Raw genomic sequence first — 57,227 nt, 5'->3', positions numbered from 1 at the left:
ACGGCATCGCGACGCCCTCGGCCTCGGCCCCCGCTCCGGCCGGGCGGTCGGCCGGGGAGTGGTGTGTCGGCACCGGGTCGCGGTCGACGCGGTCGGTGAGGGGGTCGGGGACGGTGTCGGGGAGGTGAGGGGCCTTCGGTGACCGGGCGTCCGCCGGGGGCAGGGACGGCTGGTTCGGCGAGGGCGCCGGAGTCTGCGGGTTCGGCGAGGGCGCCAGGGGCTGCGCGGCCGTCAGGTGCTGGGCGCTCGTCGGGTCCTGGGCGGGGGCCGAGGGCTGCGGGGCCACCGGCTCCTGGGCGGGCGCCACGTCCTGGGGGGCCGCCGGGAGCTGGGCGCGGGCCGGGGTGCGGGGCAGGGGAGTCGTGGGGAGCGGGGTCGGGTCCGAGGGGCGGGAGAGCAGTTCCTGCGGGATCAGGAGGAGTACGCCCGTGCCGCCGCGCGCCGAGGGGCGGAACGACACCGTCAGGCCGTACTTGCGGGCCAGGCGGCCGACCACGGCGAGGCCGAGCCGGGTGCCGCTCAGGCCGCCGAGGCCCGTCGCCTCCCCGGACACGGCACGCTCGGCGCGGCGCTGCTGCACCGGTCCCATCACCAGGCCGCTGTCCTCGACGGAGACGATGACCCCGGCCGCGACCTCCTCGATGTAGACGTGCACCTCGGAGGTGGGTGGCGAGAAGTTCGCGGCGTTGTCGAGGAGTTCGGCCAGGGCGTGCATGACGCCCTCGGCGGCGTGGCCCGCGACCGCGACCTCGCTGGCCGAGTGCAGGCGCACGCGCTGGTAGCCGCCGATGCGGCCCATCGCGCCGCGCAGGATCGACTCCATGACGATGGGCCGGGCCCACCGGCGCCCGGAGCGGGCGCCGGTGAGGACCGCCACGGAGTCGGCGATGCGGCCGGCCTGCGCGGTCCTGTGGTCCAGGTGGAGGAGGTCGGTGAGGACGTCCTCGTCGGCGTGCCTGCCCTCCATCTCGCGCAGGTCGGCGAGCATGCCGGTGGCCAGCGCCTGCATCCGCCCCGCCGCGTTGGCACACGCGGCGAGCGCGGCGGCGCGCTCGGACTCGGCGGTGCGTACGCGCTTCGTCAGCTCGGTCCGCACGCGCCCGTTCTCGGCGGTGAGTTCCGCGCGTACCTGCTCCAGCTCGGCGGCGAGTGACGTGCGTACGCGGTCGTGCTCGGCGGTGAGCCGCTCCCGCAGCCGGGTCTGTTCGGCGGTCAGCTCGGCCAGTTCACGCGCGTGCGCGGCGGTGAGGCGGGCGTGCTCCTGCCCGAACTCGGCCGCGCGCCGCGCCTGTTCCAGCTGGAGACGGCCGGTCTCCTCGCGTGCCGCGGCCAGCTGACGCCGCGACAGGGAGAGCGACCGCAGGGCGTGGAAGGCGACGGTCACCGCCGCGCTGAGCGCGACGGCGGCGGCGCTCGCACCCCAGGTCAGAGGGGTCCGCGCGGACGCGGGCGCGAGGGCGGTGGCTGTCCCGGCGAGCGCCGCGGTGACGAGGGCGCAGGCCAGCAGGACGAGCACGGAAGGACGCAGCGGCGGGCGCTCCGTCCCGGGGCGCGCTAGGGGGGTTGGCGCGGTCATCAATCGGGGTCCTCGATCGGAAGCGACACACTCTGCTCAAGTTCTGGTCACTATAGGAGAGTTGATGAGCGTGTTGGGAATGTTCCCTTCCGGATCGTGACATATGGGGTGAGCCGGGGTGGCGCCGGGGTCCCGGGGCGAGGGCATCCTGGACCGTATGAGCGACCTCGACGGCGACTTCGGCGGCCTGGAGCGGGACCTGCGCGCGGCCGTGCGCGGCGCGGTGGACCTCTCCGTCACCGCACGGGCCCTGCACACCATGGACGCCTCCAACTACCGCCGCGTACCGGCCGCCGTCGTGGCCCCGCGCGACGCCGACGACGTGCGGGCGGCACTCGAAGTCTGCCGGGAGCGTTCCGTTCCGGTCGTGGCGCGCGGCGCGGGCACCTCGATCGCCGGGCAGGCGACGGGCACCGGCGTCGTCCTCGACTTCACCCGGCACATGAACCGCGTCGTCTCCCTCGACCCCGAGGCGCGTACCGCCGTGGTCCAGCCGGGGGTCGTCCTGGACGACCTGCGGGCCGCGGCGGCCCCGCACGGCCTGACCTTCGGCCCCGACCCCTCCACGCACAGCCGCTGCACGCTCGGCGGCATGATCGGCAACAACTCGTGCGGCGCGCACTCGGTGGCCTGGGGGACGACGGCCGACAACGTCCGGAGCCTGACGGTCGTCAGGTCCCAGGGCGACACCCTCCGCATCGGCCGGGGCTGGGACGGCGCCCCCGCCGGCCTCCGCGCCCTGGTGGAGGGCGACCTGGCCCTCCTGCGCACCGGCTTCCCCGACCTGCCGCGCCGCATCTCGGGATACGCCCTGGACGCGCTGCTCCCGGAGCGCGGCGCGGACCTGGCCCGCGCGTTCTGCGGCTCGGAGGGCACGCTCGGCGTCGTCACCGAGGCGGCCGTACGGCTCGTGGAGGCGCCCCGCGCGCGGGCGCTCGCCGTCCTCGGGTACGCCGACGAGAGCGCGGCGGCCGAGGCGGCGGCGGGCCTGCTGCCGCACGGCCCGCTGACCGTGGAGGGCATGGCCGCCGACCTCGTACGCGACGCCCCGCAGAAGAGCGCCCTGCCCAAGGGCGGCGCCTGGCTGTTCGTGGAGACCGGCGGCGCGAGCCCGGCCGAGGCACGCGCGCGTGCCGAGACGATCGTGCGCGCCGCCGACGTACTGGACGCCGTGGTCGTCGACGACCCGGCACGGCAGCGGGCGCTGTGGCGCGTGCGGGAGGACGCCAGCGGCACGGCTACCCGAATGCCCGATGGCAGCGAGGCCTGGCCGGGCTGGGAGGACTGCGCGGTGCCGCCCGCCCGTCTCGGCGCCTATCTGCGGGACTTCAGGGCACTGCTCGCCGAGCACGGCCTGCGCGGCACGCCGTACGGGCACTTCGGGGACGGCTGCATCCACGTACGCATCGACTTCGATCTGCTCAGCACCGAGGGCGTGGCCCGCTTCCGCCGCTTCTCCGAGGAGCTGGCCGACGTGGTCGTCGCGCACGGCGGGTCGCTCTCGGGTGAGCACGGGGACGGGCAGGCCCGCGCGGAGCTGCTGCCGAAGATGTACGGGCCCGGACTCGTCCGGCTCTTCGAGCGCGTGAAGGACGTCTGGGACCCGGCGGGCCTGCTCAACCCGGGCATGCTGGTGCGCCCCGCGCCCCTCGACGAGGGCCTGCGGTTCGCGCCCCTGCCGCGCGAGCCCGTCGACGTCGCCTTCGGCTACCCGCACGACGGCGGGGACTTCTCGGCCGCCGTCAGGCGGTGCGTGGGCGTCGCCAAATGCCGTACGGCGACGGCGGCCTCGCCCACTGACGTCATGTGCCCCTCCTTCCGGGCGACCGGCGAGGAGGAGCACTCCACGCGCGGCCGGGCGCGGCTGCTGCACGAGATGCTCGCGGGCGAGGTGGTCACGGACGGCTGGCGCTCCACGGAGGTCAGGGACGCGCTCGATCTCTGCCTGTCCTGCAAGGGATGCCGGTCGGACTGCCCGGTGGGCGTCGACATGGCCACGTACAAGGCGGAGTTCCTCCACCACCACTACGAAGGCCGCCGCAGACCCGCGGCCCACTACGCGATGGGATGGCTGCCGCGCTGGCTGCGCGCCGTGGCCCTCACGCGCACGGCTCCCCTCGTCAACGCCCTCGCCCGGATCGGGCCGCTGGCGGCGCTCGGCAAGCGGCTCGGCGGGATCGCACCGGAGCGCTCGATCCCGGCGGTCGCGCCTAGGCCCCTGCGGCAGTGGTGGCACGGGCGGCCGAAGCGGCATGGGCCGCCCCAGGTAGTGCTGTGGCCCGACACCTTCACCGACCACCTCTCGCCCTCCGTGGGCCGGGCGGCGGTACGGGTCCTTGAGGCGGCCGGGCTCACGGTCGCGCTGCCGCCGAAGGGGGTGTGCTGCGGACTGACGTACGTCTCCACGGGCCAGCTCGACCGCGCCCGCGCGGTGCTGCGCGCCACGCTGGACCGCCTCGGCCCGCTCCTCGCGGCGGGGGCGCCGGTCGTCGTCCTGGAGCCGAGCTGCGCGGCCGCCCTCAAGACCGACCTCGCCGAACTCCTGGGCGACGACCCGCGCGCCCACCGCCTCGCCGCGTCGGTCCGCACCTTCGCGCAGGCACTCGAAGAGCTGACCCCCGACTGGCGTCCCCCGCACATCGGCCGCCCGGTCGCCGGCCAGACGCACTGCCACCAGCACGCGGTCCTGGGCGACGAGGCGGAGCGGCGGCTGCGTACGAAGGCGGGTCTTGAGGGCGAGCTGAGCGGCGGCTGCTGCGGACTCGCGGGCAACTTCGGTTTCGAACGGGGCCATTACGAGGTGTCGGTGGCCTGCGCCGAGGAACAGTTGCTGCCCTCGGTGCGGCAGGCGCCGGGCGAGGCGGTGGTCCTCGCGGACGGCTACTCCTGCCGGACGCAGCTGGGGCAGCTCGCGGGGGTGCGGGGGCGGCATCTGGCGGAGGTCCTCGCGGAGGCGCTGGACGCGGTTTAGGCGGACCTGGGTTGCGTACAGGAGCGAAAGCGCTCCACAATCCTGTCCTGGTCCATTACCTTGGACGGTGAAGTCTAGAACACTGGACTTTCATGAGTGGCGGCAACAGCAGGAAGGCTCAGGCGTGAACGTCTCGCGCAGCGATCAGGCGGCACCGGCCGCGGCCGTGGTGGCCCAGCAGCCGGAAGTCGCCGGTGCGGCGACGACCGCCGAGGCCACGCGGGACGCCGGGACCGCCGAGACCGGGCAGGACGGTCAGGCCGCTCGCGGCCTCCGCGCCCGGCTCGGGCCCGTCGGGCTCGTCCTCGCGGGCGGCATATCCGTGCAGTTCGGCGGCGCGGTCGCGGTGAGCGTGATGCCGCGGGCCGGGGCGCTCGGCATCGTGACGCTGCGGCTCGCCTTCGCCGCGCTCGTGCTGCTCGCCGTGTGCCGGCCGAAACTGCGCGGGCACTCGCGCGCCGACTGGGGCACGGTCGTCGCCTTCGGCGTGGCCATGGCCGGGATGAACGGCCTCTTCTACCAGTCCGTCGCCCGCATCCCCATGGGCCCCGCCGTCACCCTCGAAGTCCTCGGGCCGCTCGCGCTCTCCGTCATCGCCTCGCGCCGCGCGGTCAACCTGATCTGGGCCGGGCTCGCGCTCGGCGGCGTGTTCCTGCTCGGCGGAGGGGGCGGGCTCAGCGGCCTCGACCCGGTCGGCGTCGCCTACGCGCTGGGCGCGGGCGCGATGTGGGCGACGTACATCGTCTTCAGCGCGCGCACCGGGCGGCGCTTCCCGCAGGCGGACGGCCTCGCCCTCGCGATGGTGGTCGCGGCGGTGCTGTTCCTGCCGCTCGGGATCGTCGAGTCGGGCTCGAAGCTGGTCGAGCCCGGCACGCTGGCGCTGGGCGCGGTCGTCGCGGTCATGTCGTCCGTGCTGCCGTACACCCTCGAACTCCTCGCGCTGCGCCGCCTTCCCGCGCACACCTTCGCCATCCTGATGAGCCTGGAACCGGCCATCGCCTCCATCGCCGGATTCCTCGTCCTGAGCCAGGCCCTGACCGTGGCCGAGGCGCTGGCGATCTCCCTGGTCATCGCGGCGAGCATGGGCGCGGTGCGGACGCAGGTGGGGCGGGGGAAGGCGCGCCCGGCACGCGACAGCGTCTGAACGGGGCGGTGCGCGTCCCGCTGCCGCGTTCCAGGCGGCTTGCGTTTCCCCTGGTCAGGACGTGTTGCCGCGTTCCAGCGTCCCGTATTGCCGGACTTTCGTGGCTTCTGGGACGGATTACCCCGCAGGGTCGAGCTGTGTCCGCACCACGGCACAACAGCAGCGACCTGAGGAGTCCCTCCATGCTTCGCAAGCGTTCACGTCTGATCGCCGCGCCGATCGCGGCCGCCGCCCTGACGCTGACCGTCGCCGGGTACCAGGCCAGCGCGTCCGGCGCGTCCGGCGCGTCCGGCACGGCGGCCGCGGCGCCGGCCCCGTGCCTGGCCGGTGCCACGACGCTGGTCGGCGACCTCGACGGTGACGGCCGCCCGGACAAGATCTCGAACCCCGGGCACACCGGGACCAGGATGACCGTCCAGTGGGGCGCCGCGGACGGCTCGTTCGGCACCAAGCACTCCGTCGGCAAGCTGCTCGGCGCCAAGCCGGGCGAGGTCGCGACCGCCGCGGTCGCCGACTTCCAGAAGGACGGCACCCTGGACATGGTCGTCAACATCGTCGAGCCGTCCGGCGTCGACGACCCGGCGACGGCCCGCGTCGCCGACTACCGTCCGGGCCCGCTCAAGCGCGCGAACCTCGGCTCCGCCCGCACCCGCCACCTCGACATCGGCGACAGCCGCGAGGTCAAGCAGCTCCGGATCGCCCACTACGGCGACGACGCGTACCCGGACCTCGCGATCCTCAACAACGCCGGTGACGGGGTGTGGGACCGGGAGGTCCGCCTGACGAAGCCCGGCAGCGGGCCGGGGCGCTACGACTCCGGCCAGCAGTACACGTACGGCGAGCACGGCACCCCGGCGGAGCCGCCGGCGATGCCCAGCGACGGCTGGAAGCGGTTCTACCAGGCCTGCACCGCCTGAGCCGGTGCCCGAGCGACCGACGGCGGCCTGCGGGCCGCCGTCCCGCCGCACGCACGCCCCGCCCCATGCGCGCCGCACCCCCGCCCCATGCGCGCCGCACCCCCGCCACATGCACGCCGCACCCCCAGCCGGATGCCCGCCAAAATTAATGCAAGCACGCTTGCTTGTTTCTGTGCGTGCTGCCATGCTCCCTGGCTAACCGCCCGCCCCGAGGGGAGCGTTCCGTGTCCGATGCCCTGTCCGTGCTGGACGATCTGCGCAGCGAGAGCGAGGAACTCGACCGGCTCGTAGCGGAGTTGGCGCCGGAGCGCTGGGCGCTCGCGACCCCCGCGCCCGGCTGGACCGTCGCCCACCAGATCGCGCATCTCGCCTGGACCGACCGGGCCGCGCTGCTCGCCGCCACCGACCCGGGGGCGTTCGCCGCCGAGGTGGAGAGGGCGGCCGCGGCGCCGGGCTCGTTCGTGGACGAGGGCGCCGAGGAGGGGGCCGCGCTGGCGCCCGCCGAGCTGCTCGCGGGCTGGCGGTCGGGCCGCGACCGGCTGTGGCGGGCGCTGAGCCAGGCCCCGGCCAAAACCCGCCTGCCCTGGTACGGGCCGCCCATGGCCGTGCCCTCCATGGCCACCGCGCGGCTCATGGAGACGTGGGCGCACGGCCAGGACGTGGCGGACGCGCTCGGCGTGCCGCGGACACCGACCGACCGGCTGCGGCACGTGGCGCGGATCGGCGTACGGACGCGGGACTTCGCCTTCGCCGTTCGGGGGCTCGCCGCGCCGGGCGAGGAATTCCGGGTCGAGCTGACGTCGCCCGTGACGGGGGAGGTGTGGACGTACGGCCCCCAGGAAGCCCGCCAGCGGGTCACGGGCCCCGCGCTCGACTTCTGCCTCCTGGTCACCCGGCGCGCCCACCGCACCGACCTCGCCCTGCGGGCGAAGGGCCCCGACGCGGACCGCTGGCTGTCCATCGCCCAGGCCTTCGCGGGGCCCCCGGGCGCGGGGCGCGAGCCGCGTGCGGGAGCGGGGCGGTGAGGCCGCCGAGTGGGAGCGGGGCGGTGAGGCCGCCGAGTGGGAGCGGGGCGGTGAGGCCGCCGAGTGGGAGCGGGGCGGGTGGGGCGGCGGTCCCGCCTCTGCGCATAGGCAACGCCTCCGGCTTCTACGGCGACCGGTTCAGCGCCATGCGGGAGATGCTGACCGGCGGGGAACTCGACGTGCTCACCGGGGACTACCTCGCCGAGCTGACCCTGCTCATCCTCGGCCGCGACCGGCTGAAGGACCCCTCCCGCGGGTATGCCAAGACCTTCCTGCGGCAGTTGGAGGACTGTCTCGGGATCGCCCACGAGCGGGGCGTGAAGGTCGTCGCCAACGCCGGGGGGCTCAACCCGGCCGGCCTCGCCGCCGCCGTACGGGAGCTGGCCGCGCGGCTCGGCGTCCCCGTGCGGGTCGCGCACGTCGAGGGCGACGACCTCGGGGAGCGCTTCCCCGGGGCGCTCACCGCCCACGCCTACCTCGGCGGCGGCGGGATCGCCGCCTGCCTGAGCGCGGGGGCCGACGTGGTCGTCACCGGGCGGGTGACCGACGCCGCCCTCGTCAGCGGGAGCGCCGCCGCCCACTTCGGGTGGGGCCCCACGGAGTACGACCGGCTCGCCGGCGCCGTCACCGCCGGGCACGTCCTGGAGTGCGGCACGCAGGCCACCGGCGGCAACTACGCCTTCTTCGCCGAGCACGGCCCCACGTCCGTACGCCACCCCGGCTTCCCGCTCGCCGAGATCCACCAGGACGGCTCCGCCGTCATCACCAAGCACGACGGCACCGGCGGCTTCGTCGACGTCGGCACGGTCACCGCGCAACTCCTGTACGAGACCCAGGGCGCCCGGTACGCGGGCCCGGACGTCACCGTCCGGCTCGACACGGCCACCCTCACCCAGGAGGGGCCCGACCGCGTACGCGTCGACTCGGTGCGCGGCGAGGCGCCTCCGCCCGCCCTGAAGGTCGGCCTGACCCGGCTCGGCGGCTTCCGCAACGAGGTCGTTTTCGTGCTCACGGGACTGGACGTCGAGGCCAAGGCCGCGCTCGTCCGCACGCAGATCGAGGACGCCCTCGGCCGCGCCGAGTCCCGCCCCGCCGAGCTGCGCTGGGAGCTGGCCCGCACCGACCGCGCCGACGCCGCCACCGAGGAGACCGCCTCCGCCCTGCTGCGGCTCGTCGCGCGCGACCCCGACGCCGACGCGGTGGGCCGCGCCCTCAGCGGCGCCGCCGTCGAACTCGCCCTCGGCAGCTACCCCGGCTTCCACGTGACCGCGCCCCCCGGCAAGGGCGCCCCCTACGGCGTCTTCGAGGCGGCGTACGTGGACCGCTCCGGCGTCGCGCACGTGGCCGTCCTCCCGGACGGGGAGCGGCGCCCCGTCCCGTCCGGCGCCGGCACCCTCGTACTGGAGGACGTGCCGCCGCCACCGCTGCCCGAGCCCCTCCCGCCCGGACCCACCCGGCGCGCTCCCCTCGGCCTCGTCGCCGGGGCCCGCAGCGGGGACAAGGGCGGGGACGCCAACGTCGGCGTGTGGGCGCGCACCGACGACGCCTGGCGGTGGCTCGCCCACGCGCTGACCGTGGAGCGGTTCCGGGAACTGCTCCCGGAGTGCGCCGACTTGACCGTCGTACGCCATGACCTGCCGAATCTGCGCGCCCTCAACTTCGTCGTCGAGGGGCTGCTCGGCGAGGGCGTCGCCGCGCGGGCCCGCTTCGACCCGCAGGCCAAGGGCCTCGGCGAGTGGCTGCGCGCCCGCCACCTGGACATACCGGAGGTACTGCTGTGACCGTCCTCGCCTCCGCGCTCGACCCCGCGAGCGCCGAGTACGCCGAGCACCGCGCGGCCATGCTGGAGAAGCTGACCGCGCTCGGCACCGAGCAGGCCAAGGCGCTGGAGGGCGGCGGCGAGAAATACGTACGGCGCCACCGTGAGCGCGGCAAGCTGCTCGTCCGCGAGCGCATCGAGCTGCTCCTCGACCCGGACACGCCGTTCCTCGAGCTGTCCCCGCTGGCCGCCTGGGGCAGCGACTACCCCGTCGGCGCCTCCATGGTCACCGGCATCGGCGTCGTCGAGGGCGTCGAGTGCCTGATCACCGCCAACGACCCGACGGTCAGGGGCGGCGCCTCCAACCCCTGGACGTTGAAGAAGGCGTTCCGGGCGCATGAGATCGGGCACGCCAACCGGCTGCCGTCCATCCACCTCGTGGAGTCGGGCGGCGCCGATCTGCCGTCCCAGAAGGAGATCTTCATCCCGGGCGGCGCCCTCTTCAAGCACCTCACCCAGTCCTCGGCGGCCGGCGTCCCGACCATCGCGGTGGTCTTCGGGAACTCCACGGCCGGCGGCGCGTACGTGCCCGGCATGAGCGACCACGTGATCATGGTCAAGGAGCGGGCGAAGGTCTTCCTCGGCGGGCCGCCCCTGGTGAGGATGGCGACCGGCGAGGAGAGCGACGACGAGTCGCTCGGCGGCGCCGAGATGCACGCCCGCACCTCCGGTCTCGCCGACTACCTCGCCGAGGACGAGCGGGACGCGCTGCGCCGGGCCCGCAGGGTCGTCGCCCGCCTCAACTGGCGCAAGGCGTACGCCGATCCGGGACCAGCCGAACCCCCCAAGTACGACCAGGAGGAACTCCTCGGCGTCGTGCCCGGCGACCTGAAGCAGCCCTTCGACCCGCGCGAGGTCATCGCCCGCATCGTCGACGGCTCCGACTTCGACGAGTTCAAGCCGCTGTACGGGGCCTCGCTGGTCACCGGATGGGCCGGTCTGCACGGCTACCCGGTCGGCATCCTCGCCAACGCGCGGGGCGTGCTGTTCAGCGAGGAGTCCCAGAAGGCCGCCCAGTTCATCCAGCTCGCGAACCAGCGCGACATCCCGCTGCTCTTCCTGCACAACACCACCGGCTACATGGTCGGCAAGGAGTACGAGCAGGGCGGCATCATCAAGCACGGCGCCATGATGATCAACGCGGTCAGCAACTCGCGGGTGCCGCACCTGTCCGTCCTGATGGGCGCCTCGTACGGCGCCGGGCACTACGGCATGTGCGGGCGCGCCTACGACCCCCGCTTCCTCTTCGCCTGGCCGAGCGCCAAGTCGGCCGTCATGGGCCCGCAACAGCTCGCCGGGGTCCTGTCGATCGTCGCCCGCGCGTCGGCCGCCGCGAAGGGCCAGCCTTACGACGATGAGGCCGACGCGGGCCTGCGCGCCATGGTCGAGCAGCAGATCGAGGCGGAGTCGCTGCCGATGTTCCTCTCCGGGCGGCTCTACGACGACGGCGTCATCGACCCGCGCGACACCCGCACCGTCCTCGGCCTGTGCCTGTCCGTGATCCACACCGCCCCGTTCGAAGGCGCGCGCGGCGGCTTCGGCGTCTTCCGGATGTGAGGCAGTGACGATGATCGAGTCAGTACTCGTGGCCAACCGCGGTGAGATCGCCTGCCGCGTCTTCCGCACCTGCCGGGACCTCGGCATCGCCACGGTCACCGTGTACTCCGACGCCGACGCGGACGCCCTGCACGTGCGGGAGGCCGACGCGGCGGTGCGGCTGCCCGGCGCCGCGCCCTTCGAGACGTATCTGCGCGGCGACCTCGTCGTGAAGGCCGCGCAGGCCGCGGGCGCCGACGCGGTCCACCCCGGCTACGGCTTCCTCTCCGAGAACGCGGACTTCGCGCGTGCCGTCCTGGAGGCGGGCCTCATCTGGATCGGCCCGCCGCCCGCGGCGATCGAGGCGATGGCGTCCAAGACGCGCGCCAAGGAACTGATGGGCGTCGAACCGCTCGGCGAGGTCACGGAGGCCGACCTCCCCGTCCTGGTGAAGGCGGCCGCGGGCGGTGGCGGGCGCGGCATGCGCGTCGTACGCGACCTGGCCGAGCTGGCGGGGGAGCTGGCGGCGGCGCGGGCCGAGGCCGCGAGCGCCTTCGGGGACGGCGAGGTGTTCGTCGAGCCGTTCATCGAGGGCGGGCGCCACGTCGAGGTGCAGATCATGGCCGACGCGCACGGCACGGTGTGGACGCTCGGCACCCGCGACTGCACCCTCCAGCGCAGACACCAGAAGGTCATCGAGGAGTCCCCGGCGCCCGGACTCGCCCCGGACCTGGTCGCCGAGCTGCACGCGCGGGCGGTGCGGGCGGCGCGCGTGACCGAGTACCGGGGCGCGGGCACGGTCGAGTTCCTGGTCGCGGACGGCCGGGCGCACTTCCTGGAGATGAACACCCGCCTCCAGGTCGAACACCCCGTCACCGAGGCCGTGTTCGGCCTCGACCTGGTGGCGCTCCAGATCCGGATCGCCGAGGGCCACGCCCTGGAGAAGGAACCGCCGCCCGCGCGCGGGCACGCCGTCGAGGCCCGCCTGTACGCCGAGGACCCGGCGGCCGGCTGGGCCCCGCAGACCGGCACCCTGCACCGCCTGGAGGTGCCGGGCGTCCGCCTCGACACCGGCTGCGCGGACGGCGCCACGATCGGCGTCCACTACGACCCGATGCTCGCCAAGGCCATCGCGTACGCCCCCACCCGCGAACAGGCCGTCCGCAAGCTGGCGGGCGCCCTGGAGCGGGCCGTCATCCACGGCCCCGTCACCAACCGCGACCTGCTCGTACGCTCCCTGCGGCACCCCGAGTTCACCGGGGCCCGCATGGACACCGGCTTCTACGACCGGTACGCGGCCGACCTCGCGGCCGCCGCACCCGACCCGCACGCCCCGCTGGCCGCCGCCCTCGCCGACGCCCACGGCCGCTCCCGGTTCGGCGGCTGGCGCAACCTCCGCTCGCAGCCCCACCGCAAGCGCTACCGCACCGAGCCCGACGGCACCGAGCACGAGGTCCGCTACGACCACACCCGGGACGGCCTGAGCGCCGAGGGAGTCCGGGTCATCGGCGTGACCCCGACGCTCGTCGAACTGGAGGCCGACGGCGTACGCAGGAAGTACACCGTCACGCGGTACGGCGAGCGCGTGCACGTCACCACGCCCCGCGGCGACACCGCCCTCACCGCGCTGCCCCTGCTCCCCGAGCCCGCCGCCCGCCGCGCACCGGGCTCCCTGCTCGCCCCGATGCCCGGCACCGTCGTACGCGTCGCCGAAGGGCTCGCCGAGGGCGTGCCGGTCGCGGCCGGGCAGCCCCTCGTCTGGCTGGAGGCCATGAAGATGGAGCACCGCGTCTGCGCTCCCGGCCCCGGCACGCTCACCGCGCTGCACGCCGTACCCGGCCGCCAGGTCGAGGTCGGCGCGCTGCTCGCCGTCGTCCAGGCCGCCGTCGAACCGGAGGAATCCGCATGAGCACCGCTCGCAGCACGGCCCGCGCTACCGCTCGCAGTGCCCCCCGCGGCACCGCTCTCGCACCACTCGAAACTGACGAGCACCAGGATCTGCGGGCCGCCGTCGCCGCCCTCGGCAAGCGCTACGGCCGCGACTACATGACCCGCGTCGTCGCGGAGGGCGGCCATCCCGACGAGCTGTGGGCGGACGCGGCACGGCTCGGCTACCTCGGCGTCAACCTCCCCGAGGAGTACGGCGGCGGAGGCGGGGGAATCACCGAACTCGCCATTGTTCTGGAGGAGTTGGGTGCGGCGGGCTCTCCGCTCCTGATGATGGTCGTCTCGCCCGCGATCTGCGGCACCGTCATCGCCCGCTTCGGCACCGAGGAGCAGAAGCGGGCCTGGCTGCCCGGCCTCGCCGACGGCTCCCGCACCATGGCCTTCGGCATCACCGAGCCGGACGCGGGCTCCAACTCCCACCGCATCACCACTACGGCCCGCCGCGACCCCGACTCCGGCGACTGGCTGCTGACCGGCCGCAAGGTGTTCATCTCCGGCGTCGACATCGCCGACGCCACCCTCATCGTCGGCCGCACGTCGGACGCTCGTACCGGCAGCCTCAAACCGTGCCTGTTCATCGTCCCGCGCGACACCCCGGGCTTCGAACGGCGGCAGATCGCCATGGAACTCCAGGCGGCCGAGAAGCAGTTCGAGCTGACGCTCGATGACGTACGGCTGCCGGCCGGCGCGCTCGTAGGTGGGGGCCCCTCCCACGCTTTCGGCAGTGGGGGAGAGGACGCGGGACTGCTCCAGCTCTTCGCGGGGCTGAACCCCGAGCGGATCATGACGGCCGCCTTCTCGCTCGGCATGGCCCGCTACGCCCTGCACCGCGCCACCGAGTACGCCGGGGAGCGCACCGTCTGGAAGACACCCATCGGCGCCCACCAGGCCATCGCCCACCCCCTCGCCCAGTGCCACATCGAGATCGAACTGGCCCGCCTGATGACACAGAAGGCCGCCAGGCTCTACGACGAGGGCGACGACATGGCCGCGGGCGAGGCCGCCAACATGGCGAAACTGGCCGCCGCCGACGCCTGCGTGAAGACCGTCGACCAGGCCGTCCACACCCTCGGCGGCAACGGCCTCACCAAGGAGTTCGGCCTCGCCTCGCTCATCGTCGCCTCACGCGTGGCGCGGATCGCCCCCGTCAGCAGGGAGATGATCCTCAACTACGTCTCCCACCGGACCCTCGGCCTGCCCAAGTCGTACTGAGGAGACCTCCCGCATGAGCCTGTCCGTCTCCTCACCCGAGCGCGGCATCACCACCGTCACCCTGGACGCCCCCGAGCGCCGCAACGCACTCTCGGCGGCCCTGGTGGGCGCCCTCGCCGAGGCGCTCCACGACCTCGGCGAGGACCCCGGCACCCGCGCGGTCCTCCTCGCGCACACGGGAACGGCGTTCTGCTCGGGCGCCGACCTGAGGGAGCCGCCCGACCCCGCCGCGTTCGTGGCGCTGCTGCGCCGGATCGTGGAGCTGCCGAAGCCGGTCCTCGCTCGGGTGGACGGGCATGTGCGGGCGGGCGGTCTCGGGCTGCTCGGCGCGTGCGATCTGGCGGTCGCGGGACCCGGCTCGTCGTTCGCGCTCACGGAGGTACGCGTCGGGGTCGCGCCCGCGGTGATCTCGCTGCCGCTCCTGCCCCGCCTCGATCCGGGCGCCGCCGCCCGCTACTGCCTCACCGGGGAGCGTTTCGACGGGGCGGAGGCGGCGCGGATCGGCCTGGTCACGGCGTACGCACCCGACGTGGACGCGGGTCTCGCGCCGATGCTCGACGGGCTGCGGCGGGCGGCGCCCGGCGCCCTGGCCGAGACGAAGAAGCTGCTCACGGCTAGGGTGCTCGACGCATTCGACGACCATTCGGACGCCTGTACCGCTCTGTCCGCGCGGCTCTTCGGTTCCACCGAGGCACGGGACGGGACGGAGGCGTTCCTCGCACGACGGGAGCCCCCATGGGTGCTGTGACCACCGCCGACCGGGCGCCCAAGCAGGACCGCAGCCGCGCGACCCGGCTGCGGCTCCTGGAGGCCGCGGTGTCCTGCCTCGCCGAGCGCGGCTGGGCGGGCTCGACGGTCTCGGTGGTCGCCGAGCGGGCGGGCGTCTCGCGGGGCGCGGCGCAGCACCACTTCCCGACCCGGGAGGACCTGTTCACCGCCGCCGTCGAGTACGTCGCCGAACAGCGCTCCACGGCCCTGCGCGCCCTGCCCGCACAGGACCGTGCCTCGGTGGTCGCCGCCCTGGTCGACCTCTACACCGGCCCGCTCTTCCGCGCGGCGCTCCATCTGTGGGTGGCCGCGTCCAACGAGCCGCAGCTGGGCTCGCGCGTCACGGAACTGGAATCCCGCGTCGGCCGCGAGACGCACCGCATCGCGGTGGAACTCCTCGACGCCGACGAGTCCCGCCCCGGCGTCCGCGAGACCATCCAGGGCCTGCTGGACATGGCCAGGGGCCTCGGCCTCGCGAACCTCCTCACGGACGACGGAGCACGGCGGGAGCGGGTGGTGGCGCAGTGGACGGTGCTGGTGGAGGGCGCGCTGAAATCCAGCCCCTCCGGCGCTTGAGGAGCGGGGTCCGGGGCGGAGCCCCGAGGCATCAGCACCAGCGGGCGTCAGCCCGAGATGTCCCCGAACCCCTCGATCTCCCGCGGGCTACGGGAGCCGGGCCCCACATACCGGGCCGAGGGCCGGACCAGCCGCCCCGTCCGCTTCTGCTCAAGAATGTGCGCCGACCACCCGGCGGTCCTCGCACAGGTGAACATCGACGTGAACATGTGCGCCGGCACCTCGGCGAAGTCGAGGACGATCGCCGCCCAGAACTCCACGTTGGTGGCGAGGACCCGGTCGGGCCGACGGGCGTGCAGCTCGTCGAGGGCCGCCTTCTCCAGCGCCTCCGCGACCTCGAAGCGGGGCGCGCCCAGCTCACGGGCGGTGCGGCGCAGCACCCGCGCCCGGGGGTCCTCCGCCCGGTACACCCGGTGGCCGAAGCCCATCAGCCGCTCGCCCTTGTCCAGCGCCTGCTTCACGTACGCCACCGCGTCACCCGTGCGCTCGATCTCCTCGATCATGCCGAGGACGCGGGAGGGCGCACCGCCGTGCAGCGGGCCGGACATCGCGCCGACGGCCCCGCTCAGCGCCGCCGCGACGTCCGCGCCGGTGGAGGCGATGACGCGGGCGGTGAACGTGGAGGCGTTCATGCCGTGCTCGGCGGCCGAGGTCCAGTACGCGTCGACGGCCTGGACGTGCTTGGGGTCCGGCTCGCCGCGCCAGCGCTTCATGAAGCGCTCCACGACCGTGTCGGCCTTGTCGATCTCCCGCTGCGGGACCATCGGCAGGCCCTGGCCGCGGGCCGACTGGGCGACGTAGGACAGGGCCATGACGGCGGCGCGAGCCAGGTCCTCGCGGGCCCGCTCCTCGCTGATGTCGAGCAGCGGACGCAGGCCCCACACGGGGGCGAGCATCGCGAGCGCGGACTGGACGTCCACGCGGATGTCCCCGGAGTGCACCGGGATCGGGAAGGGCTCGGCGGGCGGCAGACCGGGGTTGAACGCGCCGTCGACGAGCAGGCCCCACACATTTCCGAAGGAGACGTGGCCGACCAGGTCCTCGATATCGACGCCGCGGTAGCGAAGCGCGCCGCCTTCCTTGTCCGGTTCGGCGATCTCCGTCTCGAACGCGACGACTCCTTCAAGACCGGGTACGAAGTCGGACATCAGGCGGCTCCTCGTGATGGGTTCGACATGAGGGTTATCGAGAGGGCGGGGCTGCGATGCGGCAGCAGGGACGATATCCCCTGGTGCCACCTTTGGCGATGGGATACGGCACTCAGTGCCACACGTCACCTCTCCGTGGCGGAGTACGCCCACCGGCTCCGTTACGTATACGGCAAGATGATCGGGTGACCGACTCCAGTGCCTCTCTTTCCGAACCGTTCCCCGAACCGGCCGTGATGCGCGAGCAGTACGTCACCGAGGGGCTCGAAGAGGCGGGGCTGCCCACCGACCCCATGGAACAGTTCGCGCTCTGGTTCAAGGAGGCGGCGACCGCCACGGGCGCAGTGCACGAGCCGAACGCCATGGTCGTCTCCACCGTCGACGCCGAGGGCAGGCCCAGCTCCCGCACCGTACTCCTGAAGGGCTTCGACGAGCGGGGCTTCGTCTTCTTCACCAACTACGACTCCCGCAAGGCCCACGAGCTGGCCGCCAACGCGCACGTCTCCCTGCTCTTCCCCTGGCACCCCATGGCCCGCCAGGTCATCGTCTCCGGCACCGCGGAGCGCGTCGCGCGCGAGGAGACGGTCGCCTACTTCCGCACCCGCCCGCACGGCTCCCAGCTCGGCGCCTGGGCCAGCGCCCAGTCGTCCGTCCTCACCTCGCGGGCCGAACTGGACCGCGCGTACGCCGACTTGGCGGCCCGCTACCCCGAGGGCGAACAGGTCCCCGTCCCCCCGAACTGGGGCGGCTTCCGCGTGACCCCGCGCGAGGTGGAGTTCTGGCAGGGCCGCAGAAACCGCCTCCACGACCGCCTGCGCTACGTCCGCACCCCGGCCGAGCGCGGCTGGCGGCTGGACCGCCTGAGCCCGTGACGCCCAGGCCCCTGGTGTCCAGCCCGTCCGGCGTTTGAGGTCGAGTAGGCCGAAGGCCACGACAGACGGCACGGCAACCCGGGGCGCCGCGCCTATCCCGCGAGGACCCTGTCCAGAAACGGCTCGACCGCCGTACGCCACTCGCTGGGCTGGTCGTAGTGGACGAGGTGCCCCGCGTCGGCCACCTCCGCGTACTCCCCCCGGGGCAGTACGCGGACCATCTCCTGGGACTCGGCCCGGCCCAGCTCGCCGTCCAGGCCGCGCACGACGAGCGCGGGGCAGCGGACCTGGATCAACTCCTCCCAGTGCGCGTCGTGCACCCACGTCTCGCGGGACTTGAGCATCTGGGCGCGGTCGAACACGGGCCGCCAGCCGTCCGGGCCCTCGGCCATCACCTCGGCGAAGAACTCGCCCCGCGCGGGGTTGGGCCGCTCCACCCAGGGATCGTCCTCGCCGAACCACTTGCGTACGTCGGCGAGGGTCGCGAACGGCACCGGCCACGACTTGAACCAGTGCTCCCACTCGCGCTGCGAGGCCGCGCCGAGCGCGGAGGCCCGCATGTCGCAGATGACCAGGCCCCGGACGAGGTCGGGCCGGCGCGCGGCCAGCTGCCAGGCGGTGAGCGCTCCCATGGAGTGCCCGATGAGGACGGCGGGCGCGAGGCCGAGCTGCACCAGGGCGGCCTCGGCGTCCTCCACGTAGGCCTCGCGGGTGTAGGGGCCCTCCGGGGGCTTCTCGCTCTGCCCGTGGCCGCGCTGGTCGAGGGCGACCGCGCGGTGCCGCTCGGAGAGCCAGCGGGCGGTGCCCGCCCAGTGCGAGGCGCGGCCCATCAGGCCGTGCAGCAGGAGCACCCCGCCCTGCGACCCCTCGGCCTCCCTCAGCTTGGGAGGATCGGCGAACTCCCAGGCGGCGAGGCGTACGCCACCCGCGCCCGTCACGTCGATGCGCCGCACCATGTTTCCTGGCACCCCCCTTGATTCCGCTCGGGATCCACGCCTGGTCCTGCCCCACACCCCCGCACGCTATCGAACTCCCTTTCGAAAGCGGCGGAATTGCCGGTAACACCCCTCGTTCGGGTGACCACGCTCAAGGATTGACCGGCGTGGCCGAGGGGAGATCTTCATCGGGAGGCGGGCCGCTCGGGGACATCGGCCCGTGGGGGACGACCCTGGGAGCTCGGGGCTCCGGGTCAGCACAGGGGAGGACAGGTCCCGGCGCCTTCGGGCGCCGGGACCCTCACGTGCAAGCTCACCAGACGGGCACATCCTCCCGCCCCCTCTCCGGCCGCGCGGCCAGACCCGGCGCCGACACGGTCAAGAGCCCTCAAGTCATATGCCTCTCGCGACAGCCTCGCACGCGAAACGCTCGCGCGCTGCGGTTCCGCACACTGAATCTTGGATTCCGCAAGATCTGCCGGAGATCTTGAAACCTTGTCAACTATCCCGCTAGTAGCGGAAGTTGACGCCGTGTCCGCATGCGGTGATGGCACGCTCGAAAGCCGGTGCCCTCAGCGCTTGGCGACGAAGACGTGTGAGGCGATCTCCGAGGACAGCTCGGCGGCCTCGCCGCTGCTGCCCACGAGCACGCCGCCCGGCGACTCCGTCACGCTCACCACCGAGCCCGGCTGCACACCGGCCCGCCGCAGCGTGTACATCAGCTGGGCGTCCGTCTGGATCGGCTCGCCGATGCGGCGCACGACGACCGTCTTGCCCTCGGTGCCCGGGTCCAGCTCCGTCAGGGAGACCATGCCCTCGTCCAGGAACGGGTCCGCGCCGTCCTTCTCGCCCAGCTCCTCGAGCCCCGGAATGGGGTTGCCGTACGGAGACTCGGTGGGGTGACGCAGCAGTTCGAGGACGCGGCGCTCCACGGCCTCGCTCATCACGTGCTCCCAGCGGCACGCCTCGGCGTGCACCTGCTCCCATTCGAGCCCGATCACGTCGACGAGCAGGCACTCCGCCAGGCGGTGCTTGCGCATCACACGGGTGGCCAGGCGGCGGCCCTCCTCGGTGAGCTCCAGGTGGCGGTCGCTGGCGACCGCCACCAGGCCGTCGCGCTCCATCCGCGCCACGGTCTGGCTCACCGTCGGTCCGCTCTGGTCGAGCCGCTCGGCGATCCGGGCGCGCATGGGGACCACACCTTCCTCCTCCAATTCGAGGATGGTGCGCAAATACATCTCAGTGGTGTCAATCAGCCCCGACATGGGTGCCCCTCAGAATTCGCTCGTGCGCTGGCCCTGCCCTCAATTCTGACGCATACCACTGACAACCGTGCCGCGCCGTGGGAAAACCCGCCGCGGGACGTCCGGAGACCGTGTTGACAGGGCGCTGGTCCAGACCGCAACGTGATGCGAATGAGCTCCAAGAGCGAGAGCAAGCTGGCCGGTCAGTATTTCGACGCCGCCATCGACCTGCTCCAGCGGGTCCGCGACGAGGAGTCCGGAACCATCGCGGAGGCCGGCACGCTGCTCGCCGACGCGGTCGCGTCCGGCGGGCGCCTGTTCGCCTTCGGCGCCGGGCACTCCTCGCTCGCCGCGCAGGACGTCGTCTACCGCGCGGGCGGCCTCGCCCTGATGAACCTCCTCGCCGTGCCGGGCGTGGTCGGCGTCGACGTGATGCCCGCGACGCTGGGCTCCGCCCTGGAGCGCGTCGACGGCCTCGCGGGCGCCGTGCTCGACTCCTCCCCGGCCCGCCCCGGCGACGTACTCGTGATCATCTCGCTGTCGGGGCGCAACTCCCTGCCGGTGGAGATGGCGATGAACGCCCGCGCGCTCGGCCTGAAGGTCATCGGCGTGACCTCGGTGGCGTACGCGACGGAGACCCGCTCGCGGCACGTCTCCGGGACCTTCCTCAAGGACCACTGCGACGTCGTGGTCGACTCCAAGATCGCGGTGGGGGACGCGGAGCTTTCCCTCGACGGGGTCGACGCGCCGTTCGGTCCCGCGTCCAGCGTGGTCACCAACGCGCTCATGCAGGCGATGGTCGCCACCGCCGTGGAGAAGCTGGCCTCGCGGGGTGTCCAGCCGCCGCTGCTCCGTTCGGGGAACGTGGACGGCGGCCACGACTGGAACGGCCGCGTCTTCCAGGAGTACGGGGACCGCATCTTCTACCGGCATTGAGCCCGCTCCGTCGGGTGCGGGTCCTGGGTGGCTGGGCGCGCAGTTCCCCGCGCCCCTTCGGGGCGCCTCCTTCAGCCCCCCAGGCCCCCGGCCAGATCAAGCGAGGCCGCGACCCTCGCCGCGACGCTCTCCGCGTACACCGCGTCCGCCCGCTCGAACTGGCCCCGCCCCGCCCCTCGTAGAAACGTCACCACGCCCAGCGTCCGCCCCCGGCTGCGCAGCACCGCGCACAAGGCGTGCACGGAGTCCTCCGGCCACTGCCGGGCGCTCGCCCACGCGCGGGACCGCTCCGCCGAGGCCGCTCCCGCGGTGGCCCGGACCGACCCCGCCCGCTCCACGCACTGCGGCGCCGGATGCCCCTCGGGGTAGCGCACCGGGATGCCCGCCATGGTCACCGGAAGGCACGGCCCCGGCGGTCCCGCGGGCGTCGCCGCGATCCGCACCAGCCGCACCGGCTCCTCACCCGCCAGCAGATCCACCAGCGCGTGATCGGCGAACCCGGCGAGCGCGAAGTCGAGCTGGACGGTGGCCGCCTCCATGGGGTCCTCGCACTCGGCGGCGGCCCGCGCCGCACGGTGCAGCTGCTGGGAGCGGAAGCGCAGCTGCGAGGCCTCCTGCTCCGTGAGCTTCGCCTCCGTCACGTCCTGGAAGAGCCAGCCGACGCCCAGCGGCACCGGCTCCTCCGCCAGCGGCGAGGCCAGCCGCAGAAAGCCGCTGCGCCAGCACCGCCGCTCGAAACCGTCTTCCTCGCCGCCCCCGGCCCGCACCGACACCCACAGCTCGGCGGGCGCGGGCGGCGCCCCCTCGGCGAGCACATGGGCCAGCGCGCTCTCCAGCTCCTCGACGCCCTGCCCGAGCAGATCGGCGAGGGGCCGCCCGAGGACCGCCGTACGCCCCACGCCCAGGGCGCGGGCCGCGTGTTCGTTCACCACGGCGGGCCGCAGATCCGCGTCGACGAGCACCACGCCCCAGGTGGCGTTCTCGAAGAGCGCCTCGCTCAGGGCGATGGACCGCTCCAGGTCTATCTGCGCGTGGACCTCGCTGAAGGCGCAGTACACCCCCGCGGGCTTGCCGTCCCCGCCGCGTACGGACGCGGACTGCATCCGTACGAGGACCCGCCCGCCGTCCTTGGTCACCAGCGCGAACTCGTGCACCTGCCGCCCCGGCGCGTCCATCGCGGACAGCAGCCGCCCCTCGACCTCCCCGGCGTCGGCGGGCCGCACGGCCCACCCGGTCAGGCCCCGCCGCCCGACGGCCTCCGCCGCAGACCAGCCGAGAACCCGCTCCGCCTCGCGGTTCCAGTGCGTCACCACACCGTCGGCGTCGAACGCGCACAGCGCCGCGTCCATCCCGTCCAGCAACGCCGCGAGCAGCTCCGCCCCGCCGGGCTCGGGCTCTTCAGGGCCCAGTTCGTCAGTAGTTCCGCTCTGCCGCGCAGCACTCACCCCGAACCCCCTACAGACCGTGTCCTCAGATCATTCAACTCGAACGTGACACAGCCCACAGCGGATTCCCGGAAGTCGGAGGGATTTGGCGGTGCACGGAAATTGGGTTGTGCGGCGCGCGGGGCGGTTCCTAGGCTGGCGTGCACACGAGAAGGGAGGTGGTTCGGCAGATGTATCGAAACCGGACGCGTGAGGTGACTGCGGGCTAGCGGCCCGTCGTCGCACTCGAATTCGGCGCCGGACCCGCACGTGTGGTGTGTGCAGCCGGCCCTATTCCCAAGCAGTCACCCGACCCGCGAGCCGCCGGTACGTCCGGCCGGCTTCCTCCGCCCGGCCCGCCCGGCGCGGCAGGAACCACGGCTCGCGGGTCGTCTGCGTCAGCGGACGACGTCGAGGACGTTCAGCTGGAGGCCGTTGGCGTACGCCGCGTGCTCGACCAGCTTCAGCTGCTGCTTGTCCTTGTCCGCGGCGCTGAACAGCCGCTTGCCCGCGCCGAGCAGCAGCGGGAAGACCAGCAGGTGGTAGCGGTCGATCAGGCCGGCGTCCGACAGGGCGCGGTTGAGGCCGGCGCTGCCGTGCATGATGATCGGGCCGCCCTCGGTCTCCTTCAGCGCGGCCACCTCGTCCAGCGAGCGCAGGATCGTGGTCTCGCCCCAGTCCGACACCAGGTCGCCCTCGCCGAGGGTGGTGGAGACGACGTACTTGGGCATCGTCTTGTAGGAGGCGAACTCCTCCATGGCGGGCCAGACCGGGCTGAACGCCTCGTAGCTGACCCGGCCGAGCAGTATCGCGGTGGCCTCCTCCTGCTCCCGGCCCTTGATCTCGAACGCCTCCGGGAGGAACTCGATGTCCTTGAAGGTCCACCCCGAGTTCCGGTAGCCGGGTTCGCCGCCGGGGGCCTCCACGACGCCGTCGAGCGAGACGAAGGCAGAGCTGATCAGGGTGCGCATCTCGGGTCTCCAGGTATCTCGTGTATCTCATGCAACTCGTGCATCTCGTGCACCGCGTTGAACAACTGACGACCCATTTGACCGGAGGAAGTCGAGAAAGTCATCGGTCGTCAGCCCTTGCTGACCGCCGTGAGGATCTCCGGGAGGCTGCGGGCGAGACGCGGCGCCGAGAGGCGCAGCCCGCCCTCCGAGACCGCCCAGCCGTACGCCGCGCCCAGGGGGAGCAGGACCCAGCTCCAGGAGGCGGCGGCCGAGGCGTGCAGCCAGATCGTGAGGGCGAGGACCGGGGCGCACAGCAGGGCCGCCGCGACCATCCCGCCGAAGATGGAGATCCAGGCGAGGCCCGTCTGGCCGGGGGCCACGTTCTTGTAGCCCTCCTGCGGGATCGAGTACGGGAACCGGGCCGAGGACCAGGCGCCCGTCGCCAGCATCGCGCCGAGCAGCGCGAAGGAGAGCCCGAGGGCCTCCGGCAGGGCGGGCCAGTCACCGAGCACCGCCGTGGTGAGGACGGTGACCAGCGTGGCGTACGGGAGGGTGATCAGCAGCAGCGCCAGCGCACGGCCCCGCAGCTCCACGTACGCGTCGCGGGTCGAGGAGATCGTCATCGCCACCATCCAGAACGCCGAGGTGTCCTGGCCGAACTGGTTGTACATGAGGATCCCGAGCATCCCCGCCGCGAAGCACGCGAAGTACACCGATCCCGTGCCCTGGATGGCGTTGAAGAGCGGCACGATCAGGCCGATGGCCAGGGACGTCACCCAGGCCGCCTTCGTCTTCGGATCGCGCCGGACGTACCGCAGGCCGCGTGCCATGACGGTGCCGGTGCGCCCGGCGGGGAGCAGCCCGCCGAGGGCGCCGAAGGCGCGTGAGGTGTCCTTCTGCGGTTCCGCGGCGGCCGATGTGGAGCCGTCCGGTGTCGTCATCAGGCGGGTCAGGCTGTGCTGCCAGAGCGCGAGGAGCGCCACCAAGGCGGCGGCGGAGAGGAGGAGTTGCGCCGCGCCGGTCGCGTACGAGCCCTCGCTCACGGAGTCCACCGCGCCGAGCGCCGCCGCCGGGGGGACCCAGCGCACGACGGCCGCCGCCGGGTCGAGCGTGGACAGTCCGGACGAACCGAGCGTCTGGGCACCGAAGTTGACGGCCTGCGCGCCGATCGCGATGAGCAGGCCGCTCAGGACCGCGAGGTCACGGCCCTTGCGGCTGGTGAGCAGGCGGATGTTGGCGGCGGCGACCGCGCGGGCGAGGGCCACGCAGGTCAGCACGGTGAGCGCGGTCGCGAGGAAGCCGGTGGCCGCGGCCGCCGCGCCGCGGGCGAGCGCGATCGTCGCGCCGACGGCGAGGCAGAGCGTGAACAGCGGACCGATGCCGACCAGCGACGCCACGAGCAGCGCCCGCACCAGCGGCCGGGGCCGCAGCGGCAGCATCACCAGGCGGGTCGGGTCGAGGGTCTCGTCGCCGCTCGGGAAGAACAGCGGCATGACCGCCCAGCCGAGCGCGAGGACCGCGCCGAGCAGGACGCAGACGGTGGCGGCGTGCGGGTCGCCGCGCAGCGCGATCAGGCCGAGGAGCTGGAGCGCGGCGAGGAGGAGGGCGAAGCCGACCGAGGCGATGTAGGCGGCCCGGCGCCCGGCCGACTGCCGCAGGCCGTTGCGCAGCAGCGACAGCTTCAGGCGTACGAGGACGGGGGTGATCGCCGACGCGTGCGCGACGGCCGTCATCGCGCCCCACCGCCCAGCCAGTCGAGATCGGAGCCCGCGTCACGGCCGTGCGCGCCGACGAGTTCGAGGAACGCCCGCTGGAGCGAGGGCGCCGCGCCGCGCACCTCGGCGAGGGTGCCCTGGGCGCGGATGCGGCCCGCGGCCATGACGGCGACCCAGTCGCAGAGCGACTCGACCAGCTCCATGACGTGGGAGGAGAAGACGACGGTGGCGCCGGACGTGGTGTAGCGCTCCAGGACGCCGCGGATCGTCTGGGCCGACACGGGGTCGACGCCCTCGAACGGCTCGTCGAGGAAGAGCACTTCGGGGTTGTGGAGCAGCGCGGCGGCGAGACCGATCTTCTTGCGCATGCCGGTGGAGTAGTCGACGACGAGTTTGTGCTGGGCGCCCGCGAGGTCGAGTACGTCGAGGAGCTGGGTCGCGCGCTTGTCGACCTCGGCGCCGGGCAGGCCGCGCAGGCGTCCGGTGTACGCGAGCAGCTCGCGCCCCGAGAGCCGCTCGAAGAGGCGCAGGCCCTCGGGGAGTACGCCGATACGGGCCTTGACCTGGACGGGATCGCGCCACACGTCGTGGCCGACGACCTCGACGGTGCCCTGGTCCGGTCGGAGCAGGCCGGTGACCATGGAGAGGGTGGTGGTCTTCCCGGCGCCGTTCGGCCCGACCAGACCGATGAACTTGCCCGCGGGCAGGGCCAGATCGATCCCGGCCACCGCGATCTGCTCCCCGAACCGCTTCCAGAGCCCCTGAACCCGTACCGCCGCCGAAGCCACCTCGGTCACCGCGCCGCCCTCCGTCGCTGCCTGTCCCGTGGCCGCACGATACGGGGCAGCGCCCCGGAGGGGCGCGGGGAACTGCGCGACCAGCCCCATCCGACCCGCGGACAGAGGACCGCCCAACCCGCGGAGCGATTCAGCGCCGGGCCTCCCGGCCGCACGCATACGCCAGGGGCGAGATGATCTCCTCCACGTCCGGCAGCCAGCGGTTGGCGGCGGTCGGGCGGCAGGCCCACTGGACCGCGCCCGAGGCGCCGAAGCGGGTCGGGGGAGCGGCCACGTAGGCGCCCTCGCCGAGCGCGACCAGGTCGATGGCGGCCGGGGGCCAGCCGAGCTTGCGGACGAGGTCGGGCACCTTGGCGGTGGCGCCGGGGAGTACGAAGAACTGCATACGCCGGTCCGGCGTGCAGGTCACGGGGCCGAGCGTCAGCTCCATGCGTTCCATGCGGGCGAGGGCGAGGAACCCGGCGGTCTCGGGCACGTCGATCGCGTCGAACGTACGCCCGGTGGGCAGCAGGATCGACGCCTTGGGCTGCTTCTGCCACAGCCGCCGGGCCACGGTCGCGCTGCCGGTGGCCTGGGTCGGCCAGTCCTCGCGCGCCGGGTGTGCGCCGGGTGAGGCGCACGCGGTGTCGCCGCACGAGCAGTGCTCGGTGCCCTCGGCCGACTCCAGCCAGGTACCGGGGAAGATGTCCCAGTGGCGCTCCTCCGCGTATCGCACGGCCGTGTCCAGCAAGGCCTCTCCGCGCTGCTTCGGGATCTGCGCGGCTGACGTGACTCCGATGGTCTCTTCCACGGAGTTCTCAACTCCCGCCACCCCTACGGGTTACGGGCGCACGCGAGGGCGGAGGAGGAGCATCGATCCTGCGAGCGGGGCGCATGGGTGCACGGCCGGGGGCGCGCATGGGAAATGGCATCCATGTGCGGGTAGCCAGCTCAAGGGCAATCAGAAGGCGCCTCGGAGGAAGTCTCTGGGGAGATTCGTACATTTTCGTACTTGTTGTTCTTCATTGCTTCTTATGCCTCTTTCGTGGCGCATCTTCGCCTTGCCCCAAGGGCATTGATCGTCGTGAGACGGCCCCGGCGGCCGCCTCGTCTTTGATGGTCCACGGTGCACACAGGGGGTAAGCCATGGCCGCCAGGCCACTCGTCGCACGGCAGCCCAACGAACGGCTGCAAGCGCTCATCCAGGAAGCCGGCTGCTCCAACGCCGGTCTCGCCCGCCGGGTCAACATGTGCGGCGCGGAGCACGGTCTCGATCTGCGCTACGACAAGACGTCGGTGGCCCGCTGGCTGCGCGGGCAGCAGCCGCGCGGGCGGGCACCCGGCATCATCGCGGAGGCGCTCGGCCGCAAACTGGGCCGGACCGTCACCATCGACGAGATCGGCATGGCGAACGGCAAGAACCTCGCCTCGGGCGTGGGACTCCAGTTCTCGCCGACCGTCCTCGGCGCCATCGAGCAGGTCTGCGAGCTGTGGCGCAGCGATGTGGGCCGCCGCGACTTCCTCTCCGGTTCGACCGTGGCCGCCTCCGCGCTCGTCGAGCCCAGCCGCGACTGGCTGATCTCCTCGACGGACCCGCAGGTCGGAAGGACCGCGGGGCCGCGCGTCGGGATGGCGGACGTCGCGGCGGTCAAGGCGATGACGGAGGCGCTGACCCGCCTCGACCACCAGTACGGCAGCGGGCATGTGCGTCCCGTCGTCGTGCACTACCTCAACTCCGTGGTCTCCGGGCTGCTCGCGGGCTCCTACCGGGAAGCGGTCGGGCGTGAACTGTTCGCCGCCGTCGCGCGGTTGACGGAGCTGGCGGGCTACATGGCCGTGGACACGGGCCAGCCGGGCCTCGCCCAGCGCTACTATATCCAGGCGCTGCGGCTCGCGCAGGCGGCCGGGGACCGGGGCTACGGCGGTTACGTGCTCGCGGCCTCGATGAGTCACCTCGCCGCCCAGCTCGGAAATCCGCGCGAGATCGCGCAGTTGGCGCGGGCCGCGCAGGAGGGGACGCGCGGGCGGGTCACGCCCCGCGCCGAGGCGATGTTCTTCGCCGCCGAGGCGCGTGGACACGCGCTGCTCGGGGACGCGCGGGCCACCCAGGTGGTGGCGGGCCGGGCGATCGAGGCGATGGACCGGGCGGCCGGCGAGGCGGACTCGGGCGACGACCCGGTGTGGATCCGGCACTTCGACCATGCGTATCTGGCCGATGAAATGGCGCATTGTCACCGGGACTTGGGCCAGGCGGACGCGGCGGCGCGCAGCGCGCAGGAGTCCCTCGACGGACATCCGGAGACGCGGGCCAGGCGCCGCGCGATCGGCCTGGTCCTGCTCGCCACGGCACAGGTCCAGCGGCGCGAGGTCGAACAGGCCTGCCACACGGGCATGAAGGCCGTCGAACTCCTCGGCACCCTGCGGTCCAACCGCGGCGCGGAGTACCTGGAGGACTTCCAGCAGCGCCTTGAGCCCTACCGGGAGGAGCCGGTGGTAAGGGAGTTCGGGGCGCGGGTCGACGTCCAGGCGGCGTGAGGCGCGCGGGCTCGCGTTGTACAGCGTCCTGGCGGGAGGTTTTGTTACTCCCGCCACTGGGCATGAGCTGCTGTTCCGAGCTGCGTGGCAGAGGGACACGGGGACCCGGTAGCGTGAGCCGACGGTTCCGTAGGTCCCCCATACGTAGGAGTCCCGGTGACGCAGCAGAGCGGTCAGGGCGCTGCTTCCTCCGATCCGCGGCAGCCCGCGGACCGGCCAGCCCACGAGGGCGTCGTGCTGCCCGCGGACGGCAGCGAACCGCTGCTTCCCGGCACCGCGGGCCGGGAGACCACCCCGGCGGGCGGCACCCCCTGGGGCCAGCCCTGGGGGCCCGAGACGGCCGGCCCACCGCCGGGCGGCCGGGGCGGGCAGTGGGAGACCCAGCAGCCGCAGGCCATGCCGCTGCCTCCGGAGGGCGCGGGCACCTCGTACGGCTCGGGCGCCTCGTACGGCCAGGATGCTTCGTACGGCACGGACGCCTCGTACGGCACTGGCGCCTCCTATGGCGCGTACGAGGGCCAGGGGTACGGCGGTCAGCAGGGGTACGCCCCTCAGTCCCCCGAGCAGCCCCAGCGGCCCGCCCAGGGTGACGCCTCTTACGGCGGGCAGCGGATGCCTCTGCCGCCGCTCGGGCAGGGCGGCGCCCCGCTGCCCCCCGTCGACGCGCCGGGCCCCGCCTCCGACGCCGAGGCCACGCAGTACATCGCGCCCGTGCCCGCCGCCGGTGCCGACGAAGGGGCCACGCAGTACATACCCCCGGTGGGACCCGGCGCCCTGCCGCCCGAGGCTCCCGCCGCCGACGCCACGCAGTTCCTCGGCCGTGCCCAGGACCCCGCGCCCGCCGCGCCCGCCGCCGCGTCCGACAGCGAACCCACCCAGTTCATCGCGCCCGTCCCCGGCGGCAGCGGCCCCGCGGGTCACGCGGCGCCGCCCGAGCCGGGCGCCGCGCCCTACGGCATCCGTCCCGGCGCACCCGGTGACCGGCAGCCGCCCGCCGAGTTCGACAGCCTCTTCCGCGCCGAACCGGGCGCCGAGGGGCCCGCGTCCACCCAGCAGATGCCCCGCTTCGAGGCCCCGGGCACCCCGGCTCCGGCCCCGGCACCCGGGCCGGCCCCCGCGGGCCATGGCCACGGCGGCCGCCGTAACCGCACCGGATCGAAGGTGCCGCTCATCGCCGCGATCGGCATCGGCATCGCCGTGCTCGGCGTCGGCGCCGGCGCGCTCCTCAGCTCCGGTGGCGGTGACGACGCGGAGGCGGACGACAGCAAGCCCGTCTCCGCGCCCGCGCCCGCCGACGAGCGGCCCTCACCCACCGCCGACCCCGCCAAGGCGCAGGCCGTCGCCCTGGACAAGCTGCTCGCCGACAGCAACAACAGCCGTGACATGGTCATCGCCGCCGTGCGCAACGTCGGCAAGTGCCAGAACCTGAGCCAGTCGGCGACCGACCTGCGCGCCGCCGCCAAGCAGCGCAACGGCCTGGTCACGCGCCTCGCCGGGTTGAAGGTCGACAAGCTCCCGGCCAACGACCTGCTGACCTCGTCCCTCAACCGGGCCTGGAAGGCGTCCGCGTCCGCCGACAGCCACTACGCCGCGTGGGCGGACCAGGTGGCCGGCAAGAAGGGGTGCAGGAAGGGCCACGCCCGCAGCACCCCGCAGCAGGGCGCGGGCAACCGCGCGAGCGGCCAGGCGACCAGCGCCAAGGAGCAGGCGGCCAACCACTGGAACGCGATCGCCCGCAAGTACGGGCTGACCACGCGCGAGAAGTCCCAGCTGTAGGTCCCGGCCGGGACGGTCCGCGGAAACCGCCGGGGCGGGCTACGCGGACTGCTCCAGCGTCTGCTCCACGTCCACGAACCCCTTGCGCGCCGGGACGAACTTCCCGTCCCGCACGACCTGGAACGTGACACCCGAGTTGATCAGGCGCGGGAACTCGCTGGCCGCGATCAGGTCCTCGAAGCGCCACCTCAGCGTCGGTGTGAGGCCGCCCGTCCCGACGCGCAGGCCGCCGTCGAGAGCGCGCCGCAGCGAGAGGGCCGAGACCTCGCCGCCGTCCAGCGACTCGACGACCTGCTTCAGGACGGTGTACGCGATCCACGTCGTCTGGACGCCCGCGTCGGCCGGGTCGACGCGGTTGTCGCCGAACGCCTGCTCGCGGATGACCTTGCGCATCTCGGACCAGCGGGGGTCGCCCGCGGGCGGGTACCAGCCGGTGACGTACGCCCCTTCGTAGGGGCCGCTCGCGCCGCCGGTGCGGTCGACGAGCGACTGGTCGACGCTGCCGAGCACGGAGGAGATCCGTACCGGCGGATAGTCGTCCTTGGTGCGCCGGAACGAGTCGTAGAAGGTGTCGGTGCGGGCCCCGAGCGCGGCCGTCACACAGCCGTGCTCGGCGCCCGCGTGCTTGAGGGCCTGCTCGGCCTGCGGGGTCAGGTCGGTGCCGTCCTCGGGGGCGCGGATGTCGGCGACGGGCTTGTGGTGGCCGTCGCGGAGCCCGGAGTTGAGCAGCTTGGGCAGCTCGTCACCGGCGAGGGTGTCGGGGCGGACCAGGGCGACGCGGTCGCAGCGGGCGGCGAGCTGGCGGCCGTTGCCCGCGAGAAGCGCCGGTTCGCCGCCGTTGACGGGGTAGGACAGCGGGCTGCTGAACTCGTCGTCGGTGATGCCGTAGCCGCCGATGTAGGGGATGCCCGCCAGTTCCAGCGGGGCGAGGAAGGAGCGTCCGTGCTGGCTGTACGCGCCGACGACGGCCACCACGTCCTCGTCGACCGCCTCGCGGGCGCAGCCGGCGGCACCGACCGGGTCGTTGTGGTCGTTGCAGGTGAGGACCTTCAGCTCGCGGCCGTCGATGCCGCCGTGCGCGTTGACCCAGCGCGCGTAGGCCTGCGCCATGGCGGGGACGCCGGGCTTGTTGGTGGCCTTGGTCTTCTCGGGGGCCCAGGTCATGACGGTGATGGGGTCGTCCCTGGAACCCCCCGTGGTCCCAGGGATGACCCCGCACCCGGCTATCAGGGACGTACACGCCGCCGCTGCCGCGGCGAGTACCGCGGTTTTGGAGGGGCGGGGGAGGAAGGTGCGTCGCCGGCCGGTCATGTCCCCGCACGATGCCGTTGGAGGGCCAACCGTGGAGTGACTCGTTCTCAACGGACCGTGACATGAAGGTGAACGGGCGGGGGCCGATTCGAGTGCACGAGGTGGGAACGTACGATCGATGACCGTGCAAGGTTCGGAGAACTCTTCCCGTCGCGGCCGTCGCTCCAGCACCATGGGCGGCATGCCGACCAATGACATGCCGTGGTGGCGCTGGCGCAGCAACGTGCGCTCGGCGCTGCACATGCTCTCCGACCCCGACTTCCAGCGTGAGTGCTGGCTCGCGGGGCGCGAGGAGTACGGGGACGTGACCGACGCCGTGTACCGGCTGGTCGAGGACACGTGGCTGGACAACTGGTCCGCGGAGAAATACGTCGGGACGATCTTCCGGGACCCGCAGGAGGCGGCGCTCGTCGACACGGCCGTGCTGCGGGTCCTGCGGATCATGCACGAGGTCGGGCCCGACGCGATGGTCTCCGTCTACCTGGAGCACCCGGGCTGGCCGGACGCCGTGCGGGCCGCGCGGGACGCGCACGTGCGGCTCGCGGCGGGCGACGGGGAGGACCCCGACGAGGCCCCGCGCACGCTGGAGGTGCTGCGGATCCTGACCAGGTCCGCCTGAGCCCGGCCGGACGCCTGCCCGCGGCGCCCGTCGCATATGGGAACCTTGGCCGCATGAATGAGCAGTCCGCCGCCGCCCCCGCCGCCTCCGCCGCTCCCGCTGAGCAGTACGTCCTCACCCTCTCCTGCCCCGACAAGCAGGGCATCGTGCACGCCGTGTCGAGCTACCTCTTCATGACCGGCTGCAACATCGAGGACAGCCAGCAGTTCGGTGACCACGACACCGGGCTGTTCTTCATGCGCGTCCACTTCTCCGCCGAGGCGCCGGTCACCGTCGACAAACTGCGGGCCAGCTTCGCCGCGATCGGCGACTCCTTCCACATGGACTGGCAGATCCACCGCGCCGAGGACCGGATGCGGGTCGTCCTGCTGGTCTCGAAGTTCGGGCACTGCCTGAACGACCTGCTGTTCCGTTCGCGGATCGGGGCGCTGCCGGTGGAGATCGCCGCGGTCGTCTCCAACCACACGGACTTCGCCGAGCTGGCCGCCTCGTACGACATCCCCTTCCACCACATTCCGGTGACCCGGGACAACAAGCCGCAGGCCGAGGCGCAGCTGCTGGAGATCGTGCGCTCCGAGGACGTGGAGCTGGTCGTCCTGGCCCGCTATATGCAGGTGCTCTCGGACGACCTGTGCAAGGAGCTGAGCGGGCGGATCATCAACATCCACCACTCGTTCCTGCCGAGCTTCAAGGGCGCGAAGCCGTATCACCAGGCGCACGCGCGCGGGGTCAAGCTGATCGGCGCCACCGCGCACTATGTGACGGCCGACCTCGACGAGGGGCCGATCATCGAGCAGGAGGTCGAACGGGTGGGCCACGACGTGACCCCCGACCAGCTGGTCGCGATCGGCCGCGACGTGGAGTGCCAGGCGCTGGCGCGAGCCGTGAAGTGGCACGCGGAGCGCAGGATCCTGCTGAACGGGCGGCGGACGGTGGTCTTCGCGTAGCTCCGCGGGTGGCCCGGGTGCGGGCCGTCGTGGGTTTCTGAGCGCCGCTGCGCGGCGAGCTTCCCGCCCGCCCATCCACCCACCCGTCTCGGCCCTCGGGGCTACAGCCTGCTCAGGGAGGCCGCCGCGAACAGGACGTCCCGGATCGCCTCGCGGTCGCCGTCCTGGCCCGCGGCCGCTTCCACCGGCGAGACGTGACCCGCGGCGAGGCGGCAGAACTCGACGCCGTCCAGGGCCACATGCGCGACCTCCCGGTCGGCCGAGGCGACCGCCGCCGGTGAGTCGAGCGGGATGAGCCACTCGCCGCCGCCGAGTCCCTCGATCTCCAGACGCAGGGTGCGGCCCGGCGTGCCCGCCGCGACCAGGCCGCGGGGCGGCGCGGCGAGCCCGGAGCGCCGGCGGTCGGCCAGCGTGCCGGGAAGCAGCCGGGCGGCGAGGGCGATCATGTGGTGGAGGTGCCGGGGCGCGGGCGGGTCGTAGGGGTAGTCGACGGCCTCGGCGATGTCGCCCGCGTGGATCCAGCACTCGAAGGCGCGGTCCACCATGGCGTCCCGCAACGGCAGCTCGATCTTCTGCCCGGCCCGGGCGGCCGGGTCGGCCGCCGGCACCGTCCCGTACGGCACGGGGAGCCGCCCCGAGCCGTCACCCGCGAACGACACCGTGCGCACGATCTCGTGCGTCTGGTCGCGCCAGGGGCCCCGCACCGCGCGCGTGGGCGGGAAGTGCGAGGCGTGCCAGTACGCCTCGGTGCGCCGGGTGGGGTGCTGCGGGCCCGCGGCCTCCGGGCCGAGCGGGTCGTCGAGGCCGAGGGCGAGCCCGACCAGGCCGTCGACGGCGAGGAGATGCGCGATCACCCCGGCGACGGTGGACTTCCGGGTCACCGGGCCGTCCTGCTCGAACCAGCGCAGCCGCACCGGAGCGTGCCACTCCGAGTCGCCGATGTCCCGCAGCAGCGCGTCGAGGCGGGCGCTCTCCGCGTCGTAGGGCACGGCCCACTCGGGCACCGGGATGCGCGGCGGGCGTCGGCCGAGGCAGCTCTCCAGGACGCGGGTGCGCAGCCCGGGGTCGAGATCGAGGCTCTCCTCGGGGTGCAGCAGGCCGACGGCGTCACGCAGCCGCAGCGCCTCCTCCGCGCAGGGCCCGCACTCGCCCAGGTGCTCCTCCACGGCGGTCGCCTCGGCCGCGGAGCACGCGGCGAGCGCCCAGGCGCCGAGCAGGGACTTCAGGATCTGGTGCTCCAGGACGAGCGGTTCGGGCGGGGGAGGCGGTGGCACCTCCCAGGTGATCGCGTCCGGGGCCGGGTCGGGCAGGGGCAGGCCGGTGTCCTCTATGGAGGAGCGCGGCAGCGGTATGCGCGGGGCGTCGCGCCGCTGCCCGCCGGGATCGGGGCCGGGGCCTTCGGGCCCGTGGGGCTCCTCGTACGGCTCGGGGCGGTCGGAGCCGGTCACAGCGCTGTCCCGTATCCCGGCGGGCCGGGGGCCGGGCTCGCGGAGGGGTCCGCGGTGTCGTGGGCCGTCGAGAGGAGCTGGAGGCCGAGGCGGAGCCTGCGCCGGGCCTCGTCCTCGGTCACGCCGAGGTCGGCCGCCGTCTGGCGGTAGTCGCGCCGCCGGAAGTACGCCAGCTCCAGGGCTTTGCGCAGCGGGGTCGGCATGGCCGTCACGATGTAGTCGGCGCGGGCCGCGGCCGAGGCGCGGCGGACCTTGCGCTCCAGGTCCTCCGGGGTGCCCTCGCCGCCGAGGGCGAGGGCGGCGGACTCGGTCTGGCGGAGCCTGCGGACGGCCCGCTGGTGGGTGAGCGTGGCGATCCAGGAGCGCAGGGGGCCCTGCCGGGGGTCGTACGCGTCGGGGTTCTCCCAGACGTGGGAGAAGACCTCGCGGGTGATGCGGTCGGCGGCGCACTCGTCGCCGAGGACCCGGTGGGCGAGGCCGTGCACGAGCGAGGCGAAGCGGTCGTACAGCTCGCCCAGCGCGGCGGCCTCCCCGTGCGCGAGCCGCTGCTGCATCCGGCGGTCCCAGCGCCGCGGCGCGTCCTTCGGCATGCGGCCCCCTCGTGCGCTTGCCTTGTCCTGCCCTGTGCTTCGGCCCTGTCCTTCGACGTGTTTCGACGTCCTTCGACGGTACCGCCTGTTTCTGACTACTCCTCGAATGTAGTCGGCGGCACTGACAGCGGGCTCCTGTTTATGGCAAAGCGCGAGCCCGGCCCGACACCGGATGATATTGACGGTGGAGCCTTGGTGTTTCATGGGAGAGCGGTGGGGCAGCCGCAGCAGAACGAAGCGTAAGGACCGCTTCCGGATCACTCCGGGCGCCGGGTCACTCCGGACGGGCGGGACGGGCATGGCGAGCGGGAGGCATGGCGCGTGACGCTCAAGGTGGTGGTGGGCGAGGAGTGCGGCTGGGCCGTGCTGCGCGTGTCCGGCGAGATGGACCTGCTGACCTCACCCGTGCTGCGCCAGCGCGTGCATGACGCGGTGGCGGACGGCCGCCGCAGCGTCGTCCTCGACCTCTCCGACGTGCTGTTCTGCGATTCCAGCGGCGTCGGCGTGCTGATCGCCACGCGCCGTCTGATCCGCTCCTGCCAGGGTCGGCTGCGGCTGATCCTGCCCGCGCAGGGCGCCGTCGACGGCTCGCACGTCAACCGCGTCCTCGCCGCCCTCGGCGTACGCAGGCTCTTCGAGGTCTACCCGGACGTCGTGGCGGCCCTCGACGAGGAGGCGGCCCCGCTCTCCGCCTGAACCTGCCCCAGGACGTCACACGTGCCGCTGGGCCGCCGCCACGAAGGCGTTGATCGCGTCCCGCGAGACGCGGCGCCGCTCCGCCAGTCCGTCGCGGTCGTCGGCCCTGTGCACGTCGGCGACCTGGTCGAGCGTCTCCCAGGCCAGCCGCACCAGTTCGGCGTCGCTGGTGAGCAACTGCACACGGAACAGCGCCTCCTGGGCCTCGGACCGCATCTCGTAGGAGCGGAAGCGCGCCTCCTCGCCGTCATCGGGGCGGTTCTCGTGCCTGCTGAACCAGCGGTCGACCAGGATCCGCCGGTAGTTGACCAGCGCGCCCGCGTACGCGCAGTAGGCGTCGATCCGCTCCTGCCGCAGCTTCTCGCCGCGGGTGAACTCCTCCGTCCGTTCGATCGCCTTGCGCTGGAAGGCGTGGGTGATGCCCGCGCCCAGGAGAGTTCCCAACACCGCTATGACACTCGCCGCGACCGCTTCCACGCGCACAGTTCAGCACATCGTCCCCGTGCCACACCCGTGTCCCGGAATATGGGCGGTCTTGCCACAAGCAGGGCTTTCCGGCCTCCGGGCGGCCTGCGACGACGTACGCTCGCTGCCGGGGTACCCACCCCTTGAAGTGCACCCAACCGCGGAAGTGAGGCGGCCCGAAGACCATGGACAGTGCCGAGTACGAGCGTAGGATCGCGGCCCGGTTCGCCACCTTCGACCAGGACGGCAACAAGTACATCTCCCGTGAGGACTTCAGTACGGCGGCGGCAGCCCTGTGCAAGGAGTTCGGCGCGACGGCGCGGTCCGACAAGGGGCAGGCGCTCTACATCGGCGCCGAGGCGTTCTGGCAGGGCATGGCCGGAATCGCGGACCGCGACGGGGATCAGCGGATCACCCGGGACGAATTCGTGGGCGGCGCGGTGAAGCGGCTGCGGGACAGCCCCGAGCGGTTCGCCGAGATCGCGCGGCCCTTTCTGCACGCGGCGATCGCGATCGCCGACGCCGACGGCGACGGGGCGCTCGCCCCTGGCGAGGCCGAGCGGGCGCTCAGGGCGCTCGGTGTGCCCGCGGAAACCGCCGCGGCGACGGCGGGCGCCCTCGACGCGGACGGCGACGGCAAGGTGGCCGAGCAGGAGATCGTGACGGCCTTCGCGGAGTACTTCACGGTTCCCGAGTGAGGGCCGCCGGCATGGGCTCTACGCCTGCGAGAAGCGCTCCCTCAGTTTGTACTTGAGGACCTTGCGCAGTGTCTCGTTGCGGGGAAGCGCCTCGACGACCTCCAGCTGTTCCGGCAGCTTGTAGGGGGAGAGGCCTTCCCCGCGCAGATACGAGGTGACCTCCTCCAGGGTCAACGGCTCGGTCTGCGCGCACTGTTCGACGACCGCGCAGACCCGCTCCCCGCGTTCGGGGTCCGGCAGGCCGACGACCGCCACGTCCGCCACGGCCGGATGCCGGTGGAGCAGGTCCTCGATCTCCTTGGCCGAGATGTTCTCGCCCTTGCGGATGATGACGTCCTTCGCACGCCCGGTGAGCACCAGATGGCCGCTCTTCCTGAGGTGGCCGAGGTCGCCGGTGATCAGGAAACCCTCGGCGTCGAAGGCGGCGGCGCTCTGGTCCGGGTCGACGTACCCCTGGCAGACGGCCTCGCCGCGCAGCCGGATCTCACCGTCCGTCTCCGGGGGCAGCTCCTCGCCGCCGGGGCCGGTGACGCGGATCTCCATGCCGGACGGGGGCCGCCCCTCGGTCGTCGCCAGGTTCTCCGCCGTGTCGTCCGGGTCGCCCATGGTGATCATCGGGACCTCGGTCATGCCGTACCCGTGGGTGAGCTGACAGCCCAGCTCGCGTACGACGGCGTGGTAGATCTCCGGTGGCTTGGGCGCCCCGCCGCCCGCCAGGAGCCGCAGGGTCGGGATGGCCTTCTCGCCCGCCGGCCGCTTGCGCTGCTCGGCGAGGAACATCGAGTAGAAGGCCGTCGAGCCGCCCGCCACGGTCACCCCGTGCCGCCGGTAGCCGTCGAGCGCTTCCGGCAGCGCGAAGTGCTCGAACATCACCGCGGGGAAGCCGTACAGGAGCAGCATCACCGTGTAGTCGGGGCCCGCGATGTGCGCGAAGGGGAACGCCATCGAGCCGACGTCCGTCGCCCTCGGACGCAGGGCGTGGGCCAGGCACGAGCCGCCCGCGATCAGCGAACGATCCGTGTGGCGCACGCCCTTGGGGTCGGACGTGGTGCCCGACGTCCAGTAGATCCAGCACACCGACGTGCCCTCGGAGGGCGGCGGGGGCAGGACGGACGGGTCGGCCTCGGGCAGGTCGTCGTACGCCTCGAAGACTCCTGCGGCGCCGAGCCGCCGGGCCATCTCCGTGTGGTCGAAGCCGCGCCACACCCCGGGCACCGCGAAGAACTCCGCCCCCGACTCCCGCAGCGCGAAGCCGACTTCGCGGTCGCGGTAGAAGGGGATGACCGGCGACTGGATCGCCCCCACGCGCGCGAGGGCGAAGGAGAGCAGGGCGGTCTCCACGCGCGTGGGCAGCTGCCAGGCGACGACGGTGCCGGGGCGTACGCCCATGCCGTAGAGCCCGGCCGCGACGCGTTCGGCGCGCTCGCGCAGGCCGCCGAAGGTGAGCGTGCGGTCGTCGGCGGGGTCGGCGGCGGCCTGGATGAGGACGGGCGCGTCGGGAGTGAGGGCCGCGCGGCGCTCGATCAGCTCCCAGAGGGTGCGGCAGGCGGCCAGTTCGTACGCGGTCTCGACCTCCGAGGCCTTCATGCGGCCCCCTTCCCGTCCGTACGCCGTTGAACTGACGGTCAGTCAGATAGTCCCGAGAGCGTAAGCCCCGGCGCCTTGTCGGTCCAGGGGCACGGGCCTAGGCTGCTATCTGACGGGACGTCAGGTAGCCTGTCCGGACACGTAGGAGCCGCATGGACCTCACGTACACCGAGGAGGAGGAAGCTTTCCGGGCCGGCCTGCGGGAATGGCTCCCGACGGCGCTCTCGAAGCTCCCCGAGCGGCCCTCTCCCCACGACTGGCCCGGACGGCGCGCGTACGACACCGCGTGGCAGCGCACCCTGTACGACGCGGGCTACGGCCACGTGCACTGGGACGCGTCCCCCACCCAGCGGCTGATCTTCCTGGAGGAGACGGAGAAGGCGGGCGCCCCCTATGTGGGCGCCAACTTCGTGGGCCTGCTCCACGCGGGGCCGACCATCGCCTCCGAAGGGACGCCCGAACAGCGCGCCCGGTGGCTGCCGCCCGTGCTGCGCGGCGAGGAGGTGTGGTGCCAGGGCTTCAGCGAACCCGACGCGGGCTCCGACCTCGCCTCGCTGCGCACGCGCGCGTGGCGCGACGGCGACCACTACGTAGTGAGCGGGTCCAAGATCTGGACCTCCCACGCGGAAGTCGCCGACTGGTGCGAACTCCTCGTACGTACGACACCGGTGAGCGAGGCCGTGCCGAAGCACCGGGGCATCACCTGGCTCGCGATGCCGATGGACGCCCCCGGGATCACCGTGCGCCCGCTGCGGACCCTCGCGGGCTCCACGGAGTTCGCCGAGATGTTCCTCGACGAGGTGCGGGTCCCGGTGGCCCACCGCGTAGGGGACGAGAACGACGGCTGGCGCGTGACCATGGTGACCCTCTCCTATGAGCGGGGCACCGCCTTCGTGGGCGAGGTGGTGGCCTGCCGCCGCGTGCTCGGCGAGATCGCGCGTGAGGCCCGTAGGAACGGCCGCTGGGACGACCCCGCGCTGCGCCGCCGGCTCGGGCGCCTCGCCGCGGAGTTCTCGGCGCTGTGGCGGCTCACGCAGTGGAACGTGAGCGAGGCGCAGCGGACCGGCGGCGTGCCCGGCGCGGGCGGCTCGGTGTTCAAGCTGCGGTACTCGCACGCACGCCAGGAGCTGTACGACGCCGCCGCACACGTGCTCGGCGATGACGCGCTCGACCTCGGGCACGAATGGACCCTGGACCGGCTCTCCTCCCTGGCGTACACGATCGCCGCGGGGACCTCGCAGATCCAGCGGAACATCGTGGCCGAGCGGATCCTCGGCCTCCCGAAGGGGCGGTGACCGTCCGTATGGATTTCCAACTGACGGATGACCAGCGGGCGTTGCGTACAGGGGTGCGGGAGCTGCTGGAGGGGCGCCTCTCCTCGCGACCCTGCTTGCGGGACACCGCGGGCCGGATCGACCGGAGCCTGTGGCGGGAGCTGGGGGAAGCGGGCTTCTTCTCCCTCGTCCTGCCCGAGGACCGGGGCGGCGTCGGGCTGGCGCTGCCGGAGGCCGTACTCGCCTTCGAGGAAGCGGGGCGGGTCCTGCTCCCCGGGCCCGCCGTGGCGACGTTCCTCGCAGCGGGCGAGGTGGCGGGGGCCGCGACGGGGGAGGCCGTCGTGACGGCCGTCGACGGCACCCTGGTCCCGTGGCTGGAGGAGGCGGACGTCGTCCGAGGTGACGTCACCGGCGCCGTCCCCCTGCGGTCCGTCGATCCGTTGACGCCGCTGCATCGCGTACCGGGCGCGCCCCGCCCCGGCCGGGGGGTGCTCCTGCACGCCGCCGAACAGCTCGGCAGCGCCGCGCGGACCTGCGAGACTGCCGTGCAATACGCGCGTGAGCGCGAACAGTTCGGGCGGCCCATCGGGGCGTTCCAGGCCGTGCAGCACCTCTGCGCGCAACTGCTGGTGCGCGCCGAGGTCGCCCGCGCCGCGGTGTACGCCGCCGCCGTGACCGGGGATGCGCTGGAGGCGGCCGGTGCCAAACTGCTGGCCGACGAGGCCGCCGTACGCAACGCGCGCGACTGTCTGCAAGTGCACGGCGGCATGGGGTTCACCTGGGAGGCCGATGTGCATCTGCATCTCAAGCGGGCCTGGGTGCGGGCGCGGCTCGGACAGGTGGCCGAGGAGGCGGAGGAGGCGCTCGCCTCCGCTCTGTTACCGCGCGACCGTGGGACTACGGAGCGTTGATATCGGGTTGTGTCCTACGTGTGACTCGTCACGGCACGGAGTCGGCGCTCGCCTCGGGTACCTTGTGTCAGATGCGAGTGGTTCTGAGGCTGAGCCATCCCGGTGTCGCCCTTAAGGCGCCTCCGGGCCCGGCAATGCGCGCCGCTCGCGACGCAGGACCGGGTCTCGGGCCCGCCTGTTCGACCCCCCGCGGCACGCGTCGCACAGTATGCAGCACGCGTACTCCTTCGCGCTGGAATATGCCCGAAGCGCTTGTTGGGGTGACTGAACGTCAATCATGCTGTCTCCCAAGGGGATCACGTTCCGTGACCCTGTGGAGGCGCGAGGCGATGTGTCCGCCGGTTCGGATGGTGTGAGCGGTGCAGGTGCTTCAAGTTCAGCTGGAGGTCGGGGCCGACCCCGCGGAGGTGGGGCGGGCCAGGCGGTGGGCCCGTTCGCGGCTGGCGGGCTCAGGCATAGAGGTCGACGAGCCGGTGGCCGAAACGCTGATCCTGCTGATCTCCGAGCTGGTCACCAACGCCGTTGTGCACACGGGCTGTCCGGCCGTCCTGCGCATGGTCCTCCCCGGCGTCCCCGACCACACCCCGGGCACGGTCCGGGTCGAGGTGGCCGACCGCAGCGCCCGCCCGCCCAAGCAGCGGCACGCCGAGGGCGACGACACCAACGGCCGCGGCCTGGAGCTGGTCGACGGCCTCGCCGACCGCTGGGGCTGGCAGCCCGAGGGCGGCGGCAAGAGCATCTGGTGCGAGGTCGACCGGTGCGAGCCCGGCGTCGCCGCGGTGACCTTCGACGGGGTGTCCTACGGCGACACCGACGCCGAAGCCGACGTGGCGTACGAAGCCGTCTGACCGGCGTACGGAAGTGCCCCTTCCCGGCAGCCCGTGGCGGGCTCTGAGCCCGTATGCGCCGTCGTGTGCCACGATGCGCGCACCCGTGCGCGGGCAGGATAAAAGGGGCATTGGCCACTAATCCCCGGCAGGGTGTTGACGTGGCGTGTCCGATTGATCACGCTTGTGTGCAGCGATTCGCCGCGAGGGGACGTCGAGGGCGCTCGGTGACGGAGGTCCTTGACGAGATGTGGGTCGCGATTTCGGCGTCGGTCCCCTCGGGGTCACGAGGGGCAGTGTCGAGCGCCGAGCCGGATGGCGGCGCGTGGCAGCGCGCTCGGGGCGGAAGCTGACGCGCCGCCGTCCGGAGGGCAGGATCTGCGGACACGTCCTAGAGGCTCATAAAGGCTCACAGCACGGCCTGAGGGCTCACAGCACGGCGACCGGCGCCACGGGCGTCCCCGTCCCGCCGACGAACGGCTCGGGCATGGCGGAGAGCAGGAAGGCATAGCGGGAAACTTCTGCACAGGCTGTGGACAACTCTTCGAGATCCCAGTTCTGGCCTTGCAGCATCCCCATCTCGACCAGATCCAGCGCGTGCACGGGCAGCCACAGGTCCTCGGTCTCCGGGGGGAAGATCTCGAAGGTCAGGGTGTCGTTGGCGACCGCGGCCACGTCCCGGGCGTGGAACCACTCGGGCGTACGCAGCGACAGGCCGGGCGACGGATAGCCGTACGCGTGTTTGTCGCCCGCCAGGTAGACCTGGATCTGCCCCGTGCGCACGAGGACGATGTCGCCCGCGCGGACCGCGACGCCCCCGAACTCCGCGGCCTCGTCCAGGTCTTCGGGTGTCACCGCGTGATCTCCCGGCAGGCGTTCGAGGCCCTTGGCGCGCGCGACGTCCAGCAGGACCCCGCGCGAGACGACGTGCCGCGCCTTGTCGATGCCGCTGAACCGCGCTCCCGCGTGGGCCGTGATGCTGTCGGCGGGGCGGCCGTTGTAGATCCTCCCGGAGTGCGAGACGTGCGTGAGGGCGTCCCAGTGGGTGGCGGTCTGGAGGCCCATCGTCACCGCGTCGTCGCTGGTGGCGACCGTGCCGGGGCCGAACAGCTCGTGGTTGATCTGCACCATCGTGTGCAGGGGGTTCACGCGGCCCGGGATCAGGCCCGTCTGCACACCGTCCTCCTTGAGAGGCAGCGCGAGCGGGACGCGGCGCCCGGAGCGGACCTCGGCGGCGGCCGCCCGTACGACGTCGTCGGTGATGAGGTTCAGCGTGCCTCTCTCGTCCTCATCACCCCAGCGGCCCCAGTTGTTCACGCGGTTGGCGATGTCGTGGAACTCGGCCGGCAGTGACATGAGTCCTCCGCGGGGCTTGTCTTGACGTGTCCGACGGGTCATAGAATCTAACGGGGCGTCAGAAACCGCGGGAAGGGGCCGGTGTGGGGAACTTCTTGGCAGGCAAGGCGGTGGCCGTCACCGGCGCCGGGCGCGGCATCGGCAGGGCCGTCGCGCTCGCCGCGGCGGCCGAGGGGGCGAAGGTCGTCGTCAACGACTACGGCGTCTCGGTGGCGGGCGGCGAGCCGGCCAGCGAGGTGGCGGACACCGTGGTCAAGGAGATCCGGGCCGCGGGCGGGGAGGCCGTCGCCGTCGCGGACGACATCTCCACCATGGCGGGCGGACAGCGGGTCGTCGACGTCACGCTCGCCGAGTACGGGCGCGTGGACGGGGTGGTGTGCGTCGCGGGGATCCTGCGCGAGCGGATGCTGTTCAACATGTCCGAGGAGGAGTGGGACCCGGTCGTCGCCACACATCTGAAGGGCACCTTCACCGTGTTCCGGGCCGCCTCCGCGGTGATGCGCAAGCAGCGTTCGGGCACCCTCATCGGGTTCACCAGCGGCAACCACCAGGGCTCTGTCGCGCAGGCCAACTACAGCGCGGCGAAGGGCGGGATCATCTCGCTCGTGCGCAGTGCCGCGCTCGGTCTGCACAAGTACGGGGTGACCGCCAACGCCGTGGCCCCGGTCGCCCGTACGCGGATGTCGGCGAACGTACCGATGGAGCTTGCGGAGAACGGGGAGCCGGAGGACGTCGCCGCGCTCGTCACATACCTGCTGAGCGACCGGGCCCGCGCCGAGAGCATCACCGGGCAGGTCTACACGGTCGCCGGGCCCAAGATCGCCGTATGGGCGCAGCCGCGTGAGCTGCGCGCCGGATACGCGGACGGGGCCTGGACCCCGGAGAAGATCGCGGACTTCCTGCCGGGGACGGTCGGCACCGACCCCATGCCGCTGCTGGCCCAGCTGGAGGCCATGGCCGAGGCGGCGGCCGCCCAGACACGGCCGAACGCGTAGCCGGGAAGGGGCGGGCGGTGGACTTCGCTTTCGGGCCCGAGGACGAGGCGTTCCGCGCCGAGGCGCGCGGCTGGCTCGCCGAGCACCTCACCGGGGACCACGCCCGCGCGCGTGGGCGCGGCGGTCCCGGCGGCGAGCACGAGGGAGTGGCCCAGCGACGCGCCTGGGAGCGCGCGTTGGGGCGCGGCGGGTGGATCGGTCTCGGCTGGGGCAGCGACGCGTACGGCAACCGGCGGGCCACGCTCACCCAGCAGGTCGTCTGGGCCGAGGAGTACGCCCGCGCGCGTGCGCCCGGCCGCTGCGGCCACATCGGCGAGAACCTGCTCGCGCCGACGCTCCTGGCGTACGGGAGTCAGGAGCAGCGGGACGAGTTCCTGCCGCCGATCGCGCGGGGCGATGCGCTGTGGTGCCAGGGGTACAGCGAGCCGGGGGCCGGATCGGACCTGGCGGGGGTGCGGACGCGGGCCGTGCGGGACGGGGAGTTCCTGCTCGTCACCGGGCAGAAGATCTGGACCTCCTTGGCGCGCGAGGCCGACTGGTGCTTCGTGCTGGCGCGGACGGAGGAGGGCTCCCGAGGGCATCGCGGACTCTCCCTGCTGCTGGTGCCCATGGACCAGCCCGGACGCGTCGAGGTGCGGCCCATCCGCCAGATGACCGGCACCAGCGAGTTCAACGAGGTCTTCTTCGACGGTGCACGCGCGCGTGCCGCGCATGTGGTGGGCGGCCCCGGGGAGGGCTGGCGGGTCGCCATGGGCCTGCTCGGGTTCGAGCGCGGGGTCTCGACACTCGCCCAGCAGATCGGTTTCGCCGAGGAGTTGGCGGAGGTCGTGCGTGCGGCGGTCGCCTCCGGGGCGGTGCGGGACGCCGTGGTGCGCGAGCGGCTGGTGCGGCAGTGGGCCGACCTGCGGGTCATGCGGTGGAACGCGCTGCGGACGCTGGGCGGTTCGGGGACCGGCGTGCTGCCGGGCGCGCCGAGCGTGGCGAAGCTGCTGTGGGGGCGGTGGCATCAGCGGCTCGGTGAGCTGGCCCTGGAGGTGCGGGGGGCCGCGGGTGCCGTCGGGCCCGCGGACTGGCGGCCGGGTGCCCCGTACGAGCTGGATCCGGTGCAGCGGGTCGCTCTGTTCACCCGCGCCGACACCATCTACGGCGGCACGGACGAGGTTCAGCGCAACATCATCGCCGAGCGTGTACTCGGCCTGCCGAGAGAGGCCAGGGGGCCTCGGTGAGGGGTCGTGCGTCATGAGGGGCGTCGTTTTCGACGGGCAGCGGGTCGAGGTCGTGGACGATCTGGACATCCGTGCTCCGGGGCCCGGGGAGGTGCTGGTCGCGGTGGCCGCCGCCGGGCTGTGCCACAGCGATCTGTCCGTGATCGACGGGACCATTCCGTTTCCGCTGCCGGTGGTGCTGGGGCACGAGGGCGCGGGCGTCGTGGAGGCGGTGGGGGCCGGGGTGACGCAGGTGGCTCCCGGGGACCACGTGGCGCTGTCCACCATCGCGAACTGCGGGGTCTGCGCCGAGTGCGCGCGGGGGCGGCCGACCATGTGCCGCAAGGCGATCGGGATGCCGGACCGGCCGTTCTCGCGGCGCGGCGAGCCGCTGTACCAGTTCGCGGCCAACTCCGCCTTCGCCGAACGCACCCTCGTCAAGGCCGTGCAGGCCGTGCGGATCCCGGCCGATATTCCGCTGACGTCCGCCGCGCTGATCGGGTGTGCGGTAGTCACGGGGGTGGGGGCGGTCCTCAACCGGGCCGAGGTCGGCCCCGGGGACTCGGTGGCCGTCATCGGGACGGGGGGCATCGGCCTCAACGTGTTGCAGGGGGCGCGGATCGCGGGGGCCGGGACCGTCGTCGCCGTCGACGCGAACCCTGAGAAGGAGGCGATGGCGCGGCGGTTCGGCGCCACGCACTTCTTCCCGACCACGGAAGGGGTCAGGGAGGTGCTGCCCCAGGGCGTCGACCACGCGTTTGAGTGCGTGGGGCGGACCTCGCTGGTGCGGGAGGCGATCGACCTCCTGGACCGGCACGGGCAGGCGGTGCTGCTAGGGATGCCGGGGGCGACGGCGGAGGCGTCGTTCGTGGTGGCCTCCCTGTTCCTGGACAAGGCGGTCCTGGGGTGCCGGTACGGGAGTTCGCGGCCGCAGCGGGACTTCGCGCTGTATGCCCAGATGTACCGGGCCGGGCGGTTGATGCTGGACGAGCTGGTGACGGACACGTACGCGCTGGAGGACTTCGGGAAGGCGCTGGCGGACGCGGGGGCGGGGCGGGTGGCAAGGGCGGTGCTGACGTTGTGAGGGGTGTGCTGTCGGCGGGGGCGAGGGGGCGAGGGGGGCTGCTTCCCTCGGGCCTCACCCGGTGGCGGCGACCGCGCGGAACGTACGCCGGTAGGTGGTGGGGGTGACGCCGAGCGCCGCCTGTAGGTGCTGCCGCATCGACTGGGCCGTGCCGAAGCCCGCCTCCCGCGCGATCTGGTCGACGGAGAGGTCGCTGGACTCCAGCAAGTGCCGCGCTCGGTCGACGCGTTGCTGCGTCAGCCACTGGCCGGGGCTGACGCCGACCTCCTCACGGAAGCGCCGCGTGAACGTACGTACGGACATGGCTTCCTGGGCGGCCATGTCGCGCAGCCGCAGCGGCTGGTCGAGGCGGTCGAGCGCCCACGCTCTGGCCGCCCGCGTGGTCGCCAACTGCGGTTCGGGCACGGGACGCTGGATGTACTGGGCCTGGCCGCCGTCGCGGTGGGGCGGCACGACGGTCCGGCGGGCCACGTCGTTGGCGACCGCGGTGCCGTGGTCACGGCGTACGAGATGGACGCAGAGGTCGACGCCCGCGGCCACGCCCGCCGAGGTGAGGACATCGCCGTCGTCGATGAACAGCACGTCCGCGTCGACCCTGATCCGCGGGAACAGCTCCTGGAAGTGGGCGGCCGAGGCCCAGTGCGTGGTCGCCGGGCGGCCGTCGAGGAGCCCGGCGGCGGCCAGGACGTACCCGCCCGTGCAGATCGAGACCAGGCGGGTGCCCGGCCTGATCCGGGCGAACGCGTCGGCCAGCTCGTCGGTGAGGCGCCCCTCCTCGTAGACCGGGCCCAGTTCGTACGACGCGGGGACGACGACCGTGTCCGCGGTGGCCAGCGCCTCAGGCCCGTGTTCGACCAGGATCGCGAAGTCGGCGTCCGAGCGGACCGGTCCCGGCGGCCGGACCGAGCAGGTCACGACGTCGTACAGCGAACGCATCTCGACATCACGCGCGAGGCCGAAGATCCGCTGCGGGATGCCCAGTTCGAAGGGGATCACGCCGTCCAGCGCGAGGACGACGACGCGGTGCCGGGGCGGTCGGACGCGGGGGCCCTTGGAATCGGCCATGGCCCGATCCTAGCGAAGCAGGTCCGTACGGGACGGCTCCTACTGTCTCCTTGCAGGGAGGGCGGCGCCCCGATCCCTCACTGCGGCGTGGTCGAGTACCGCTCGATGCTCGCGCGGCCTGTCGATCGGTCGAGTAGGCGCAGCTCCCACGGGCCCGTGTTCACGTCGAAGTCCTTGCCGAACCCGACCCACTTGCCCGCCATGCGTCGACCTGTCGGCTCGATGAGCAGCTGGATCGCACCGTGGTATTGGGCGCCCTGGTAGTACCCCTCAGCCGCCGTCTACTCGGTCCACGTACCGGTGACGACGTTCCGATCAACCGTGAGATCCAGAGACAACGGGCTGTCAGGGTTGGTCGACGCTCCGGGCAGGCTCTGGGCTGTCAGCCGGTTGCCGTGCTGGACGATCACGACGTGATGCTTGCAGTCGAACGTCTCGTCACGGCTGGACGAGTAGAACTCGTAGCGGGACAGCCAGATGCCCGTGTACTCGCTCTGCGGCTCCGGCTCCGGGCTCGCGACAGCGTCAGCCGTGCCGACTTCCCCAGCCTCCATGTCGTGGCCTCCTGCCCCGTCCGAGTGGACGCGTGCCATCGGGATCGCGAACCCCAGCGACTCGGGGGTGCGGCCGGTGAACCGCTTCAGTGCCCGCGCATACAGCGGGCGGCATGTCCTGGTCTCCCCGGACTCCCAGCGTTGCACGAGTCGCTTGGAGGCGTCGTTCGGCTCCCCCAGCTCCTCGCCTGCGCCGCGTAAGCCCCGCGCGAACTCGTCTTGGCTGAGGTTCATCGACTTGCGTACGGAGGTCAGCACGCCGTTGGGGATTCGCTCGCCCTCGCCCGTAGTCGTCACGATCCGAGGGTAGCCACGTCACGCCTCCAATGACACCGGTTTGACGCCCTAGTGGTGACACCGACATGACGCCCGAGCGGCACCTTGAACGTCGCCGCAATGGCCGGGGCTGATCCGGAACATTGCTGTCACGTCCCTCCGCATCAGCGGGTGGACGACGTAACCGGAGCACCACGGAACCCCAATGACGTGGAGGCAACCAGCATGAGCACGGCAGTAGTGATCCGTGACCCGAAGGCATACGTCACGCCGGACGTGTGGGAGCGGGAGGTGGTCCTCCTCCTCCGCAACCCGGAGAACACGCGCGAACTGGCCGAGGCCAAGTTCGGACAGGCCATCGCCTACCTGGTCACGTGCGGCGAGAACCCGGACCTTCTCATGGGCCCGTCCGCGCACGTGGACGAAGCATGGCACTCGTTCCTGCTCGACTCGATCCCGTACCACCACTTCACCAGTCGGCACTTCGGCCGGTACATCCACCACGTTCCGGAGCTTCCCGGGACGACGGCCGAGGTCCAGTGCGTCAGCGACGACAAGGCGAAGCAGGACGGGCATGACCGCAAGGGCGGCGGCCCGCTCGTTCTGGAGCAGACGATCAAGGCCATCAAGGCGGCCGGGTTCGAGATCGACCCCGACCTGTGGGGCATGGCGGACGCGGCCGACTGCAACCAGTGCCACGCCGGGTGCCACGACTCGCCCAAGTAGAAGTGGCGGAACGCGAGTTGGGGCCCGCCGTCGTACCTTGGGAGGTGGGCCCCTCATGCCGGAAAGGATCACCGCATGTCATTGGCTGAGTCCTGGGACAGGTACGCGGTCGGGAGTAAGCCGCGCAGGACCGTGAACGCCAAGGGTGAGACGACCTGGCTGAACTGGACCCAGTACGCCGATCACGGGCCGAACGAGAGCGTTCTGGGCCCCGTGGCCGGACGCCGGGTGCTGGAACTCGGCTCGGGGAGCGGCAGCAACCTCGCGCACCTCGTGACGCTCGGCGCGACCGGTCTAGGTGTGGACATCGCCCCCGCCCGCGGTACGGCCGCGCGGGAGCGCTGGGGCGATCTGCCGAGCCTTGAGTTCCTTACGGCGGAGGCGACGGCGTTCCTGAGGGAGACGGACGAGACATTCGATGTCGTGCTCTCGATCTTTGGTGCCGTGTGGTTCGTCGATCCGGACACTCTGCTCCCGCTGATCCGCTCGCGTATGGCGCCGGGCGGCGTTCTGGCCTTCTCCCACTTGCCCCCGGGCAGTCGGGGACCCGAGCCGGCCAAAGCCGGACTGCGGCACGACCGCACCCCGGACGAGTGGCGGCGCATCCTGACGGGGCACGGCTTCTCTGACGTGTGCGTGTCTCTGATCGACCCACCAGAGGGCAGGACCGTGGGCACGATGCTTGTCCGCGCCTCGGCGGCCTGACCTGGGCTACGCCCCCAGGATCGCGCGGGCCACTGACCCTCGCCGATCACTTCGCCCCCGGTAGGTGGCTCAGAAAATCGGCCATGGCCCGATCCTAGCGATCCATGTCCCTCGGGCCACTCGTTCCCGATGATCCGTGTGCGGATCCTGGGTGACGTGACCCAGACAATCGAGCCGTCCGTGCGGACCGCCCCGGCCCCTCGTCGCCGCACTCCCCGTATCCACCGCGCGTGGTTCGTCGCCGCCGTCACCTTTGTGACGATCATCGGCGCCGCCGCCTTCCGCTCCCTGCCGAGTCTGCTCATCGATCCGCTGCACGACGATTTCGGCTGGTCACGCGGGACCATCGGGCTCGCGGTCTCCATCAACCTCGCGCTGTACGGGCTCACCGCGCCGTTCGCCGCCGCGCTGATGGACCGCTTCGGCATCCGCAGGGTCGTCGCCGTGGCCCTGATCGTGATCGCCCTCGGGTCCGGCCTCACCGTGTGGATGAACTCCGCGTGGCAGCTGCTGCTGTGCTGGGGGCTGCTCGTCGGGCTCGGCTCCGGGTCGATGGCGCTCGCCTTCGCCGCCACCGTCACCAACCGGTGGTTCACCGAGCGGCGCGGCCTGGTCACCGGCATCCTCACGGCCGCCTCCGCCTCCGGCCAGCTGGTCTTCCTGCCGCTGCTCGCCTGGATCGTCGACAACTACAAGTGGCGGCCTGCCGCCGTGACGGTCGCGCTCGCGGCCCTGGTCGTCGTCCCCTTCGTATGGCTGCTGCTGCGCGACCACCCGGCGGACGTGGGGCTCAAGCCGTACGGTGCCAAGGAGTTCGTCGCGAAGCCGCCGCCCGTCACGGGGGCCGCCAGACGCACGATGACAGTGCTCTTCAAGGCGGCCCGCACCGGGCCGTTCTGGCTGCTCGCGGGCAGCTTCGCGATCTGCGGGGCCTCGACGAACGGCCTGATCCAGACCCACTTCGTGCCCGCCGCGCACGACCACGGCATGCCCATCACGGCCGCCGCCTCACTGCTCGCCGTCATCGGTGTCTTCGACATCGTGGGCACGATCGCGTCGGGCTGGTTCACGGACCGCTTCGACGCGCGGCGCCTGCTCGCCGTCTACTACGCGCTGCGCGGCGTCTCGCTGCTCTTCCTGCCGATCCTGCTCGCCCCGAACGTGCAGCCGCCGATGATCTTCTTCATCGTCTTCTACGGCCTGGACTGGGTCGCGACCGTCCCGCCGACCCTCGCCCTGTGCCGCGAGCACTACGGCGACGACAGCGCGATCGTCTTCGGCTGGGTCCTGGCCTCGCACCAGGTGGGCGCGGCGGTCGTGGCCTTCGCCGGGGGTGTCGCGCGGGACGTCTTCGGGTCGTACGACGTGATCTGGTACGCCTCCGGGGCGCTGTGCGCGGCTGCGGCGCTGATGGCGCTGGTGATCCGGCGGCGCGAGACGGCTCCCGTGGCGCTCAGCGCGTAGAACGCGGCGCTCAGTGCGTGAACGTGGTGCTCAGCGCGTGAAGCGGCCGAAGGTGCCCTTGTGGAAGAGCAGTGGCTCGGTGTCGCCGTCGGTGGTGCCGAGCGCGTCCACCCTGCCCACGACGATGAGGTGATCGCCGCCGGTGTGCACGGCGTGGAGGGTGCAGTCGATCCAGGCGGGGGCACCGGCCAGGCGCGGGGAGCCGGTCACGGGCGCCGCGTCGTAGGGCACCCCGGCGAACTTGTCGGCGCCGCTCACCGCGAAGCCCCGGCAGAGTTCGCCCTGGTCGGCGCCGAGGACGTTGACGCAGAAGACGCCCGCGCGCGCGATGCGGGGCCACGTCGTCGACGTACGCGCCACCATGAAGGAGACCAGGGGCGGGTCGAGGGAGAGCGACGAGAACGACTGGCAGGCGAAGCCGGCGGGTGCGCCGCCGTCCTCGGAGGGCGGCGCGGTGATCACGGTGACACCGGTCGCGAAGTTCCCCAGGACCCGCCGGAACTCGACCGGGTCGAGCGGCGCCCGCTCGTCGTCGCGGACGGCCCGCAGCTCCGGGCGGGGCAGTGCTTCCACGGGGCCCGTGGTGGGCGCCCCGACCGACCTGAGGTATCGAACGGCGGCGGCCGCCATTCCTGCGTGTCCCATCACACGAACCATTGAAGCTGACGGTCAGTCAGATTGGAAGGGTGGGGGCTGGTGACTAGCGCCCCACGCGTATTTTCGGCCTCATGAGCTGGGGGAACGCGAGAGGGAGCGCCAAGGAGTACGCGCCGCGGGGCCACGAGGGGAGCGCCTGGGGCGCCTGGGGCGGCAGCCGGTTGCGGGCCGCCGCGGCGGCGAGCGCGGCGCAGTTGCCGGTGGCGGGCGTGGTGGCGTTCACGCTGTCGCTCGACGACGACAGCTACGGGGCGGCGGGCGGGCCCGCTCTCGGCCTGGCCTGTTTCCTCCTCTTCGGACCGCTCCTGCTGCCGGTCGTCGGCCTGCTGCACTCCGCGGTCCTCACGCTCCCGGCGTCCTGGCTGGGGCGCACGATCGCCCGGCGCCTCGGCCGCGCCCCCGCCGCCGACCGGGAGTGGGCCTGGTCGCTCGTCTGCCTGGTGCCGGCCGGCGCCGCGTGGGCCGCCGGTCTCGCCGCGCTGGGCACCTCCTTCGCCGGGCCCGCGCTGTGGATCGCGGCGAGCGGTGTGCTGCCCGTCCTGAACACCGCGTACTGCCGACGGCGCGAGGAACGCCTCGGCAGGCCCCTGCGGAAGGTGTGGATCCTCTCGGGGCTCGCCTCGCTCGGCCTGAGCGTGACGGTCATCGGCTCGGCCCTCGTGGGCACGGCGACGGGCCTCATCAAGGAGTACGAGCCCCCACAGCTGTCCGTCGAGCAGTTGTCCGGTGTGTGGCGGGGCGAGCGGGACGAGGGGGTCGTCCTGCGGCTGCGGGCGGGCGGGGGCGCGGAGCTGGACGGCATTCCGTACGAGGACGGGACGGGAAGCTCGTACGACTCGTCCGGAGCCGAGGAGCGCCGGCCCCGCTGTGACGGCACCGGCACATGGACGGTCGGGGACGCCCCCTACGGCGGACGCCCGGCCGTCGTCCTGGAGACGGAGGGCTGCGGCGGCCACGAACAGGTGTGGACCGTCGGCGGCACGGAGGCGCGACCCGAACTGTTCGTGCTGTTCGGGGACCCGGACTCGCCGGACATCGAGAAGCTGGTGAGGGAGGGCGGCTGACGGGCCTTATGGGGCTTACGGGGCCTCCGTAGGGCGGGCGGGACGGGGTCAGTGGCCTCCGTAGGAGGGGGTGCGGCGCGCCACGAAACTGGCGACGCCTTCGCTCGCGTCGGCCGTGGTCATGTTGATCTCCTGGGCGTTCGCCTCGGCCGCGAAGGCGGTCGCGCGGTCGGACTCCAGGGAGGCGTTGACCAGCTGCTTGGTCAGGGCGAGGGCGCGGGTCGGCCCCGAGGCCAGGCGTTCGGCCCACTCCCGGGCCGTCTTCGTCAACTCCTCGGCCGGTACGACGCGGTTGACGAGGCCGAGTCGTTCGGCGTCGGCGGCGGACACGGCGTCCCCGAAGAACATCAGCTCCTTGGCCCGCTGCGGCCCGATGAGACGGGGCAGCAGATAGGCGCCGCCGCCGTCCGGGACGAGCCCGCGGCGGACGAACACCTCGATGAATGTGGCCGGTTCGGCGGCGATCACCAGGTCGCAGGCGAACGCGAGATGCGCGCCGAGGCCGGCCGCGGTGCCGTTCACGGCGGCGATCACCGGCTTCTCGCAGTCAAGGACGGCGGAGATCAGCCGCTGGGCACCCCGTCTGATGGTGCGGGCCACGTCACCGGCCACGCGTTCGGCGGGAGCGGGCGCTGGAGCGGGGGCGTGGGTGGGGCCGGGCGCGGGGCTGGGGCGCGTGCCGCGCAGATCGGCGCCCGCGCAGAACCCCTTGCCGGTCGCGGTGATCACGACGGCTCGCACGGCGGGGTCGTCGGAGGCCTCGCCGAGCAGCGAGATGACGCGTTCGCGCTGGTCCCAGGTGACGGCGTTCATGGCGGCGGGCCGGTTGAGCGTGATCCACGAGACGCCGTTGTCAGTGGCGTGAAGTATCAATGAGTCGAGGGGATCGGGGGAGGAACCGGGGGAGGTTGTCATGGGGTGGCTCCGTTGGGCGAGGCGGCGGGTGGCGAGGCACGCGAGGTCGTGCTCGGCGCTGATCCGGCGCGGGGTGGACGGGTGGGTGAGCGGGCGAGCCCTGCCGCGGGACGGCGCGTCGAGGACGCGTTCACCGGCAGACGGCGAGCGCGTCCGCGCGTCGAGGACCCGTTCACCGGCAGACGGCGAGCGCGTCCAAGGCCACCGCCCCCTGTCCCCGGGGCAGCACCATCAGCGGGTTGATGTCCAGCTCCGCAAGCTCACCGCCCAGCTCAAGCGCCATCCGCTGCACACGGAGTACGACTTCGACGAGCGCGTCGACATCGCAGGGCGCCGCCCCTCGGACTCCGTCCAGCAGGGCACGCCCCCGCAGCTCGCGGAGCATCGCCTTCGCCTGGTCCTCCCCGAAGGGCGGCACCCGCACGGCCACGTCCTGAAGGACCTCGACGAGTACGCCGCCGAGCCCGACCGTCACGGTCGGCCCGAAGAGCGGGTCCCGGGTGACGCCGACGACCATCTCGACACCCCGCTCGACCATCTGGCAGACCAGCACACCGTCCAGCGGCGCGTCCTCGTACCGGGCGATGTCCGTCAGCTCCCGATAGGCGTCCCGGACCTGGCTGGCGGAGGTCAGCCCGACCTTCACCAGGCCCAGTTCGGTCTTGTGCGCGAGCTGGGGGCCCGACGCCTTCATGACGACCGGGTAGCCGACGAGCCCGGCCGCGCGGACGGCCGCGGCCGCGCTGGTCACCAACTGCTCACGCGGTACGCGAATCCCGTACGCGCGCAGCAGCTGTTTCGCCGCGTGCTCGCTCAGCTGCTGGCCGGGCCGCATCAGGTCCCGCGCCTTGCGGAAGGACGGGGAGGGGGTGCGCGGCGCCTCGTCGAAGGGCGAGCGGTAGCCGGTGGTGAAGCGGTGGTGGTCCAGATGGGCGCGCACCGCCGTGACGCAGTTGGCGAAGGTGCGGAAGGTGGCCACGCGCGAGGAGCCGAGAAGCGTACGGCGGTAGGCGTCCTCGGTCCCGACCGGCGAGCCCCACACCACGCACACCAGCTTCTCCGTCTCCTCCGCCGCGTCCACGAGGTCCTGCGCGAGCTTGTCGCTCATCGGCGGGAAGGGCCCGGTGATGGGGCAGATGAGCACCCCCACCTGCGGATCGTCGAGGATCGCGTCGATGATTCTCCGGCCGCGCCAGTCGCCCACCGGGTGGCCGCCGTTGTCGATGGGGTTGGCGACGTTCAGATACTCGGGTATCCACTGGTGCAGCTCCGCCTGCTTGGCGTCGCGGAGTGTGGGCAGGGTGAGGCCCGCCTCGGCCGCCAGGTCCGCGAAGTGCGCGCCCGTGCCGCCCGAGATCGAATAGACGGCGACGCCGTCGGCCAGCGGCGGGCGGGCCCGCGCGAGCAGGGCGGAGGTGTCCTGGAGTTCGTCGAGTCCGTCGACGCGGATCACGCCGAACTGCCGCATCGCCGCGTCGACCACCGCGTCGGCGCCGGTCAGCTTGCCGGTGTGTGAGGCGGCCGTGCGGGCACCGGCCTCGGTGCGGCCGACCTTGACAGCGACGACGGGCACACCCTGCCTCGCCGCGCGGTCGGCGGCGAGCAGGAAGGCGCGGCCGTCCTTCAGGCCCTCGATGTAACAGGCGATGGCGCCGACCTCGGGGCGTTCGGCGAAGTAGGAGATGAAGTCGGAGGTCTCCAGGTCGGCCTCGTTGCCTGTGGGCGCCCAGTGGGAGAGGCGGATGCCGAGTTCCTGGAGGGAGAAGAGGGGGCGGCCCTGGTGGCCGGACTGGGTGATCAGCGCGATGGCGGGACCTTCGAGATCGTCGCGGAACTTCTCGAAGGCGTTGAGATTGGTGTTGGGCCCGAGCAGCCTGAGGCCCGAACTCCGCACGGCGGCGGCGAGGCGGGCCTGGGCGGCCGCGCCCTCCTCGCCGGTCTCGGCGAACCCGGAGGCGAAGGCGACGGCGAACCGCACCTTCTCCTCGGCGAGCTGCTCGATCACCGGCAGCGGGTCGGCGACCAACAGCACGGCCAGATCGACCTGTTCGGGCAGTTCGGCGACGGAAGGTGAGCAGGGGATGCCGAAAACCGCCTGCCGGGTGGGGTGCACGGGGTGCAGCCGCGCGCCGACCCGCTCGGCCCAGGCGATGAGCTGGCGGGTGATGCCGGCGCCCGGCCGCCCCTCGGCGTCCGAAGCACCGATGACGGCGACGGACTCGGGGCGGAAGAAACGGTCCAGATCGGGTACGTCGGCGTGCAGCGGCCGGCCGCTGACGTCCAGGTCATCCGCGGTGAGGGGGCGGCCGGCCGTTCCGTGAACGGCGGAGGGAGGGAGTTCGCCGCAGGCCACGACATGCGCGCGGCGGGGGTCGGTGGTGAAGGTGCCGTGAGTCGATCCAAGCATCGGTCCGCCCGCTCCTGTGTGACAGCAACTAACTGACGCATAGTCAGGTTACTGAACTGACGCTGTGTCAGGAATGGCTGTGCAGGCAAAGGCTGGGCTCGCGGGGGCGCGTCGGGGGGATATGCGCCTGTGCCCTCGACCAGGGAAGCGGGGGATCTTCTTGGTGCCAAGTCTCTAACCGGCCCCGTGGCGGCCGGGGGGAGTCTGCGGTTTCTGGTGCGGGTTCGTCGCGGCTTGGCGCGCAGTTCCTCGCGCCCCTGGTGGGGCGCCTTTGCTGAGGGGACTTGGGGGGTCAGGGGGCGATTGCCTTGGCTATTTTCCGGGCGTCCTTGGCCAGTTCGCGGAGCATGCCGCTGATCGGATTGGTGAAGCCGGTGAAGTACAGGCCCGGGGCCCGCTTCGGGGGGCGGGGTCCGTGGGCGGTCGGGTTGCCGCGGGCGTCGAGGATGCCGAGGTCGCCGACCAGGCTCTCCAGGGCGCGGCGGTAGCCGGTCGCGGCGATCACCGTATCCGGGCCGATCCGGCTGCCGTCCGCGAGGACCACCTTGCCGTCCTCGAAGGAGTCGACGGCGGCGACCGGTTCGACCCGGCCCTTGCGTACGGCATCGATCAGGCCGACGTCCTGGACCGGGATCGCGCCCTGCCGGGCCCGCGAGTACAGGCCGGTGTCGGGGCGCGGCAACCCCTTCGCGGAGAGGTCCGGGACGCTGAGCCTGGCGACCGGCGCCGCGAGCAGGTCGACCAGGGCGACGGGCAGCCTGCGGCACAGGATGCCCGAGAGCTGCGCGGGCCACCCCGCCGTGGAGCGGCGCACGATGTGCGGGGCGGTGCGCACCGCCAGCCGGACCCGGCCCGCGCCGCCCTCGATCAGGTCGACGGCGATCTCCGCGCCGGTGTTGCCGACGCCGACGACCAGGACGTCCTTGCCGGTGAAGGGGCGGGGGTTGCGGTAGTCGGCGGCGTGGAGGAGTTCGCCGGTGTAGGAGGCGAGGCCGGGCCAGTCGGGGATGTGGGGCGTGTGGTTGTAGCCGGTGGCGATCACCACCGCGCTGCCGGTCAGCTCCCGCCCTCCGGTGGCGCGCAGGAGCCAGCCGGTGCCGTCGGCGGTGCGTTCGAGGCCGGTGACCTCGACGCCGGTGACGATGTCGAGGCGGTGGTGTTCGGCGTACTTGTCCAGGTAGCGGATGACGTTGTCACGCGACACCCACCGGCCGAACTGCCGCGGGATCGCGAGCCCCGGGAGGGCGGAGAGGCGGCGCGTCGTATGCAAGTGGAGGCGGTCGTAGTGGCCGCGCCAGGAGGCGCCGACACGCTCGGACTTCTCCAGGACGACCGCGCGGACGCCGCGTGCGCGCAGGGCCGCCGCGGTGGCGAGACCGCCGGGGCCTGCGCCGATGACGTAGACGGGGCGGTCCTGCTGGGGCGACGGCGGGACTTTCGAGTCGGCCATAACTGGAGAGTAACCGCGTGCTTACTTGATGGGTATCGGTCAAGTCCGAAACCGGTTGCGAATTGATCACGGGGGGTTGTCGGCGTGCGCGGGGCGGGGGGGGGTGGTGCGGGGGTGGGTGCAGGG

The 57,227-nt window shown here is 72.9% G+C and carries 48 protein-coding genes and 1 pseudogene (1 of these 49 running past the window's edge); 28 read left to right on the top strand and 21 right to left on the bottom strand.

Features of this window, described 5'->3' with window-relative positions; genetic code table 11:
* Positions 1-1,576 carry the 5' portion of an ATP-binding protein gene (locus IG54_RS0123320; protein WP_030787744.1) on the bottom strand. It extends 236 nt beyond the left edge of the window, so 1,576 of the gene's 1,812 nt are visible here — the first part of the coding sequence; its start codon is at positions 1,574-1,576; its stop codon lies off the left edge, out of view.
* Between the two features lie 157 nt (positions 1,577-1,733).
* On the opposite strand from IG54_RS0123320, the gene IG54_RS0123315 reads away from it, so the two are divergent.
* The 10 genes from IG54_RS0123315 to IG54_RS0123270 all read left to right on the top strand — a co-directional run bounded on the left by IG54_RS0123315 (position 1,734) and on the right by IG54_RS0123270 (position 15,491).
* Entirely contained in the window at positions 1,734-4,547 is a 2,814-nt protein-coding gene (locus tag IG54_RS0123315) for an FAD-binding and (Fe-S)-binding domain-containing protein (protein WP_030787742.1), read from the top strand.
* Between the two features lie 124 nt (positions 4,548-4,671).
* Positions 4,672-5,691, top strand: coding sequence for an EamA family transporter (locus IG54_RS0123310; protein WP_234336312.1), 1,020 nt, complete (start codon positions 4,672-4,674; stop codon positions 5,689-5,691).
* 182 nt (positions 5,692-5,873) lie between these two features.
* On the top strand, positions 5,874-6,608 hold the full coding sequence (locus IG54_RS0123305) for an FG-GAP repeat domain-containing protein (protein WP_030787738.1): 735 nt from the start codon (positions 5,874-5,876) through the stop codon (positions 6,606-6,608).
* A gap of 224 nt (positions 6,609-6,832) precedes the next feature.
* Positions 6,833-7,633, top strand: a complete 801-nt coding sequence (locus IG54_RS0123300) for a TIGR03084 family metal-binding protein (RefSeq protein ID WP_030787736.1) — start codon at positions 6,833-6,835, stop codon at positions 7,631-7,633.
* Positions 7,634-7,683: 50 nt separating this feature from the next.
* On the top strand, positions 7,684-9,414 hold the full coding sequence (locus IG54_RS0123295) for an acyclic terpene utilization AtuA family protein (RefSeq protein ID WP_051819823.1): 1,731 nt from the start codon (positions 7,684-7,686) through the stop codon (positions 9,412-9,414).
* Positions 9,411-11,009, top strand: coding sequence for an acyl-CoA carboxylase subunit beta (locus IG54_RS0123290; RefSeq protein WP_030787730.1), 1,599 nt, complete (start codon positions 9,411-9,413; stop codon positions 11,007-11,009). Before IG54_RS0123295 ends, IG54_RS0123290 begins: the two co-directional genes overlap by 4 nt.
* A gap of 10 nt (positions 11,010-11,019) precedes the next feature.
* On the top strand, positions 11,020-12,897 hold the full coding sequence (locus tag IG54_RS0123285; protein WP_030787727.1) for an acetyl/propionyl/methylcrotonyl-CoA carboxylase subunit alpha: 1,878 nt from the start codon (positions 11,020-11,022) through the stop codon (positions 12,895-12,897).
* Positions 12,894-14,147 carry an acyl-CoA dehydrogenase family protein gene (locus IG54_RS0123280; RefSeq protein WP_078594394.1) on the top strand — a complete coding sequence of 418 codons (1,254 nt, stop codon included), beginning with the start codon at positions 12,894-12,896 and terminating at the stop codon, positions 14,145-14,147. Before IG54_RS0123285 ends, IG54_RS0123280 begins: the two co-directional genes overlap by 4 nt.
* Positions 14,148-14,160: 13 nt before the next feature.
* Positions 14,161-14,895 (top strand): enoyl-CoA hydratase family protein, encoded by a 735-nt coding sequence (locus IG54_RS0123275; RefSeq protein WP_030787722.1) that lies wholly within the window; start codon positions 14,161-14,163, stop codon positions 14,893-14,895.
* On the top strand, positions 14,883-15,491 hold the full coding sequence (locus IG54_RS0123270; protein WP_030787721.1) for a TetR/AcrR family transcriptional regulator: 609 nt from the start codon (positions 14,883-14,885) through the stop codon (positions 15,489-15,491). Before IG54_RS0123275 ends, IG54_RS0123270 begins: the two co-directional genes overlap by 13 nt.
* Before the next feature lie 47 nt (positions 15,492-15,538).
* Here the strand turns inward: IG54_RS0123270 and IG54_RS0123265 are convergent, their stop codons facing one another.
* Positions 15,539-16,639 carry a citrate synthase 2 gene (locus IG54_RS0123265; RefSeq protein ID WP_030787720.1) on the bottom strand — a complete coding sequence of 367 codons (1,101 nt, stop codon included), beginning with the start codon at positions 16,637-16,639 and terminating at the stop codon, positions 15,539-15,541.
* Between the two features lie 167 nt (positions 16,640-16,806).
* Here IG54_RS0123265 and pdxH point away from each other — a divergent pair, with 167 nt between their 5' ends.
* The gene (gene pdxH / locus IG54_RS0123260) at positions 16,807-17,511 is read left to right on the top strand and encodes a pyridoxamine 5'-phosphate oxidase (protein ID WP_420712273.1); all 705 of its coding nucleotides are present in this window, start codon (positions 16,807-16,809) and stop codon (positions 17,509-17,511) included.
* Between the two features lie 92 nt (positions 17,512-17,603).
* Here pdxH and IG54_RS0123255 read toward each other — a convergent pair whose 3' ends face one another.
* Together IG54_RS0123255 and IG54_RS0123250 are read right to left on the bottom strand one after the other, a co-directional pair.
* Positions 17,604-18,467, bottom strand: a complete 864-nt coding sequence (locus IG54_RS0123255) for an alpha/beta fold hydrolase (protein WP_030787717.1) — start codon at positions 18,465-18,467, stop codon at positions 17,604-17,606.
* Between the two features lie 551 nt (positions 18,468-19,018).
* On the bottom strand, positions 19,019-19,711 hold the full coding sequence (locus IG54_RS0123250) for a metal-dependent transcriptional regulator (RefSeq protein ID WP_030787715.1): 693 nt from the start codon (positions 19,709-19,711) through the stop codon (positions 19,019-19,021).
* 150 nt (positions 19,712-19,861) lie between these two features.
* On the opposite strand from IG54_RS0123250, the gene IG54_RS0123245 reads away from it, so the two are divergent.
* Entirely contained in the window at positions 19,862-20,626 is a 765-nt protein-coding gene (locus IG54_RS0123245) for an SIS domain-containing protein (RefSeq protein ID WP_030787712.1), read from the top strand.
* Between the two features lie 71 nt (positions 20,627-20,697).
* Here IG54_RS0123245 and IG54_RS0123240 read toward each other — a convergent pair whose 3' ends face one another.
* The 5 genes from IG54_RS0123240 to IG54_RS0123220 all read right to left on the bottom strand — a co-directional run bounded on the left by IG54_RS0123240 (position 20,698) and on the right by IG54_RS0123220 (position 26,305).
* The gene (locus IG54_RS0123240) at positions 20,698-22,071 is read right to left on the bottom strand and encodes a PAS domain-containing protein (RefSeq protein ID WP_030787709.1); all 1,374 of its coding nucleotides are present in this window, start codon (positions 22,069-22,071) and stop codon (positions 20,698-20,700) included.
* A gap of 377 nt (positions 22,072-22,448) precedes the next feature.
* Complete coding sequence (locus IG54_RS0123235) at positions 22,449-23,021, bottom strand: dihydrofolate reductase family protein (RefSeq protein WP_030787705.1); 573 nt, start codon at positions 23,019-23,021, stop codon at positions 22,449-22,451.
* A 110-nt stretch (positions 23,022-23,131) separates the two neighbouring features.
* Positions 23,132-24,736: a hypothetical protein gene (locus IG54_RS0123230; RefSeq protein ID WP_030787702.1), complete on the bottom strand. Its 1,605-nt coding sequence runs from the start codon at positions 24,734-24,736 to the stop codon at positions 23,132-23,134.
* Complete coding sequence (locus IG54_RS0123225; protein ID WP_030787699.1) at positions 24,733-25,506, bottom strand: ABC transporter ATP-binding protein; 774 nt, start codon at positions 25,504-25,506, stop codon at positions 24,733-24,735. Before IG54_RS0123225 ends, IG54_RS0123230 begins: the two co-directional genes overlap by 4 nt.
* 139 nt (positions 25,507-25,645) lie before the next feature.
* Positions 25,646-26,305 carry a bifunctional DNA primase/polymerase gene (locus IG54_RS0123220; protein ID WP_030787696.1) on the bottom strand — a complete coding sequence of 220 codons (660 nt, stop codon included), beginning with the start codon at positions 26,303-26,305 and terminating at the stop codon, positions 25,646-25,648.
* Between the two features lie 335 nt (positions 26,306-26,640).
* Between IG54_RS0123220 and IG54_RS0123215 the strand changes: the two genes are divergently transcribed.
* Positions 26,641-28,029 (top strand): hypothetical protein, encoded by a 1,389-nt coding sequence (locus IG54_RS0123215; protein WP_030787693.1) that lies wholly within the window; start codon positions 26,641-26,643, stop codon positions 28,027-28,029.
* 234 nt (positions 28,030-28,263) lie between these two features.
* Entirely contained in the window at positions 28,264-29,805 is a 1,542-nt protein-coding gene (locus IG54_RS0123210) for a hypothetical protein (protein ID WP_030787690.1), read from the top strand.
* A 39-nt stretch (positions 29,806-29,844) separates the two neighbouring features.
* On the opposite strand, the gene IG54_RS0123205 is transcribed toward IG54_RS0123210, so the two are convergent.
* Positions 29,845-31,116 carry an ABC transporter substrate-binding protein gene (locus IG54_RS0123205; RefSeq protein ID WP_030787687.1) on the bottom strand — a complete coding sequence of 424 codons (1,272 nt, stop codon included), beginning with the start codon at positions 31,114-31,116 and terminating at the stop codon, positions 29,845-29,847.
* 118 nt (positions 31,117-31,234) lie between these two features.
* Here IG54_RS0123205 and IG54_RS0123200 point away from each other — a divergent pair, with 118 nt between their 5' ends.
* Complete coding sequence (locus IG54_RS0123200; RefSeq protein ID WP_078594392.1) at positions 31,235-31,735, top strand: SCO4402 family protein; 501 nt, start codon at positions 31,235-31,237, stop codon at positions 31,733-31,735.
* Positions 31,736-31,788: 53 nt separating this feature from the next.
* Entirely contained in the window at positions 31,789-32,682 is an 894-nt protein-coding gene (purU, locus tag IG54_RS0123195; protein ID WP_030787681.1) for a formyltetrahydrofolate deformylase, read from the top strand.
* A 101-nt stretch (positions 32,683-32,783) separates the two neighbouring features.
* Here the strand turns inward: purU and IG54_RS0123190 are convergent, their stop codons facing one another.
* Together IG54_RS0123190 and IG54_RS0123185 are read right to left on the bottom strand one after the other, a co-directional pair.
* On the bottom strand, positions 32,784-34,130 hold the full coding sequence (locus IG54_RS0123190) for a zf-HC2 domain-containing protein (protein ID WP_030787677.1): 1,347 nt from the start codon (positions 34,128-34,130) through the stop codon (positions 32,784-32,786).
* A complete protein-coding gene (locus IG54_RS0123185) occupies positions 34,127-34,720 on the bottom strand; it encodes a sigma-70 family RNA polymerase sigma factor (RefSeq protein ID WP_030787674.1) in 594 nt (197 codons plus the stop codon). The genes IG54_RS0123190 and IG54_RS0123185 overlap by 4 nt, the downstream gene beginning before the upstream one ends.
* Positions 34,721-35,041: 321 nt before the next feature.
* Here IG54_RS0123185 and IG54_RS0123180 point away from each other — a divergent pair, with 321 nt between their 5' ends.
* Positions 35,042-35,416: an STAS domain-containing protein gene (locus IG54_RS0123180; protein WP_030787671.1), complete on the top strand. Its 375-nt coding sequence runs from the start codon at positions 35,042-35,044 to the stop codon at positions 35,414-35,416.
* 15 nt (positions 35,417-35,431) lie between these two features.
* Here the strand turns inward: IG54_RS0123180 and IG54_RS0123175 are convergent, their stop codons facing one another.
* Positions 35,432-35,863 carry a hypothetical protein gene (locus IG54_RS0123175; protein WP_234336311.1) on the bottom strand — a complete coding sequence of 144 codons (432 nt, stop codon included), beginning with the start codon at positions 35,861-35,863 and terminating at the stop codon, positions 35,432-35,434.
* A 203-nt stretch (positions 35,864-36,066) separates the two neighbouring features.
* Between IG54_RS0123175 and IG54_RS0123170 the strand changes: the two genes are divergently transcribed.
* Positions 36,067-36,579 (top strand): EF-hand domain-containing protein, encoded by a 513-nt coding sequence (locus tag IG54_RS0123170; RefSeq protein WP_030787667.1) that lies wholly within the window; start codon positions 36,067-36,069, stop codon positions 36,577-36,579.
* An 18-nt stretch (positions 36,580-36,597) separates the two neighbouring features.
* On the opposite strand, the gene IG54_RS0123165 is transcribed toward IG54_RS0123170, so the two are convergent.
* Entirely contained in the window at positions 36,598-38,166 is a 1,569-nt protein-coding gene (locus tag IG54_RS0123165; protein ID WP_030787665.1) for a class I adenylate-forming enzyme family protein, read from the bottom strand.
* A gap of 152 nt (positions 38,167-38,318) precedes the next feature.
* Between IG54_RS0123165 and IG54_RS0123160 the strand changes: the two genes are divergently transcribed.
* The 3 genes from IG54_RS0123160 (at position 38,319) to IG54_RS0123150 (ending at position 41,199) form a co-directional block, all read left to right on the top strand.
* Positions 38,319-39,461 (top strand): acyl-CoA dehydrogenase family protein, encoded by a 1,143-nt coding sequence (locus IG54_RS0123160; RefSeq protein ID WP_030787663.1) that lies wholly within the window; start codon positions 38,319-38,321, stop codon positions 39,459-39,461.
* Positions 39,462-39,469: 8 nt separating this feature from the next.
* Complete coding sequence (locus IG54_RS0123155) at positions 39,470-40,351, top strand: acyl-CoA dehydrogenase family protein (protein WP_030787661.1); 882 nt, start codon at positions 39,470-39,472, stop codon at positions 40,349-40,351.
* 359 nt (positions 40,352-40,710) lie between these two features.
* On the top strand, positions 40,711-41,199 hold the full coding sequence (locus IG54_RS0123150) for an ATP-binding protein (protein WP_051819821.1): 489 nt from the start codon (positions 40,711-40,713) through the stop codon (positions 41,197-41,199).
* 408 nt (positions 41,200-41,607) lie between these two features.
* Here IG54_RS0123150 and IG54_RS0123145 read toward each other — a convergent pair whose 3' ends face one another.
* Positions 41,608-42,534, bottom strand: coding sequence for a cyclase family protein (locus IG54_RS0123145; protein ID WP_030787657.1), 927 nt, complete (start codon positions 42,532-42,534; stop codon positions 41,608-41,610).
* A gap of 83 nt (positions 42,535-42,617) precedes the next feature.
* On the opposite strand from IG54_RS0123145, the gene IG54_RS0123140 reads away from it, so the two are divergent.
* From IG54_RS0123140 to IG54_RS0123130, 3 genes are read left to right on the top strand one after another with little or no spacing between them, the layout of a single operon-like run.
* A complete protein-coding gene (locus tag IG54_RS0123140; protein WP_030787652.1) occupies positions 42,618-43,529 on the top strand; it encodes an SDR family NAD(P)-dependent oxidoreductase in 912 nt (303 codons plus the stop codon).
* A 17-nt stretch (positions 43,530-43,546) separates the two neighbouring features.
* Positions 43,547-44,755 carry an acyl-CoA dehydrogenase family protein gene (locus IG54_RS0123135; protein ID WP_030787649.1) on the top strand — a complete coding sequence of 403 codons (1,209 nt, stop codon included), beginning with the start codon at positions 43,547-43,549 and terminating at the stop codon, positions 44,753-44,755.
* 13 nt (positions 44,756-44,768) lie between these two features.
* The gene (locus tag IG54_RS0123130; protein WP_030787647.1) at positions 44,769-45,818 is read left to right on the top strand and encodes a Zn-dependent alcohol dehydrogenase; all 1,050 of its coding nucleotides are present in this window, start codon (positions 44,769-44,771) and stop codon (positions 45,816-45,818) included.
* Positions 45,819-45,872: 54 nt separating this feature from the next.
* On the opposite strand, the gene IG54_RS0123125 is transcribed toward IG54_RS0123130, so the two are convergent.
* The gene (locus IG54_RS0123125) at positions 45,873-46,883 is read right to left on the bottom strand and encodes a GlxA family transcriptional regulator (RefSeq protein ID WP_030787644.1); all 1,011 of its coding nucleotides are present in this window, start codon (positions 46,881-46,883) and stop codon (positions 45,873-45,875) included.
* Positions 46,884-46,960: 77 nt separating this feature from the next.
* Positions 46,961-47,734, bottom strand: a pseudogene (locus IG54_RS38180) (helix-turn-helix domain-containing protein).
* Positions 47,735-47,938: 204 nt separating this feature from the next.
* On the opposite strand from IG54_RS38180, the gene IG54_RS0123115 reads away from it, so the two are divergent.
* The 3 genes from IG54_RS0123115 (at position 47,939) to IG54_RS0123105 (ending at position 50,608) form a co-directional block, all read left to right on the top strand.
* Complete coding sequence (locus IG54_RS0123115; RefSeq protein WP_234336310.1) at positions 47,939-48,439, top strand: glycine-rich domain-containing protein; 501 nt, start codon at positions 47,939-47,941, stop codon at positions 48,437-48,439.
* A 75-nt stretch (positions 48,440-48,514) separates the two neighbouring features.
* A complete protein-coding gene (locus IG54_RS0123110) occupies positions 48,515-49,144 on the top strand; it encodes a class I SAM-dependent methyltransferase (protein ID WP_030787640.1) in 630 nt (209 codons plus the stop codon).
* A 129-nt stretch (positions 49,145-49,273) separates the two neighbouring features.
* Complete coding sequence (locus IG54_RS0123105; protein WP_234336309.1) at positions 49,274-50,608, top strand: MFS transporter; 1,335 nt, start codon at positions 49,274-49,276, stop codon at positions 50,606-50,608.
* A gap of 30 nt (positions 50,609-50,638) precedes the next feature.
* Here the strand turns inward: IG54_RS0123105 and IG54_RS0123100 are convergent, their stop codons facing one another.
* Entirely contained in the window at positions 50,639-51,253 is a 615-nt protein-coding gene (locus IG54_RS0123100) for a flavin reductase family protein (protein WP_078594390.1), read from the bottom strand.
* An 83-nt stretch (positions 51,254-51,336) separates the two neighbouring features.
* Here IG54_RS0123100 and IG54_RS0123095 point away from each other — a divergent pair, with 83 nt between their 5' ends.
* On the top strand, positions 51,337-52,329 hold the full coding sequence (locus IG54_RS0123095) for a hypothetical protein (protein ID WP_158708909.1): 993 nt from the start codon (positions 51,337-51,339) through the stop codon (positions 52,327-52,329).
* 48 nt (positions 52,330-52,377) lie between these two features.
* Here the strand turns inward: IG54_RS0123095 and IG54_RS0123090 are convergent, their stop codons facing one another.
* From IG54_RS0123090 to IG54_RS0123080, 3 genes are all read right to left on the bottom strand, one after another.
* Positions 52,378-53,244, bottom strand: coding sequence for an enoyl-CoA hydratase/isomerase family protein (locus IG54_RS0123090; protein WP_030787630.1), 867 nt, complete (start codon positions 53,242-53,244; stop codon positions 52,378-52,380).
* 172 nt (positions 53,245-53,416) lie between these two features.
* Positions 53,417-55,651, bottom strand: a complete 2,235-nt coding sequence (locus tag IG54_RS0123085; protein WP_030787628.1) for an acetate--CoA ligase family protein — start codon at positions 55,649-55,651, stop codon at positions 53,417-53,419.
* 292 nt (positions 55,652-55,943) lie between these two features.
* Positions 55,944-57,101, bottom strand: coding sequence for a flavin-containing monooxygenase (locus IG54_RS0123080; RefSeq protein ID WP_030787625.1), 1,158 nt, complete (start codon positions 57,099-57,101; stop codon positions 55,944-55,946).
* Between the last annotated feature and the right edge of the window lie 126 nt (positions 57,102-57,227).

Source organism: Streptomyces sp. NRRL S-920 (assembly GCF_000717945.1).
In the GTDB taxonomy this organism is placed as follows: domain Bacteria; phylum Actinomycetota; class Actinomycetes; order Streptomycetales; family Streptomycetaceae; genus Streptomyces; species Streptomyces alboniger.
Note: the sequence above shows the minus strand (reverse complement) of the source record. Positions and strands in the feature narration are given on the sequence as shown.

Coding starts and splice junctions, on each gene's coding strand:
- IG54_RS0123315 (WP_030787742.1), top strand. CDS start 1,734: ATGAGCGACCTCGACGGCGACTTCGGCGGCCTGGAGCGGGACCTGCGC.
- IG54_RS0123305 (WP_030787738.1), top strand. CDS start 5,874: ATGCTTCGCAAGCGTTCACGTCTGATCGCCGCGCCGATCGCGGCCGCC.
- IG54_RS0123285 (WP_030787727.1), top strand. CDS start 11,020: ATGATCGAGTCAGTACTCGTGGCCAACCGCGGTGAGATCGCCTGCCGC.
- IG54_RS0123280 (WP_078594394.1), top strand. CDS start 12,894: ATGAGCACCGCTCGCAGCACGGCCCGCGCTACCGCTCGCAGTGCCCCC.
- IG54_RS0123275 (WP_030787722.1), top strand. CDS start 14,161: ATGAGCCTGTCCGTCTCCTCACCCGAGCGCGGCATCACCACCGTCACC.
- IG54_RS0123270 (WP_030787721.1), top strand. CDS start 14,883: ATGGGTGCTGTGACCACCGCCGACCGGGCGCCCAAGCAGGACCGCAGC.
- IG54_RS0123265 (WP_030787720.1), bottom strand. CDS start 16,639: ATGTCCGACTTCGTACCCGGTCTTGAAGGAGTCGTCGCGTTCGAGACG.
- IG54_RS0123255 (WP_030787717.1), bottom strand. CDS start 18,467: ATGGTGCGGCGCATCGACGTGACGGGCGCGGGTGGCGTACGCCTCGCC.
- IG54_RS0123250 (WP_030787715.1), bottom strand. CDS start 19,711: ATGTCGGGGCTGATTGACACCACTGAGATGTATTTGCGCACCATCCTC.
- IG54_RS0123245 (WP_030787712.1), top strand. CDS start 19,862: ATGAGCTCCAAGAGCGAGAGCAAGCTGGCCGGTCAGTATTTCGACGCC.
- IG54_RS0123235 (WP_030787705.1), bottom strand. CDS start 23,021: ATGCGCACCCTGATCAGCTCTGCCTTCGTCTCGCTCGACGGCGTCGTG.
- IG54_RS0123230 (WP_030787702.1), bottom strand. CDS start 24,736: ATGACGGCCGTCGCGCACGCGTCGGCGATCACCCCCGTCCTCGTACGC.
- IG54_RS0123215 (WP_030787693.1), top strand. CDS start 26,641: ATGGCCGCCAGGCCACTCGTCGCACGGCAGCCCAACGAACGGCTGCAA.
- IG54_RS0123205 (WP_030787687.1), bottom strand. CDS start 31,116: ATGACCGGCCGGCGACGCACCTTCCTCCCCCGCCCCTCCAAAACCGCG.
- IG54_RS0123200 (WP_078594392.1), top strand. CDS start 31,235: ATGACCGTGCAAGGTTCGGAGAACTCTTCCCGTCGCGGCCGTCGCTCC.
- purU (WP_030787681.1), top strand. CDS start 31,789: ATGAATGAGCAGTCCGCCGCCGCCCCCGCCGCCTCCGCCGCTCCCGCT.
- IG54_RS0123185 (WP_030787674.1), bottom strand. CDS start 34,720: ATGCCGAAGGACGCGCCGCGGCGCTGGGACCGCCGGATGCAGCAGCGG.
- IG54_RS0123170 (WP_030787667.1), top strand. CDS start 36,067: ATGGACAGTGCCGAGTACGAGCGTAGGATCGCGGCCCGGTTCGCCACC.
- IG54_RS0123165 (WP_030787665.1), bottom strand. CDS start 38,166: ATGAAGGCCTCGGAGGTCGAGACCGCGTACGAACTGGCCGCCTGCCGC.
- IG54_RS0123160 (WP_030787663.1), top strand. CDS start 38,319: ATGGACCTCACGTACACCGAGGAGGAGGAAGCTTTCCGGGCCGGCCTG.
- IG54_RS0123155 (WP_030787661.1), top strand. CDS start 39,470: ATGGATTTCCAACTGACGGATGACCAGCGGGCGTTGCGTACAGGGGTG.
- IG54_RS0123145 (WP_030787657.1), bottom strand. CDS start 42,534: ATGTCACTGCCGGCCGAGTTCCACGACATCGCCAACCGCGTGAACAAC.
- IG54_RS0123130 (WP_030787647.1), top strand. CDS start 44,769: ATGAGGGGCGTCGTTTTCGACGGGCAGCGGGTCGAGGTCGTGGACGAT.
- IG54_RS0123125 (WP_030787644.1), bottom strand. CDS start 46,883: ATGGCCGATTCCAAGGGCCCCCGCGTCCGACCGCCCCGGCACCGCGTC.
- IG54_RS0123115 (WP_234336310.1), top strand. CDS start 47,939: ATGAGCACGGCAGTAGTGATCCGTGACCCGAAGGCATACGTCACGCCG.
- IG54_RS0123110 (WP_030787640.1), top strand. CDS start 48,515: ATGTCATTGGCTGAGTCCTGGGACAGGTACGCGGTCGGGAGTAAGCCG.
- IG54_RS0123105 (WP_234336309.1), top strand. CDS start 49,274: ATGATCCGTGTGCGGATCCTGGGTGACGTGACCCAGACAATCGAGCCG.
- IG54_RS0123100 (WP_078594390.1), bottom strand. CDS start 51,253: ATGGGACACGCAGGAATGGCGGCCGCCGCCGTTCGATACCTCAGGTCG.
- IG54_RS0123095 (WP_158708909.1), top strand. CDS start 51,337: ATGAGCTGGGGGAACGCGAGAGGGAGCGCCAAGGAGTACGCGCCGCGG.
- IG54_RS0123090 (WP_030787630.1), bottom strand. CDS start 53,244: ATGACAACCTCCCCCGGTTCCTCCCCCGATCCCCTCGACTCATTGATA.
- IG54_RS0123085 (WP_030787628.1), bottom strand. CDS start 55,651: ATGCTTGGATCGACTCACGGCACCTTCACCACCGACCCCCGCCGCGCG.
- IG54_RS0123080 (WP_030787625.1), bottom strand. CDS start 57,101: ATGGCCGACTCGAAAGTCCCGCCGTCGCCCCAGCAGGACCGCCCCGTC.